This is a genomic window from Pseudalkalibacillus sp. Hm43 (genome assembly GCF_051842935.1).
In the GTDB taxonomy this organism is placed as follows: domain Bacteria; phylum Bacillota; class Bacilli; order Bacillales; family Fictibacillaceae; genus Pseudalkalibacillus.
Genome location: NZ_JBPXRR010000001.1, coordinates 1,946,529 through 2,004,199, shown reverse-complemented (window position 1 = coordinate 2,004,199; position 57,671 = coordinate 1,946,529). Strand labels below are relative to the sequence as shown.

Annotated in this window: 59 protein-coding genes, 1 other RNA gene and 2 other annotated features (2 of these 62 cut by a window edge); of the genes, 54 read left to right on the top strand and 6 right to left on the bottom strand. The window is 43.7% G+C overall.

Annotated elements, in window-relative coordinates; translation table 11 throughout:
* The 12 genes from mreD to ACSVDE_RS10630 form a co-directional block, all read left to right on the top strand.
* Window positions 1–196 carry the end of a rod shape-determining protein MreD gene (gene mreD, locus ACSVDE_RS10685; protein ID WP_439300879.1) on the top strand. It extends 323 nt beyond the left edge of the window, so 196 of the gene's 519 nt are visible here — the last part of the coding sequence; the start codon falls outside the window, past its left edge; the stop codon is at window positions 194–196.
* A 62-nt stretch (window positions 197–258) separates the two neighbouring features.
* A complete protein-coding gene (gene minC, locus ACSVDE_RS10680) occupies window positions 259–942 on the top strand; it encodes a septum site-determining protein MinC (RefSeq protein ID WP_439300878.1) in 684 nt (227 codons plus the stop codon).
* 17 nt (window positions 943–959) lie between these two features.
* The gene (minD, locus tag ACSVDE_RS10675; RefSeq protein ID WP_439300877.1) at window positions 960–1,757 is read left to right on the top strand and encodes a septum site-determining protein MinD; all 798 of its coding nucleotides are present in this window, start codon (window positions 960–962) and stop codon (window positions 1,755–1,757) included.
* Window positions 1,758–2,165: 408 nt separating this feature from the next.
* Complete coding sequence (locus tag ACSVDE_RS10670) at window positions 2,166–2,906, top strand: peptidoglycan DD-metalloendopeptidase family protein (protein WP_439300876.1); 741 nt, start codon at window positions 2,166–2,168, stop codon at window positions 2,904–2,906.
* Window positions 2,906–3,748, top strand: coding sequence for a M50 family metallopeptidase (locus ACSVDE_RS10665; RefSeq protein WP_439300875.1), 843 nt, complete (start codon window positions 2,906–2,908; stop codon window positions 3,746–3,748). Before ACSVDE_RS10670 ends, ACSVDE_RS10665 begins: the two co-directional genes overlap by 1 nt.
* Window positions 3,749–3,790: 42 nt before the next feature.
* Window positions 3,791–5,245 (top strand): Rne/Rng family ribonuclease, encoded by a 1,455-nt coding sequence (locus ACSVDE_RS10660; RefSeq protein WP_439300874.1) that lies wholly within the window; start codon window positions 3,791–3,793, stop codon window positions 5,243–5,245.
* A gap of 47 nt (window positions 5,246–5,292) precedes the next feature.
* Window positions 5,293–5,394: a sequence feature (ribosomal protein L21 leader region), on the top strand.
* A gap of 12 nt (window positions 5,395–5,406) precedes the next feature.
* Entirely contained in the window at window positions 5,407–5,715 is a 309-nt protein-coding gene (gene rplU / locus ACSVDE_RS10655) for a 50S ribosomal protein L21 (RefSeq protein ID WP_439300873.1), read from the top strand.
* A gap of 2 nt (window positions 5,716–5,717) precedes the next feature.
* Window positions 5,718–6,065 carry a ribosomal-processing cysteine protease Prp gene (locus tag ACSVDE_RS10650; protein ID WP_439300872.1) on the top strand — a complete coding sequence of 116 codons (348 nt, stop codon included), beginning with the start codon at window positions 5,718–5,720 and terminating at the stop codon, window positions 6,063–6,065.
* Entirely contained in the window at window positions 6,058–6,348 is a 291-nt protein-coding gene (gene rpmA / locus ACSVDE_RS10645) for a 50S ribosomal protein L27 (protein WP_221566230.1), read from the top strand. Before ACSVDE_RS10650 ends, rpmA begins: the two co-directional genes overlap by 8 nt.
* Window positions 6,349–6,453: 105 nt before the next feature.
* Entirely contained in the window at window positions 6,454–6,993 is a 540-nt protein-coding gene (locus ACSVDE_RS10640) for a Spo0B C-terminal domain-containing protein (protein ID WP_439300871.1), read from the top strand.
* Between the two features lie 20 nt (window positions 6,994–7,013).
* Window positions 7,014–8,297: a GTPase ObgE gene (gene obgE, locus ACSVDE_RS10635; RefSeq protein WP_439300870.1), complete on the top strand. Its 1,284-nt coding sequence runs from the start codon at window positions 7,014–7,016 to the stop codon at window positions 8,295–8,297.
* A 107-nt stretch (window positions 8,298–8,404) separates the two neighbouring features.
* Window positions 8,405–8,854, top strand: a complete 450-nt coding sequence (locus ACSVDE_RS10630) for an ACT domain-containing protein (protein WP_439300869.1) — start codon at window positions 8,405–8,407, stop codon at window positions 8,852–8,854.
* Between the two features lie 71 nt (window positions 8,855–8,925).
* On the opposite strand, the gene ACSVDE_RS10625 is transcribed toward ACSVDE_RS10630, so the two are convergent.
* The gene (locus tag ACSVDE_RS10625; RefSeq protein WP_439300868.1) at window positions 8,926–9,471 is read right to left on the bottom strand and encodes a transcription repressor NadR; all 546 of its coding nucleotides are present in this window, start codon (window positions 9,469–9,471) and stop codon (window positions 8,926–8,928) included.
* 200 nt (window positions 9,472–9,671) lie between these two features.
* On the opposite strand from ACSVDE_RS10625, the gene safA reads away from it, so the two are divergent.
* The 10 genes from safA to yajC all read left to right on the top strand — a co-directional run bounded on the left by safA (window position 9,672) and on the right by yajC (window position 17,798).
* A complete protein-coding gene (gene safA, locus ACSVDE_RS10620; protein ID WP_439300867.1) occupies window positions 9,672–11,147 on the top strand; it encodes a SafA/ExsA family spore coat assembly protein in 1,476 nt (491 codons plus the stop codon).
* Between the two features lie 75 nt (window positions 11,148–11,222).
* Window positions 11,223–11,783, top strand: a complete 561-nt coding sequence (locus ACSVDE_RS10615) for a YhcN/YlaJ family sporulation lipoprotein (protein WP_439300866.1) — start codon at window positions 11,223–11,225, stop codon at window positions 11,781–11,783.
* Window positions 11,784–11,924: 141 nt separating this feature from the next.
* A complete protein-coding gene (locus tag ACSVDE_RS10610) occupies window positions 11,925–12,680 on the top strand; it encodes a YebC/PmpR family DNA-binding transcriptional regulator (RefSeq protein WP_439300865.1) in 756 nt (251 codons plus the stop codon).
* Between the two features lie 85 nt (window positions 12,681–12,765).
* On the top strand, window positions 12,766–13,338 hold the full coding sequence (locus tag ACSVDE_RS10605; RefSeq protein WP_439300864.1) for a BofC C-terminal domain-containing protein: 573 nt from the start codon (window positions 12,766–12,768) through the stop codon (window positions 13,336–13,338).
* A gap of 131 nt (window positions 13,339–13,469) precedes the next feature.
* Window positions 13,470–14,066, top strand: a complete 597-nt coding sequence (gene ruvA / locus ACSVDE_RS10600; protein ID WP_439300863.1) for a Holliday junction branch migration protein RuvA — start codon at window positions 13,470–13,472, stop codon at window positions 14,064–14,066.
* A gap of 16 nt (window positions 14,067–14,082) precedes the next feature.
* Entirely contained in the window at window positions 14,083–15,087 is a 1,005-nt protein-coding gene (gene ruvB / locus ACSVDE_RS10595; protein WP_439300862.1) for a Holliday junction branch migration DNA helicase RuvB, read from the top strand.
* Window positions 15,084–15,275 carry a DUF2905 domain-containing protein gene (locus ACSVDE_RS10590; RefSeq protein WP_439300861.1) on the top strand — a complete coding sequence of 64 codons (192 nt, stop codon included), beginning with the start codon at window positions 15,084–15,086 and terminating at the stop codon, window positions 15,273–15,275. The genes ruvB and ACSVDE_RS10590 overlap by 4 nt, the downstream gene beginning before the upstream one ends.
* A 31-nt stretch (window positions 15,276–15,306) precedes the next feature.
* Entirely contained in the window at window positions 15,307–16,359 is a 1,053-nt protein-coding gene (gene queA / locus ACSVDE_RS10585; protein WP_439300860.1) for a tRNA preQ1(34) S-adenosylmethionine ribosyltransferase-isomerase QueA, read from the top strand.
* Window positions 16,356–17,495, top strand: a complete 1,140-nt coding sequence (tgt, locus tag ACSVDE_RS10580) for a tRNA guanosine(34) transglycosylase Tgt (protein ID WP_439300859.1) — start codon at window positions 16,356–16,358, stop codon at window positions 17,493–17,495. The genes queA and tgt overlap by 4 nt, the downstream gene beginning before the upstream one ends.
* A gap of 33 nt (window positions 17,496–17,528) precedes the next feature.
* The gene (gene yajC / locus ACSVDE_RS10575; protein WP_226546620.1) at window positions 17,529–17,798 is read left to right on the top strand and encodes a preprotein translocase subunit YajC; all 270 of its coding nucleotides are present in this window, start codon (window positions 17,529–17,531) and stop codon (window positions 17,796–17,798) included.
* Window positions 17,799–17,888: 90 nt separating this feature from the next.
* On the opposite strand, the gene ACSVDE_RS10570 is transcribed toward yajC, so the two are convergent.
* Window positions 17,889–18,266 carry a TIGR04086 family membrane protein gene (locus tag ACSVDE_RS10570; protein WP_439300858.1) on the bottom strand — a complete coding sequence of 126 codons (378 nt, stop codon included), beginning with the start codon at window positions 18,264–18,266 and terminating at the stop codon, window positions 17,889–17,891.
* A gap of 124 nt (window positions 18,267–18,390) precedes the next feature.
* On the opposite strand from ACSVDE_RS10570, the gene ACSVDE_RS10565 reads away from it, so the two are divergent.
* The 3 genes from ACSVDE_RS10565 to ACSVDE_RS10555 all read left to right on the top strand — a co-directional run bounded on the left by ACSVDE_RS10565 (window position 18,391) and on the right by ACSVDE_RS10555 (window position 21,274).
* On the top strand, window positions 18,391–19,689 hold the full coding sequence (locus ACSVDE_RS10565) for an ArsB/NhaD family transporter (RefSeq protein ID WP_439300857.1): 1,299 nt from the start codon (window positions 18,391–18,393) through the stop codon (window positions 19,687–19,689).
* A 72-nt stretch (window positions 19,690–19,761) separates the two neighbouring features.
* Window positions 19,762–20,418 (top strand): DUF421 domain-containing protein, encoded by a 657-nt coding sequence (locus ACSVDE_RS10560; protein WP_439300856.1) that lies wholly within the window; start codon window positions 19,762–19,764, stop codon window positions 20,416–20,418.
* 220 nt (window positions 20,419–20,638) lie between these two features.
* On the top strand, window positions 20,639–21,274 hold the full coding sequence (locus tag ACSVDE_RS10555) for a YczE/YyaS/YitT family protein (protein WP_439300855.1): 636 nt from the start codon (window positions 20,639–20,641) through the stop codon (window positions 21,272–21,274).
* A gap of 44 nt (window positions 21,275–21,318) precedes the next feature.
* Here ACSVDE_RS10555 and spoVB read toward each other — a convergent pair whose 3' ends face one another.
* On the bottom strand, window positions 21,319–22,863 hold the full coding sequence (spoVB, locus tag ACSVDE_RS10550) for a stage V sporulation protein B (RefSeq protein WP_439300854.1): 1,545 nt from the start codon (window positions 22,861–22,863) through the stop codon (window positions 21,319–21,321).
* A gap of 130 nt (window positions 22,864–22,993) precedes the next feature.
* On the opposite strand from spoVB, the gene ACSVDE_RS10545 reads away from it, so the two are divergent.
* From ACSVDE_RS10545 to dtd, 9 genes are all read left to right on the top strand, one after another.
* Window positions 22,994–23,479, top strand: a complete 486-nt coding sequence (locus ACSVDE_RS10545; protein WP_439300853.1) for a COG2426 family protein — start codon at window positions 22,994–22,996, stop codon at window positions 23,477–23,479.
* Window positions 23,480–23,591: 112 nt separating this feature from the next.
* Window positions 23,592–23,876 (top strand): post-transcriptional regulator, encoded by a 285-nt coding sequence (locus ACSVDE_RS10540; protein ID WP_439300852.1) that lies wholly within the window; start codon window positions 23,592–23,594, stop codon window positions 23,874–23,876.
* A gap of 95 nt (window positions 23,877–23,971) precedes the next feature.
* A complete protein-coding gene (gene secDF, locus ACSVDE_RS10535; protein WP_439300851.1) occupies window positions 23,972–26,206 on the top strand; it encodes a protein translocase subunit SecDF in 2,235 nt (744 codons plus the stop codon).
* A 126-nt stretch (window positions 26,207–26,332) separates the two neighbouring features.
* Window positions 26,333–27,244 carry a cation diffusion facilitator family transporter gene (locus ACSVDE_RS10530; protein ID WP_439300850.1) on the top strand — a complete coding sequence of 304 codons (912 nt, stop codon included), beginning with the start codon at window positions 26,333–26,335 and terminating at the stop codon, window positions 27,242–27,244.
* Window positions 27,241–27,576, top strand: coding sequence for a LapA family protein (locus ACSVDE_RS10525; protein ID WP_439300849.1), 336 nt, complete (start codon window positions 27,241–27,243; stop codon window positions 27,574–27,576). Before ACSVDE_RS10530 ends, ACSVDE_RS10525 begins: the two co-directional genes overlap by 4 nt.
* Window positions 27,577–27,641: 65 nt before the next feature.
* Window positions 27,642–30,002 carry a single-stranded-DNA-specific exonuclease RecJ gene (recJ, locus tag ACSVDE_RS10520; protein ID WP_439300848.1) on the top strand — a complete coding sequence of 787 codons (2,361 nt, stop codon included), beginning with the start codon at window positions 27,642–27,644 and terminating at the stop codon, window positions 30,000–30,002.
* 5 nt (window positions 30,003–30,007) lie between these two features.
* Window positions 30,008–30,520 carry an adenine phosphoribosyltransferase gene (locus tag ACSVDE_RS10515; protein WP_439300847.1) on the top strand — a complete coding sequence of 171 codons (513 nt, stop codon included), beginning with the start codon at window positions 30,008–30,010 and terminating at the stop codon, window positions 30,518–30,520.
* Window positions 30,521–30,799: 279 nt separating this feature from the next.
* Window positions 30,800–32,977 (top strand): RelA/SpoT family protein, encoded by a 2,178-nt coding sequence (locus ACSVDE_RS10510; RefSeq protein WP_439300846.1) that lies wholly within the window; start codon window positions 30,800–30,802, stop codon window positions 32,975–32,977.
* 16 nt (window positions 32,978–32,993) lie between these two features.
* On the top strand, window positions 32,994–33,446 hold the full coding sequence (gene dtd, locus ACSVDE_RS10505; protein ID WP_439300845.1) for a D-aminoacyl-tRNA deacylase: 453 nt from the start codon (window positions 32,994–32,996) through the stop codon (window positions 33,444–33,446).
* A 322-nt stretch (window positions 33,447–33,768) separates the two neighbouring features.
* Here dtd and ACSVDE_RS10500 read toward each other — a convergent pair whose 3' ends face one another.
* Complete coding sequence (locus ACSVDE_RS10500) at window positions 33,769–35,574, bottom strand: SH3 domain-containing protein (RefSeq protein WP_439300844.1); 1,806 nt, start codon at window positions 35,572–35,574, stop codon at window positions 33,769–33,771.
* A 160-nt stretch (window positions 35,575–35,734) separates the two neighbouring features.
* Between ACSVDE_RS10500 and ACSVDE_RS10495 the strand changes: the two genes are divergently transcribed.
* The 5 genes from ACSVDE_RS10495 (at window position 35,735) to ACSVDE_RS10475 (ending at window position 41,006) form a co-directional block, all read left to right on the top strand.
* Window positions 35,735–35,908 (top strand): RNA polymerase subunit sigma-70, encoded by a 174-nt coding sequence (locus ACSVDE_RS10495; protein WP_439300843.1) that lies wholly within the window; start codon window positions 35,735–35,737, stop codon window positions 35,906–35,908.
* A gap of 68 nt (window positions 35,909–35,976) precedes the next feature.
* Window positions 35,977–36,212 (top strand) — a binding site (T-box leader).
* A gap of 238 nt (window positions 36,213–36,450) precedes the next feature.
* A complete protein-coding gene (gene hisS / locus ACSVDE_RS10490; protein WP_439300842.1) occupies window positions 36,451–37,737 on the top strand; it encodes a histidine--tRNA ligase in 1,287 nt (428 codons plus the stop codon).
* The gene (gene aspS / locus ACSVDE_RS10485) at window positions 37,734–39,518 is read left to right on the top strand and encodes an aspartate--tRNA ligase (protein WP_439300841.1); all 1,785 of its coding nucleotides are present in this window, start codon (window positions 37,734–37,736) and stop codon (window positions 39,516–39,518) included. The genes hisS and aspS overlap by 4 nt, the downstream gene beginning before the upstream one ends.
* A 407-nt stretch (window positions 39,519–39,925) precedes the next feature.
* Window positions 39,926–40,107, top strand: a non-coding RNA gene (gene ssrS / locus ACSVDE_RS10480) — 6S RNA.
* A 131-nt stretch (window positions 40,108–40,238) separates the two neighbouring features.
* Entirely contained in the window at window positions 40,239–41,006 is a 768-nt protein-coding gene (locus ACSVDE_RS10475; RefSeq protein WP_439300840.1) for a tRNA threonylcarbamoyladenosine dehydratase, read from the top strand.
* A gap of 40 nt (window positions 41,007–41,046) precedes the next feature.
* Here ACSVDE_RS10475 and ACSVDE_RS10470 read toward each other — a convergent pair whose 3' ends face one another.
* Complete coding sequence (locus ACSVDE_RS10470; RefSeq protein WP_439300839.1) at window positions 41,047–41,832, bottom strand: RsfA family transcriptional regulator; 786 nt, start codon at window positions 41,830–41,832, stop codon at window positions 41,047–41,049.
* Between the two features lie 102 nt (window positions 41,833–41,934).
* Entirely contained in the window at window positions 41,935–43,266 is a 1,332-nt protein-coding gene (locus tag ACSVDE_RS10465) for an AAA family ATPase (RefSeq protein ID WP_439300838.1), read from the bottom strand.
* Window positions 43,267–43,464: 198 nt separating this feature from the next.
* On the opposite strand from ACSVDE_RS10465, the gene cymR reads away from it, so the two are divergent.
* The 15 genes from cymR to udk all read left to right on the top strand — a co-directional run.
* A complete protein-coding gene (gene cymR / locus ACSVDE_RS10460; RefSeq protein ID WP_439300837.1) occupies window positions 43,465–43,884 on the top strand; it encodes a cysteine metabolism transcriptional regulator CymR in 420 nt (139 codons plus the stop codon).
* 70 nt (window positions 43,885–43,954) lie between these two features.
* Window positions 43,955–45,097: a cysteine desulfurase family protein gene (locus ACSVDE_RS10455; RefSeq protein ID WP_439300836.1), complete on the top strand. Its 1,143-nt coding sequence runs from the start codon at window positions 43,955–43,957 to the stop codon at window positions 45,095–45,097.
* Window positions 45,098–45,112: 15 nt separating this feature from the next.
* On the top strand, window positions 45,113–46,225 hold the full coding sequence (mnmA, locus tag ACSVDE_RS10450) for a tRNA 2-thiouridine(34) synthase MnmA (RefSeq protein WP_439300835.1): 1,113 nt from the start codon (window positions 45,113–45,115) through the stop codon (window positions 46,223–46,225).
* A 171-nt stretch (window positions 46,226–46,396) separates the two neighbouring features.
* Window positions 46,397–47,077 carry a tetratricopeptide repeat protein gene (locus ACSVDE_RS10445; RefSeq protein WP_439300834.1) on the top strand — a complete coding sequence of 227 codons (681 nt, stop codon included), beginning with the start codon at window positions 46,397–46,399 and terminating at the stop codon, window positions 47,075–47,077.
* 16 nt (window positions 47,078–47,093) lie between these two features.
* Window positions 47,094–49,388 (top strand): SF1B family DNA helicase RecD2, encoded by a 2,295-nt coding sequence (recD2, locus tag ACSVDE_RS10440; RefSeq protein ID WP_439300833.1) that lies wholly within the window; start codon window positions 47,094–47,096, stop codon window positions 49,386–49,388.
* Window positions 49,389–49,471: 83 nt separating this feature from the next.
* Window positions 49,472–49,660 carry a hypothetical protein gene (locus ACSVDE_RS10435; RefSeq protein ID WP_439300832.1) on the top strand — a complete coding sequence of 63 codons (189 nt, stop codon included), beginning with the start codon at window positions 49,472–49,474 and terminating at the stop codon, window positions 49,658–49,660.
* Window positions 49,661–49,673: 13 nt separating this feature from the next.
* Complete coding sequence (locus ACSVDE_RS10430) at window positions 49,674–49,808, top strand: YrzQ family protein (protein ID WP_439300831.1); 135 nt, start codon at window positions 49,674–49,676, stop codon at window positions 49,806–49,808.
* A gap of 129 nt (window positions 49,809–49,937) precedes the next feature.
* Complete coding sequence (locus ACSVDE_RS10425; RefSeq protein WP_439300830.1) at window positions 49,938–51,011, top strand: AI-2E family transporter; 1,074 nt, start codon at window positions 49,938–49,940, stop codon at window positions 51,009–51,011.
* Between the two features lie 328 nt (window positions 51,012–51,339).
* On the top strand, window positions 51,340–53,976 hold the full coding sequence (gene alaS / locus ACSVDE_RS10420) for an alanine--tRNA ligase (RefSeq protein ID WP_439300829.1): 2,637 nt from the start codon (window positions 51,340–51,342) through the stop codon (window positions 53,974–53,976).
* A gap of 75 nt (window positions 53,977–54,051) precedes the next feature.
* The gene (locus tag ACSVDE_RS10415) at window positions 54,052–54,324 is read left to right on the top strand and encodes an IreB family regulatory phosphoprotein (protein WP_226546590.1); all 273 of its coding nucleotides are present in this window, start codon (window positions 54,052–54,054) and stop codon (window positions 54,322–54,324) included.
* Between the two features lie 9 nt (window positions 54,325–54,333).
* Window positions 54,334–54,753 carry a Holliday junction resolvase RuvX gene (ruvX, locus tag ACSVDE_RS10410; RefSeq protein ID WP_439300828.1) on the top strand — a complete coding sequence of 140 codons (420 nt, stop codon included), beginning with the start codon at window positions 54,334–54,336 and terminating at the stop codon, window positions 54,751–54,753.
* A gap of 18 nt (window positions 54,754–54,771) precedes the next feature.
* Window positions 54,772–55,062, top strand: coding sequence for a DUF1292 domain-containing protein (locus ACSVDE_RS10405; RefSeq protein WP_226546588.1), 291 nt, complete (start codon window positions 54,772–54,774; stop codon window positions 55,060–55,062).
* 215 nt (window positions 55,063–55,277) lie between these two features.
* Window positions 55,278–56,423, top strand: coding sequence for an endolytic transglycosylase MltG (mltG, locus tag ACSVDE_RS10400; RefSeq protein WP_439300827.1), 1,146 nt, complete (start codon window positions 55,278–55,280; stop codon window positions 56,421–56,423).
* Window positions 56,424–56,501: 78 nt separating this feature from the next.
* Window positions 56,502–57,161 carry an O-methyltransferase gene (locus ACSVDE_RS10395; RefSeq protein ID WP_439300826.1) on the top strand — a complete coding sequence of 220 codons (660 nt, stop codon included), beginning with the start codon at window positions 56,502–56,504 and terminating at the stop codon, window positions 57,159–57,161.
* A gap of 12 nt (window positions 57,162–57,173) precedes the next feature.
* Window positions 57,174–57,671, top strand: partial view of a uridine kinase gene (udk, locus tag ACSVDE_RS10390; RefSeq protein ID WP_226546585.1) — the 5' portion only. The gene runs 144 nt beyond the window's last position; 498 of the gene's 642 nt are visible here — the first part of the coding sequence; its start codon is at window positions 57,174–57,176; its stop codon lies off the right edge, out of view.

Sequence of the window (57,671 nt, the reverse complement as noted above, 5' to 3'; positions counted from 1 at the left end):
CATCGGGCTTTCGGCATTTGAATTTCTCGTATATGGCCTATATAGCTTGATCAATATAGCGAATATGATGCTTGAAACATTCATCTATCAACGCTATCTACCTACATTACTATTAAATAGCGTGTTCGTTGTTTTGGTCTATTACCCGCTTCGAAAATGGTTGATCAACATCGCCATGGACATAGAAGAAAAATAGGGTAGAAAAAAGGAATCCCCATTGACATTGTCGAATTTGTGTATGTTGAGGTGAACAGGGTAATGGCACAGAAACAGAAGCAAGCAAACAACCATTATGTAACGATAAAAGGAACAAAAGAAGGTTTGATCCTGAACTTGGATGACAATTGTTCCTTCGAACAATTACTCTCTGAATTGGAGACGAAATTGATCCACCCATCTGAAAACCAGGGATCAGACGGTCCTAAGATACCTGTTAACGTAAAGGTTGGAAAAAGGTACTTGACCGAGCACCAAGAAGAACTGCTTCGTAAAATCATATATCAAAAGAAAAACCTGCTTGTCGATGTCATCGAGACAGAAGTCATCACGAAAGAAGAAGCAGAATACATGAAGAAAGAAAACGAAGTGACATCCGTCAATCGAATGGTCCGTTCAGGACAGATCTTGAAAGTACAAGGAGATCTATTGTTGATTGGAGATGTCAATCCAGGTGGCTATGTAGCAGCTACTGGGAATATCTTCGTCATGGGAGCTTTGAAAGGGATTGCCCATGCTGGGTGTGAAGGACGTACGAGTGCTGTCGTCGCAGCCTCCGTCATGATTCCATCCCTAGTACGTATCGCCGATCAAATGTTTCAAGATGAAGAAGATGAACAAGAATACTCTGGTGGATGTGCCTTTTTAGATGAAGAAAACCATGAAATCAAATTGGACAGTTTACACATCTTACATCAGATCAGACCCGGTTTAAACCGACTGTAGGGAAAGGGGAATGTTTTGTGGGTGAAGCAATCGTAATTACATCTGGAAAAGGCGGAGTTGGAAAAACCACAACAACAGCTAATATTGGAACATCACTTGCACTCCTTGGAAAGAAGGTATGTCTGATTGATACCGACATCGGCCTTCGAAATCTGGACGTCATCATGGGGCTGGAAAACCGAATCATTTATGACCTGGTGGATGTCGCACATAACCGCTGTAAACTCCACCAAGCCTTGATAAAAGATAAACGATTTGAATGTTTGTACTTGCTACCTGCAGCGCAAACCAAAGATAAAAGTGCTGTCGTACCTGAGCAGATGAAACGGATTGTGACCGAGTTGAAGCAAGACTATGATTATGTCATCATCGATTGTCCTGCTGGTATCGAACAAGGTTTCAAAAATGCGATTGCCGGTGCTGACAAATCCATCGTCGTGACCAATCCTGAAACGTCCTCTGTCAGGGATGCGGACCGAATCATCGGTTTATTGGAGCAGGAAGATATCGAACCTCCGAAGTTGATTGTCAATCGACTGAAAGCACACATGATGGAAAATGGAGATTCGTTGGATGTAGATGAAATTGTCTCCATTTTGGCGATCGAGTTGCTAGGTATCGTGGTGGATGATGAATTGGTCATCAGAGCCTCCAACCGCGGAGAGCCGATTGCATTGAATCCTGATACGAAAGCTTCTCAAGCCTATCGGAACATTGCGAGAAGAATATTAGGCGAATCCGTTCCATTGATGTCACTTGAACAAGACAAAGGTCTATTCAGCAAAGTGAAACAGTTCTTCGGAATGAGATCATAATGTAAAAGTCAGACTCCCTTTACATGTTTATGGACATGTAAAGTGTAGGGTCTGGCTTTTTTTATTGGCGTGAGAGGGGGGACAACGCTAAATTGGGCAATTCATTTAATCAAAGTGAGCGTTTGAATAGGTGAAAACACGAAAACTGTGCAAGTCACCTAACCCAAGAGCCGATCTCGTTAGGTGAAAACGCCAAAACCCTGCATGTCACCTAACCAATAAGCCCCTCTGAAGTAGTGAAATCACCAGATTCACGAATCTCACCAACTCAAAATAAATTAGACAAGTTTTCTTCACATGTTTTCACAACTTAGACAACTGCCGAGAAACTAGGTGGCCACCCGAAAGGCATAATCCCTCCGGACAAGTCATAAACATGTACAAATCAGGTGTAGAGGGTGGAGGTCAATGAAAAATCGGGCGGACGAAATCCGGAGAAAATATCAAAACCAATTCAAGAGCCAAAAGCCATCATCAGGCAATACGTTCTCAGATAATAGAAGTTACCTTGATCGTGGACAAAGCGGGCATCCGTTATTCTCCTCAGAAGGATTCCTCTTCCGCATTATGGCAGCGGTGTGCCTATTTTTAATTGTAGGAATCGTCTTCAAAAATCCCACGGGACCTATGGTGAATGCCCAGGACTACATCAATCAGGCTTTTGAAGAAGAATTCCAATTTGCTTCCATTGCAGGTTGGTATGAAGAGAAGTTCGGTAAGCCGATGGCTCTCTTTCCGACGGAAAAAAAGGAAAAGTCGGATGGCACAGGATCGGGAGCATTAGATGAATATGCATTACCGGCCAATGCGAAAGTACTGCAATCGTTCAAAGATAATGGAAAAGGTGTCCTTCTGGAGACGGGGAGTAATTCAGACGTTTCTTCCATTAAGGAAGGGTTCGTCATCTATGTCGGTGACAAAGACCAATTGGGAAAAACCGTTGTCGTCCAACATTTTGATGGAAGTGAATCCTGGTATGGGAAATTGGATAAAATCAACGACAGCATCAAACTTTACAATTATATCGATGCAGGTGCGCAATTAGGGAAAGTGACCAAAGAAGAGAAGACTGGCTCAGGATTGTTTTACTTCGCCATCAAAGATAATGGTGGTTTCGTAGATCCTCTGAAAGCCTTGTCTTCAGACTGATGTGGAAACTGTTCACATTACTCAAAATCAATCCTCTTCTTTGGATCGTAGCAATCGTCAGTGTCATGACTGGTCATTTTCGCGAGTTCCTCATCTTATTCATCGTCATTTTCATCCATGAATTAGGGCACGCCATGACTGCATTGTTTTTCAAATGGAGATTGGTGAAAGTGGAAATGCTCCCATTTGGGGGAGTTGCTGAAATGGATGAGTATGGGAATAGACCTTACCGTGAGGAGTTATCTGTCATATTGGCTGGACCATTGCAACATGTATGGATGATTGTAGGTAGTTTATTTCTGATGCAATTCGGCATCGGAGATCCGTTCATACTGAATCTTTTTGTTTCAATCAATTGGATGATCTTATTGTTCAACCTTTTGCCGATCTGGCCGCTGGATGGAGGTAAGCTTCTTTTTTTATGTTTGACTGTCCTCTTTCCATATAAAAAGGCGAAGAGCCATATGCTTATATTGTCTTCCGTATTACTTTTGACTTTCTTCAGCGGTTGCATGCTTCTCTTTCCATTCCATATGAACCTATTGATCGTGTCGTCCTTTTTACTTTATGCCCATTATGTGGAGTGGAAACACCAGCCTTATGTTTATGTCCGCTTTTTGTTGGAACGATTGAATGCGATACAGAAACCAACCAAAAAGAAAGTCCTCACAGTTGACCCGACAGAGACTGTTGGCAGCGTGCTTTCCACCCTTTATAAAGGATACGAACACGAAGTGCATATCAAGTCCGATCCACCTTATGTTTGTAAAGAAAAGGAACTCCTCACCGCTTATTTCAAGCAAAGTGCCAAGACATGTGCAATCCAGGATCTTTTTCGATAAAATAGATGGAAAAGTGATTCAGATTCGGAATTGAGGAAGCACATGAACAAAATCATATTTAATTTAACAACTTCAGAGAAAAGAGCTGCCATCCTTCAAGATGGAAAAGTGGTTGAAATCCTCATAGAGCGCCCCGAGGAATATCCGAAAGCAGGGAATGTTTATGTCGGACAGGTTTCCAAAGTTCTTCCCGGCATCCATGCAGCATTCATTGACATCGGATTTGAGCAAAACGGTTTCATTCACTCAACTGACCTTGTAAAAAATCAAGATCAACAGCCGATCAATGAGCTTGTTCATGAAGGTCAATCATTAATTGTACAAGTGAAGCGTGAAGCATCAAAAAACAAGGGACCTCTCCTGACAGAAAACATTACGGTTCCAGGAGAGAATCTTGTTTATTTGCCGTTCAGCGGACACATCGCTTTGTCTAAAAAGCTTTCGGATGAAGATAAAGTCCGGATGAAGCAGCTTGGAGAAGATCTGATCACCTCGCCAGAAGGTCTGATTATGCGGACCTCAAGTGCTTCAACAGATATAGCGAGCATTGGAAAAGAAATCAAGGAGCTTAGAGAGGTGTGGACTTCCATACAGGAAGACGCGTTGAAAGTGAAGAAAAGCGGCTTATTGTTTGAAGGTCATTCGATTGTTGATACCGCTCTGAATCATGTACCTGATCAACGGGTGGGACTTGTTTTTGACAATGCCGATATGTATCGAAGGTATCGAGATCAACTACCCGATCCATATGAGGTTTCCATGTATAGAGGAAGTGAAAACATCTTCTCCCATTACCAAATCGAACCGGTTATTCAAAAAGCCTTATTACCTTCTGTATGGTTGAAAAACGGGGGGCAAATACAAATTGATTCGACCGAAGCACTTACGGTCGTCGATGTGAACACAGGAAAGTTCACAGGAAAACAAGACCGTGAACGGACTGTATTGGAAACGAACCTGTTGGCTGCTGAAGAGGCTGGAAAGCAATTGAGACTTCGAAATATCAGCGGCATGATTGTCATCGACTTCATCCGGATGTCGAAGGAAGAGCATCAGAAGGAAGTGGAAATGAAACTCAGGGAAGTGCTCTCGAAAGACCCCATTCATACAAAGGTGTATGGGTTTACTGCCCTTGGATTGATGGAGCTCACACGTCAAAAAGTGAGAGACAGTTTGTCTGCCCAGCTGACGGAGTCATGTTCAACCTGTGACTCATACCAAAAACAATGGTCAGTAGAGTCACTTTATCACCAACTTGAACGAATGCTATATGAACTACGTAATACTGAGGAGACTGGTGTTTGGATCGAGTTGTCCCACCGACTATATCAATATGTTACAGAAAGTGGATACAACCGGGAGAAACATCTTTTGGATCAGGTCCCTGCACAACTTTATATCACTGAAAAATCCACTGCAAAACTGAAGGAATTCCATGTCAGGCAGATCGGACCAAAGAATGAAATCGAAGCAAGGATACGCCAGGAATCGCGTTGACAATCTCACGCGCATTATGGTATGATTTTTCTGTTGGTTTTTGGAGCACCTAGCTCCAACCGCACAAACCAGGTTTTCAAGCCGCATTATTTGAATTAATATACTATATTGATTCAAGGGCACCTGCGATGGCGAGTCTGAGTATAATAGGAGGTGCAAATATGTACGCAATTATCGAAACAGGTGGAAAGCAATTCCGCGTTGAAGAAGGACAAGAACTTTACATCGAAAAGTTGGACGTTGAAGCTGGTGAAACAGTAACATTCGACCGTGTATTGATGGTAGGTGGAGACGACGTTAAAGTCGGAAGCCCTATGGTCGACGGTGCGACTGTAACAGCGAAAGTCGAAAAGCAAGGTCGCGGTAAGAAAGTCGTTGTTTACAAGTTCAAGCCTAAGAAGAACTACCGTCGTAAGCAAGGACACCGTCAACCTTACACTAAAGTCGTAATCGACAAAATCAACTCTTAATCATGTTAAGGGTTAAGATCCAACAAGAAGAGGAAAAAATCGTCTCGTTCAGCATTACCGGGCATGCAGAATCAGGTCCATACGGACATGATCTCGTATGTGCAGCTGTTACGGCTGTATCTTTCGGATCCGTGAATGCAATCGAGGAGATCTGCCAGGTCGAACCTGAAGTAGAAACCCGAGATAACGGCGGTTACTTACTCTTTAAAACGCCTTCCGCTGTAAGTGAAGAAACATCTGAGAAAATACAGCTTTTACTAGAAGGCATGCTCGTTTCATTGAGAACAATTGAACGTGACTATGGTCAATATATTAAAATTGAGGTTTTAGGAGGTGCATCCCATGCTTAAATTAAACCTGCAGTACTTCGCATCCAAGAAGGGTGTTGGTAGTACAAAGAACGGTCGTGACTCTATCTCCAAGCGTCTTGGAGCTAAAAGAGCTGACGGACAAACTGTAACAGGTGGATCTATCCTTTTCCGTCAACGCGGAACAAAAATCTACCCTGGTAAAAACGTAGGCCGCGGCGGAGATGACACTCTATTCGCTAAGGTAGACGGCGTCGTTCGTTTCGAACGTCTTGGCCGTAACCGTAAGCAAGTAAGTGTTTACCCAGTAGCCAAAGAAGCGTAACACTCAAAACTCTAACCGGACTGGTTAGAGTTTTTTTCTTCTTCGATAGGCGTCTCTTTTATAGAGATTTAGGGGACTGTCAATTATTAGTTTGGGAGTGCTGTTATGATGGGAAAATGGGATACTGTAAGCCTATTACGTCATGCTCGTCATGATTGGCTGAATCATCTTCAATTAATAAAAGGCAACTTGGCACTTGATCGAACCGATCGAGCGAAAGAAATCATCGAACAAATTGTTCAAGAGTCCAAGAACGAAGCAAAAGTATCGAATTTAAGGATGCCGAAAATGGCAGAACTTTTGTTAACCTACAATTGGCAGCAGAATCAATACAGACTGGACTATGAAGTAATCGGACAAGAAAGAGATTTATCCGAATATGATTTTTATTTATATGATTGGACACTTCAATTCCTGGCGCATCTGGAAAAAGTGGTTGACTTGGATTGTGAGTCCCATCTGATGATTACAATTCAGTTGTTGGATGAAAAAGCAAGGATCAGCTATGATTTTGCAGGTGAATTGAATGTGGAGGAAGTTGACGAATTCTTGAAGACAGCAAGACAGGCTGTACATAATTCTATAACAATCATCGAAAGCTACTGTCAGGAAAATGAACTGTTATTTATCCTCGAACTAGGATAAGAAATAGAGGTGAAAGAACCATGTTTGTGGATCAGGTAAATGTATTTGTAAAATCAGGCGATGGCGGGAATGGTATGGTGGCTTTCCGCCGTGAAAAATATGTACCGGATGGCGGACCAGCCGGAGGAGACGGTGGAAGAGGCGGAGATGTTGTTTTTGAAGTGGAAGAAGGCTTAAGAACGCTTATGGACTTCCGCTATAACAGGCATTTCAAAGCTCCTCGTGGAGAAAACGGAATGTCCAAAAACATGCACGGACGAAATGCTCAAAACATGGTCGTCAAGGTACCACCTGGAACGGTCGTGACAGATACGAAGACCGGTCAGGTGATTGCCGATTTGATCGATCATGGACAACAAGCCGTGATTGCAAGAGGTGGCCGTGGGGGAAGAGGTAATACCCGATTCGCTACTCCTGCCAATCCTGCACCTGAACTGTCGGAGAACGGTGAACCAGGTGAAGAACGAGAAATTACATTAGAGCTGAAGTTATTAGCAGATGTCGGATTAGTTGGGTTCCCGAGTGTAGGAAAGTCAACGTTATTGTCTGTCGTTTCAGCAGCGAAACCGAAAATTGCTGAATATCACTTTACGACGCTCAGCCCGAATCTCGGTGTCGTAGAAACGGAAGACAACCGAAGCTTTGTCATGGCTGACCTTCCTGGTTTGATTGAAGGTGCCCATGAAGGGGTCGGACTCGGTCATCAATTCTTAAGACATATCGAACGTACGAGGGTCATCGTCCATGTGGTGGACATGTCCGGTATGGAAGGCCGAGATCCTTATGAAGATTTCTTGAAAATCAACGAAGAGTTGAAGCAGTATAACCTTCGATTGACGGAGCGTCCGCAGCTCATTGTTGCGAATAAGATGGATATCCCGGGTGCAGAGGAAAACTTGGAAGAATTCAAAGAAAAAGTCGGAGATTATCCGATCTTCCCGATCTCTGCAATTACGAAGAATGGTGTAAGGGATCTGCTGTTTGAAATTGCGAATCAATTAGAAAACGCTCCCGAATTTCCACTTAATGAACCGGAAGAAGAGGAAGAAGAAAGAGTCCTCTATAAACACCATGCTGAGGAACAACCATTTGAGTTGTCTAGAGAAGACGATGGAACCTTTGTCATTACAGGTGGTAAAATAGAACGTCTCTTCAAAATGACAGACTTCTCACGTGACGAATCTGTCCGCAGGTTCTCCCAACAAATGAGAAGGATGGGAATCGACCAGGCGTTGCGTGATCGCGGTGCTGAAGATGGTGACATCGTTCGCATCTTAGAATATGAATTCGAATTCATCGAGTAGACTGTCACATGTGACAGTCTATTTCTTTCTAAGGAAAAGGATTAAAATTGCCTTCTATGGTTCATTCTTATATACTGAAAAATAATTCCAATTCAGGAGGCTGAAAAATGGAACGGTACGGCGAACGATTTTATCTAGTTAAAGAAGAATTGCTTTCTGAAGCGATGACCAAAACGTTGGAAGCAAAGGAATTATTGGAATCTGGTAAAGTGAGTACGGTCAACCAAGCGGTACAAGCTGTAGATTTGAGTCGGAGTGCCTTTTATAAATATCGGGATGGTATTTTCCCTTTTGAAACGATGGTCAAAGAGAAAATCGTCTCAATCTCCATCCACCTCGAAGATCGTTCGGGTTCTTTGTCATCCCTCTTAGCTATATTAGCTGAACTAGGATGTAACATTTTGACGATCCATCAGACGATTCCATTGCAAGGTAGAGCCAATGTAACCATTTCGATTGAAACGGCCTCTGCGAAGGAAGACATTAACGGCATCCTCAAAGCTTTAAAACGATTGGAGCATGTCAAACAAGTGAGCGTGATTGGCTCTGGCGCGTGAGGATGGACATTTCGTGTACAGAATTTTGTAATATAAAAAAAGCAGCCATAAGGGCTGTTTTTTCTTATCCTCTAATTTTGGGAAAGTAAGTAACCTTTCTCTTCCAATGCTGAGCAAGCTTGATCCAACTGTCTGGTGGAATCTGCTTCTAACGTGTGCAGATGAATCCCATCGGTCAACTCAAGTAAGTAAGAGGCTTTGGTTTCTTTTACTTTTTCCAAAAACATTTCAACATCGTGCCGGTTTTTGATCATAATCGAACCGGTCAAATCCCCATAAACAGGATGTTCAATCGTGACATCTTTCACCGTTACGCCATAATCGACGATGGTGATCAATTCATCTTCTGTCTGCTCTGCTGAATGTACGCTGGCGATCACTCTTGTTACCTTTTGTTTCTGAGGAGAAGGATGGAAATAAATATACCCTTGTGCAGTAGCCATGATGGGTTCGTTGCGAGCTTTCAACAAGGAAATATCTTGAACAATGACTTGGCGACTGACATTCGTATCTTTCGCTAATTGACTGCCTGTTAAAGGAGATGTACTTTCCTTCAACCAATTCAGAATCATTTCCCTTCGTTCTTCTCCTAATACTTTCGTTCCTTTCCCACTCATTGATTTTCCTCCTAAGACTACTGTTATTCCTTTTAAGGATACCATAATTTTTTTATCTTGAACGACCCACTTGTCTTATAGAATATGCAGAATCACACGTTCATATATTGGTTATGGTGAGCAGTGCGGTTTCTCATCTTGTAGCAAGATGCCCAAATTCTCATATACTGTGTATTGAATTAGGCAGGGAGGAGATCGTTTTGAAAATACACATCGTGAAAAAAGGGGATACACTTTGGAAAATTGCACAAATGTACGGCGTTGACCTGGATACCGTTATCCAGGCAAATCCCCAAATCAAGACACCCGACACCATCTACCCTGGTGCTAAGGTGAAAGTACCTACTGGTAATGCACCGATTAAATCCAATCCACATCATAGCAATAGCAATAACAATAATACCGTAATGCCATACATGAATATGAAGGAAAAACCGATCAAAAAAGAAATGCCGATCAAGAAAGAGATGCCGATCAAAAAAGAGATGCCAATAAAAAAAGAAATGCCAAAACCGAAGGAAATGCCTAAGCCAAAAGAAATGCCGATCAAAAAAGAAATGCCAGTGAAAAAAGAAAAACCGATTGTAAAAGAAAAACCAGTTAAGAAGCCACCAAAAGCCCCGATGACAGAAGAAGAATTTCATATTACTTTAGGGCTTTCGAAAGAGGAAACGACCACAACATATGAAATGCCAAAACCGAAGCCGATTCCTAAACCAATTCCTTGTCCACCCATCGACTATTGTATGCCGGATCCTTGTTGTGAACCGTATTATCCTATGATGGACCCATGCTGCGATCCGATGATGTACGGATATGGTGGGTATGACCATCCTATGATGTATGGTCATTCCATGCATGGTGGATATATGGACCATTACGGTATGCCTCATGAATATATGCACCATCAACATGGTGGATATGGCATGGAACATATGTATACAAACGGGTACGAAATGGATTCCTATGAAGGTATGTATGAAGACATGATGTGGGAAAATGGGATGGACTATGGACAGATGATGGAGTCTCAACAAATGGAATATGAGCAATATGGTGGGAACGGTCAAATGCCTTGGATGCAACAAGGTGGTATGGATCAGATGATGCCTGGAATGGGTCAAAATGGTGGCATGGAACAGATGATGCAGATGGACCAGGGTCAATATGATTTTGGTGCTCAAAATGCCGCGAATCCTTGGAAAGACCAAGATCAAATGTATGGACAAATGATGCCAGGAATGGGTCAAGGACAACAGAACGGCGGCATGGGTCAAATGATGCCAGGAATGGGTCAAGGTCAACAGAACGGCGGCATGGGACAAATGATGCCTGGAATGGGTCAGGGTCAACAGAACGGTGGCATGGGACAAATGATGCCAGGAATGGGTCAAGGTCAACCATTCGGAGGTATGGGACAAATGATGCCAGGGATGGGTCAAGGTCAACCCTCAGGAGGCATGGGTCAACTGATGCCAGGGATGGGTGGTCAAGGTCAACCATTCGGTGGTATGGGCCAAATGATGCCTGGAATGGGTGGTCAAGGTCAACCGTTCGGAGGCATGGGTCAAATGTTACCAGGCATGGGCGCAGCGGGCGGTCGAGATCCATATTGGGACATTGATATTGAAATGCAGCCTAGAAAAAGCAAAAAGAAAGAATCCAACAAAGAATAGGTAACGATTTCCATCTATTAGAAGATTATTTTAAACCTCCGATTGCCATCATAAAGGTGAAAGGAGGTTTTTCTAATGAAAAAATTTATGGCGTTCACATCAGCATTATTACTGACTAGTGCTCTGACAGCTTGTAATGCTGACGATAATGAAGCATTGGATACACGTTATGATAATGATACACGTCCAATCGGTTATTACACCAATGATGGTCGAAACGATGGACCTATGACTCGTATTGCCGATCGAGATCGAAATGACTTGGATCGCGCAGAGATCAATTATGCGGATGATTATGAAGGTGGGGACCTTGCTAGAAAAATCGCTCGTAAAGTTGAGAACATGCGTGATGTCGACGATGCACGTGTTGTCGTAACAGGAGATTCTGTCCTGATCGGAATCGACACGAATGATCGTAACGATCGCGACGTAGAACCGAAAGTCCGAAATGCGGTTCAAAAAATGACAGATAAAAACGTCCGTATCACAACGGATGAAGATATGTTTACACGTATCCGCGACGTAGATAACGATTTGCGAGATGGAAATGGTTTCGCTGAGGTACAATCGGATGTCAACGCAATTATGGATGATATCGGAGACGCACTTCAACGTCCATTTCAAAACAACCGCTAAACATTCCTTTAGGTGATTCCGGCTCTCTCCGGAATCATCTTTTTTATTGCCATACATAGAGTTGTACTGGCTTTAAGCCAGTCCGCATCTTATGCTATATTAGGATAAAAACCTGTGATCCATGAAGGGGAGAGAGTTACAATGGCAGGACATTCTAAATGGAAGAACATACAACGCAGAAAAAATGCGCAGGATGCAAAACGCGGGAAAATCTTCATGAAACTCGCTAAGGATATATATGTAGCTGCAAAAGAAGGTGGAGGAGATCCAGAAACCAATCCTTCGTTACGTTTGGTGGTCGACAAAGCGAAAGCTGCAAATATGCCAAATGAGAACATTGACCGTGCAATCAAGAAAGCGACAGGCAATTTAGAAGGAGTCAGCTACGAAGAAATCGTTTATGAAGGATATGGAGCTGGTGGGACAGCTGTGATGGTTGAAGTGCTGACAGATAATAAAAACCGGACAGCAGCTGATGTCAGACATGCCTTCTCCAAGCACGATGGAAATCTGGGAGAGTCTGGTTGTGTCTCATTCATGTTTGACCGGAAAGGGTTGATCGTCATCAATCAGGAAGACGTAACTCTACCTGAGGATGAATTCATGCTTGAAGTCATTGATAGCGGTGCAGAAGAATATGAACTGAATGATGGTATGTTTGAGATCTACACGGAACCCGAAGAATATGCGACTGTAAAATCCGAACTAGAGTCGAAAGGCTATAAAATCTCTTCATCGGAAATTACGATGATTCCTCAAACGCTATCAAAGATCGAGAATGAGGAAGCCAAAAAAGTAGTCAAATTGATTGATGTACTTGAGGATTTGGATGACGTTCAGGAAGTCTATCATAACTTGGATATTGACGAAGAGGAGTACGAAACCCTCCTATCCTAATTGAATATGGATATTTTTCCTTAATACGGTAAAACTATTATTGATTGAACTTATGCCTTTAATAACTTCGTGAGGTGATCGTAAGGTGAAATCCTTCCGTATCAAAACATCGTGGGTTTTTCCTTTAGTAGTAACCGTATTAGGGACCGTTTACGTCTTCTTGTTTCATACATTTGAAGATGAAGTGAAGGCGAATTTGCCCTCGAAAACGAAAACGCAGCCATATGCTGAAGTAGAAGCTCAAACTGTCAGTGGACCTATAACGGTCGAGGTTTATCTTCAACGAACATACATCGATGGGAAGCAAAGTGAAGAAGTCATCTATGAAACGATCTGGTCGATGGAGGACTTCTGGGCGAATTATGCAGACTGGCAACTCGTCGATCAAGAAGTGAATAAAGTCATCTTCGAACAACAAGTGGATGACATCTCTCCACAAGCCAAGGTGAATGGATTTTTCGGTTTGACAGAGGAGGGGATCCTGACAATCTTCAACGGGCGACCGCACGAGGAAGAAGTGATCCAGTCATTCTTCCAAATCGACATAGAAAAACTGGAAAGCGGTCTGATGGAAGATCTGAAACAAGGGATCAAAATCCAGTCGAAACAAGAATATACTGAGGTATTGGAACGATTCCGACCATATGCCACGAATTAATGTACAAGCAACCTTCACGGGTTGCTTTTTTCATGGGAGAAGCATGGGAGATTCTTTCGACTTTTTTAAAAAGGATATGCTACAATGAGGAAATAGGAAGAAATGTTCGCATTTTAAGGGGAGAATAAAGGTTGATTGATTATATTACTGGCATAGTGAAATACATACATACCGACCACGTTGTTGTTGAATGTGGGCATATCGGATACAAAATCAACTGTCCAAACCCATTCGTGTACCAAAGGGAAATTGGGAAGACGACGACAATTTATACGTATCAACATGTACGAGAAGATATATTGGCCTTATATGGCTTCGAAAATTTAGATGAGCGCGATCTTTTCATGAAGCTGATACAAGTTTCCGGAATAGGGCCGAAAGGTGCATTGGCGATTCTCGCTTCCGGAAAACCGACACAAGTTGTTCAGGCAATCGAGAATGAAGATGAAAAATTCCTCACACGATTCCCTGGTGTTGGTAAAAAAACAGCGAGACAAATGATACTGGATTTGAAAGGGAAGCTGCCTAACTGGACAGAAACGTTGTTTGATGAAGAGCCTGTCCAATCTTACACGCCACAAGAAGGCTTGGATGATGCTTTGGAAGCCTTGGAGGCTCTCGGTTATGGTCAAAAGGAAATCAAAAAGATCGTTCCGCAGCTTGAAGAACAAGGTGAACTCTCAACCGATCAATACATAAAAAAAGCTTTGCAATTATTACTGAATTGATCGAGGTGGATGAAATATGGAAGATCGTATCATTTCAAATGAATTGAATCAGGGCGATGAAACGTTGGAGTTCAGTCTGCGTCCACAATATCTCCAACAATATATCGGCCAACACAAGGTGAAAGAAAACCTGCAAGTATTCATTGAAGCGGCTAAAATGCGTAGTGAACCTTTGGATCATGTATTATTGTATGGTCCGCCTGGACTTGGGAAAACGACATTGTCCTGCATCATTGCAAACGAAATGGGTGTGAATATCCGGACGACGAGTGGACCTGCGATTGAACGTCCTGGTGATCTGGCAGCGATCTTAACGGCGTTGGAGCCGGGAGACGTCCTGTTCATTGATGAAATCCACCGTCTTCATCGATCTGTAGAGGAAGTCTTATATCCTGCCATGGAAGATTTCTGTCTGGATATCGTCATTGGAAAAGGGGAAACCGCTCGTTCTGTACGTTTGGATCTGCCTCCTTTTACATTAGTCGGCGCGACGACAAGAGCGGGTCTTTTGTCTGCACCACTTAGGGATCGTTTTGGCGTACATAGTCGTTTGGATTATTATGAACTGGATGACTTGACCGAAATTGTCATCCGTACCGGAGATTTCTTTGATATAATGGTTCAGCCGGATGCAGCAGAGGAATTGAGCCGTCGGGCAAGAGGGACACCTCGGATCGTGAACCGTTTGTTGAAGCGGGTCCGGGACTTTGCTCAGGTCCAAGGTGATGGCATCATTACGAAAAACATTGCAGACGAAGCGCTGGAAAGGCTACAGGTCGACCGTTTAGGATTAGACAATATTGACTATAAATTGTTAAGAGGGATCATAGAAAATTATCAAGGTGGTCCTGTCGGTTTGAATACGATTGCAGCAACGATTGGTGAGGAACCTCAAACGATTGAGGATGTTTATGAACCTTACCTGCTACAAATCGGATTCATCCAACGGACACCACGTGGTCGTATGGCTACAAGGTTAGCATATCAGCATTTGAATTTGGAGGAACCGAAACGGTCATGAATAAGATTTTCATCATCATCGGCATCGTATTTATCTTATTTGGATTGATCGGCAGTTTCATCGGAAAGCTGCCGGGAGACATCATGTTCAAAAAAGGGAATACTACCTTCTACTTTCCTATTGTCACCTCGATCGTAGTCAGCATCGTCTTGTCGCTCCTCTTTTACCTATTCGGACGATTTAAATAAATAATAAATCTTAAAACAAGGTGAATGCATTATGAGAGTGGAAGAATTCAACTTCAATCTGCCAGAACATCTAATTGCACAAACACCGTTGAAGGATCGCACAAAATCACGGATGATGGTCGTCGATCCTGAAATGGGACGTGTAGAAAATCGCGCTTTCAGTGAAGTCAGTGAATTTTTACAACCAGGAGATTGTCTCGTGCTGAATGACACACGGGTCATGCCTGCGCGATTGTACGGTATGAAAGCCGATACGGGTGCGAAGATTGAAGTATTACTGTTAAAAGAAGAAGAAAAGGATACATGGAAGACGCTCGTCAAGCCGGCGAAGCGTATTAAAGAAGGAACTGTCATCTCATTCGGTGATGGACGTTTGAAAGCCACATGTATGCAAGAAGGAGACCAAGGTGAACGGGTTCTGAAATTTGACTATGAAGGTGGAACGTTCTTCGAAATGCTCGATGAGCTTGGGGAAATGCCTTTGCCACCTTATATCCGTGAACAATTGAACGACCGTGAAAGATATCAGACGGTTTTTTCGAAGCATACGGGATCTGTGGCAGCTCCGACAGCGGGTCTACATTTTACAGAGGAATTGATTGCTGACCTGCAGGAGCGTGGAATCCACGTGGCGTACATTACGCTTCACGTCGGCCTTGGTACGTTCCGACCCGTCACTGCTGAAAACGTTGAGGAACATGAAATGCACGGAGAGTACTATCAGGTCTCGAAAGGCACAGCAAACCTGCTGAACCAGGTACGCTCAGAAGGGGGCCGCATCATTGCGGTGGGAACCACCTCTTGTCGTACACTAGAAACGATCATGCAGAACGGCGCAGAATCGTTCCAGGAACAGTCAGGCTGGACTGACATTTTCATTTATCCAGGATTTGAGTTCAAGGGAATCGATGGCATGATAACGAATTTTCATCTGCCTCAATCCACATTGATCATGTTGGTGAGTGCTTTAGCCGGAAAAGAATTAATCATGAAGGCTTATGAGGAAGCGGTCCAACAAGAATACCGATTCTTCAGCTTCGGCGATTCGATGCTCATCCTTGAAGGGAGTACCAAACATCTATGAGTGCAATACGTTATGAACACATTAAGACATGTAAACAATCAGGAGCTCGCTTAGGGAAGGTACACACACCTCATGGAACTTTCGAGACACCGGTATTCATGCCTGTAGGTACATTGGCGACGGTAAAGACGATGAGTCCTGAAGAACTGAAGGAAATGGAAGCAGGTATCATCCTCAGTAATACGTACCACTTATGGCTTCGACCTGGTCATGATATCGTAAAAGAAGCGGGCGGGCTTCATAAGTTCATGAACTGGGATGGTGCAATCCTTACCGACTCGGGTGGATTTCAGGTATTCAGTTTGAGTGACCTACGGGAAATCACCGAAGAAGGTGTCCATTTCCGGAATCACTTGAGTGGGGAAAAGCTGTTTCTGACACCTGAAGGCGCGATGGAGATCCAGAATGCGCTCGGATCCGATATCATGATGGCATTCGATGAATGTCCTCCGTATCCGGCTGAGTATTCCTATATGAGACAATCCGTTGAACGGACAAGCCGTTGGGCGGAGCGATGTTTGGAGGCCCATCAACGCCCGGAGGATCAAGGCTTGTTCGGAATCGTCCAGGGTGGAGAATACGAAGAGCTAAGAAAGCAAAGTGCGAAAGATCTCGTATCACTCGATTTCCCAGGCTATGCGGTCGGTGGACTTTCCGTAGGGGAACCGAAGGATGTCATGAATCGGGTGCTGGAATTCACGACACCATGGCTACCGGAAGATAAGCCAAGATACTTGATGGGAGTCGGTTCACCGGATTCACTCATCGACGGTGCGATCCGTGGTATTGATATGTTTGATTGTGTGCTGCCTACACGAATTGCCCGGAATGGAACGTGTATGACGAGTGAAGGGCGATTGGTTGTCCGCAATGCGAAATTCAGCCGGGACTTCCGACCATTGGATGAGAATTGCGATTGTTATACTTGCCGCAATTACTCTCGTGCTTATATCCGACATCTCGTCAAAAGCAGTGAAACATTCGGCTTCCGCTTGACGACTTACCATAACCTTCATTTTCTGTTAAAATTGATGGAGCGGGTAAGACAGGCGATTCGAGAAGATCGATTGCTTGATTTCCGGGAAGAGTTTTTTGAACAATATGGTTTCAATAAACCTAACGCAAAAAACTTTTAACATACATGATTTGTTGAAAGGGGTGAACGAAACATGGAAGGATTAACTGGATTATTACCGATTATTCTAATGTTTGTAATCTTCTACTTTATCTTGATCAGACCTCAACAGAAGCGTCAAAAGAAGACAGCTCAAATGCAGGCGAGTCTTGAAAAAGGAAATCGCGTCATCACCATCGGTGGATTCCACGCGACGATCGAAGCGATCGATGAGGATAACAACACTGTTGTTCTTCGCGCAGGAGATGGATCTAAGCTTACATATGATCGCTCTGCAATTCGTGAAATAGCTGAGAACAACTAATAAAAAACCTAAAAGAAAGAGGCTGAACCGTTTCGAACGGACAGCCTCTTTTTTTTCGTGTGATAGACGGTTGAAATGCATGGACACAAATCAGTGCTTATGGGATGACAGGTTGACCCCCATCACACCTCCTAGTGCAGAAGCCAGCAAATATCCGAGATGGTACAAATATTGCTCAGGGTCGAATTGCACCTGGTATCCAAGGTATTGGACGAGAAACACTACAACAGAGAACAATAACCCAGTCCCCGCTCCGAGAATCCAGCCTTTTTCCTTTCCTTTCTTTCCGGAAACCATTCCTCCAATGAACAATGCTAAAATCGATAAACCGAGTATGACCCAGGTCAACGAATGCTCAGTCAGGCTCGTGAACCTGAGAAGTAGTGATAACAAGAAGCTGCTGCACATGATGATCGCCAAAACGACCACTAGTCCGAAGCCCATCGCGGTAATCATTCTTCTAGACATATTTCCCACCCCTTTTAGGCATGTATACTCATTTGTACAACTTATTCCGCACGACTATGAAATAGAAGTCGAACATGTTTACTTGTGCTATTACATACGATGTAGTATTACGGACAAGTAGAGGATGGGAAATGTGAACGTAACCTTAGCGTTTATCATTTTTTTAATCAGTTACATCGGAATCATGACGGAGAAGATCAATCGTGCACTCGTTGCATGTTGTGGCGGAGTCGTCATGCTCGTTTTGGGCATTCTGAATATAGACCAGGCCTTATTCGAGCATGTCGATTGGAATACGATTGCATTGCTCTTTTCCATGATGATTCTCGTATCGATCACCAGTCAGAACGGTGTTTTCGAATACATAGCCATCAAGCTCGCTCAGCAAGTGAAAGGGAAGTCGATTCCGTTACTGGTGGTGATGTCCACCATCACAGCAGTCGGTTCAGCTTTTCTTGATAATGTGACGACGGTCTTGTTGCTCGTTCCGATTATCATTACACTGACGAACCTACTGAACGTAACCAGCGTTCCTTTTTTGATCTGCGCAATCCTTTTTTCTAATATCGGTGGCACTTCGACATTGATTGGCGATCCACCGAATATCATGATTGGCCAAGCGGTTGATCACCTGGATTTCAATGATTTTCTGTTTCATCTTGGGCCTGTTGTCGCTGTAATTTTTATCGTCGTCATCGGAGGCATGGCTCTCTTTTACCGAAATGCACTCCACATTTCAGAAGACAAACGGGAAGAATTGATGAGGTTGGATCCGAACTCGTTCTTGAAAAAAGGACCGATGCTCTATAAATCAGTGAGCGTGCTATTGATGACGATTATGGGTTTTCTCTTACATCCGATCCTGCACTTGGATTTGACGACGGTGGCGATGTGTGGCGCTATGTTATTGCTGCTTCTCACAACAAAGGAGCAGGATATTGAAGAGGTGTTCAAATCCGTTGAATGGGTGACGCTGTTCTTCTTCATCGGCTTATTCATCCTTGTCGGTGGTTTGATTGAAGTCGGTATCATTGATGAGATGGCGCGTGCGATCTTATCTTACACAGAGGGAGATGTACCGAAAACGACGATCTTCATCTTGTGGGGTTCAGGTCTCTTATCCGGATTTGTCGACAATATTCCATTTGTAGCAGCAATGATTCCGGTGATCATGGAGTTTAAAGAGTATGGAATCCAGAATCTCGATCCACTTTGGTGGGCGCTCGCGTTAGGTTCCTGTTTAGGGGGAAATGCCACGTTGATTGGCGCGTCTGCCAACGTGATTGTGGCTGGTCTCGCAGCAAAATCGAACAATCATTTCAGCTTTGTACAATTCTTTTTGATCGGTTTTCCCGTGGTCATCATATCGTTGATCATTGCGACGATTTACTTGATTTTACGCTATTTGCTCGCGTATCTCTAAAATATTTCCATTGTATTTTTTTCATATCTTCTCCTAACTCGGTGAGACTATATGTAGAAGGGAGAAGACTACATGGAATACGGTCTCATCATGTTTCGGACATTTTTCATATACTTGATCATCATTTTAGTGTTCCGCTTAATGGGAAAACGTGAGATCGGTCAGATATCTGTCGTCGATTTCGTCGTATCCATCATGATTGCGGAGCTGGCCGTCATTTCCATTGAAAGTCCGGAGAAGCCGATGATCCATTCCTTACTTGGCATCGGGATCCTGCTGATCGCCCAGATCGTTTTTGCTTACGTGTCACTGAAGAGTGAACGGCTAAGAGAAATCATCGATGGGAAACCTTCCGTCATCATTGATCGCGGAAAGATTGACGAGATGGAGATGAAGAAACAAAAATATAATTTCTCGGATCTTCTCATACAGCTACGGGAAAAAGGTGTGAGTAAAGTGTCGGACGTGGAGTTTGCCATTCTGGAACCATCGGGAAAATTGTCGGTGATTCGGAAAGAGGATGATGATGAAGTCGGAGAAAGTACATTATATCCTTTACCTTTGATACTCGATGGAAAGATCCAAGAAGAACACCTGAACCGCTTTGGTAAAACAGAGCTATGGTTACGCCAGGAGCTGAAAAAACTCGGATATAAAGACCTGAAAAAAATATCGTTCTGTTCATTGGAGGCTGACGGAATCTTCTTCGTCGATTCGAAGGATGAGTAGCGGGAATCAACCCTAAAGTGTAGCGGTTGATTTTTTTGCGTTAGGGGTGATTTCGAGCGGATTTTTGACCTTTACATATATACAGCAAAACCCCACTTGAAAATTGGAACAAAATGTTAGAGGGAAAATAATTGACGGTGAAATCAATCGCTAATAAAATCGGGTGAAGAAAATTTGAAATCCAAGTTTTCTATATAAATGAAGAAGGGAGGAGATCGTAATGTTCTATCGTGTTACGGTTTACCTTCTAGGTATGTTTGTCAACTTCTTCGGGGTTGCGATGGTCATCCATGCGACACTCGGAGCAGGGTTCTGGACTTCCTTTTTCCTCGGCCTATCCGATTTGTTCGGAATGACTGTCGGATTCTGGTATGGAGTCTTCCAGTTCCTGATCATTTTCATCAACGCAAAATTAATGAAACAACATCCTGAATTCATGGCATTGATACCCGTCGTGCTGGAAAGTTTCATCTTGGATTTTTGGCTTGAGATCGTGTTTGCATCATTCGATCTGTCGGCAGCTCCAGTTGTGATCAAAGCCCTCACGCTTGGAGCGGGTATGGCTGCAATTGGACTTGGTGTAGCCATCTATATCTTGCCACAATTCCCGAGAGCGCCAGTCGATCAACTGTTTCTTGCCATCAGCGCACGTTTTAATTTGAGTTTGCGTATGGGGCAAACAATTGTAGCAGTAATCGTTGCGACAATTGCAGTTCTTATTGGTGGACCTGTCGGTATAGGAACAGGAATACTTGTCCTATTTCTCGGACCCGTCATCCAATTCTGGTACACAAGAGCTTATCGCTTGTACTACGTTGTGAAGCCAGAGGCTGCCCCACAAGAAGAATGGTTATAATAGATAAAGCTGATCCGATACGAAATATGGATCAGCTTTTTTCATTATCGGATGAACTTTTTCAAGAAGGGTACGTACTGAACATCTTCTTTTTTCACAAGGTTAAAGACGATGATCAAAGTGAGATATAGGATGACAGCAAATCCGATGGAGAGTAATGTATCACTCAAAAGACTCTTATCAAGCACTTTTGTGAACCATGTGACAGCTCCTCCGGTCAGGACAATCGCGAGGATTCCTTTCACATAATCCTTCACAACAATCGTATAGCTGATTGCTTTAACAACAGTTGAAAAATGCAGCAGTGTAACCAGCATGATGTTGATGACGATGGCCAGCGCGACTCCCATGATTCCTAAATCTGGCCGTGTTGCAAGAAGGAAGATGAGTGCAATCTTCAGAATTGCTCCGATAATGCTGTTGATCATGGCGGCTTTGGCAAGATCCAATGCTTGCAATACGGCTTGTAAAGGCCCCTGGAAGTAGAGGAAGAAGAAGAATGGTGCCATCAACTTTACATAGATGGATACTTGAGGTGTGTCGTACATTAGATCCATCAACGGCGCTGCCAAAACATAGGTGATAACGACAGAAATCCCACCAGAAAGCATTGCAATCCGTAGAGCTTGGTTCAATCGACGCTCCACGACCTGGAATTTCTTTTGGGCAGCTGCTTCACTGATGGCTGGAACGAGAGAAACGGACAAAGAATAAGTGATGAACATCGGTAAAGTTAAGAATGGGATGACGTAACCTGCAAGAGCACCGTATTGCTGAGTGGCGATGACCGTTGAAATGCCCGCTATCGCTAGGCTGTTTGCAACGACGATCGGCTCAAAGAAATACGAAATTGAACCAACGAGCTGACTTGCTGTCGTAGGTAGCGATATTTTCATCAGTTGGTTGAAGGTTTCTTTCCCTTTGGTCACATAGTCGAAAAATCCTTTCCGGATACGAATCCTCTTTTGCATTTTAAACATGGAGAACATGTAGAAAAGCGATGCAAGCTCCCCGATGACGACGGAGATCATCGCACCTGCAGCTGCAAATTCGATTCCATAAGGAAGGAAAGCACCTGTCAGAACGGCGACGAGTGTAATCCGTACCACCTGTTCAATGACTTGTGAATAGGCGGAGGGGCGCATGTTCTGATGACCCTGGAAGTACCCTCGGATGACGGAGGAGAGTGCGACAATCGGAACGACTGGAGCAATCGCGATTAATGGATAATAAGTTCTCTCATCCTTTAGAATCTGTGATAAAATAGGTGCAAGTGCAATCATGGCCGTCGTAAAGATGAGGCTTAATATCCCAGTGATGGCTAAAGACACGACAAGGATTTGCTTGATTTTCTTCGGGTTTCGTTGTGCATCTGCTTCAGCAACCATTTTAGAAATCGCGACAGGTAAACCTAGGCGCGTCAATGTGATCGTAAGCAGTAAAGTCGGGACAGCCATCATATACAGCCCGACACCTTCTGGCCCCATGATACGGGCGATTACGATCCGATTGATGAAGCCTAATATTTTTGTGATCAAACCTGCTAAAATGAGAATCATCGTACCTTGTATGAATGTTTGTTTTGACATGAATTGTACCTGCCTTCTTCACATACATAAACGATAAGGGATGCGGTCCATAACAGGGTGCCGCACTTACAAACATGTATATGCGTCGAAGGAGGCCAAGCATGACAAGTATATATTTGGGGTGTAGAAGTTGAAGGAAGAGATTAAACGATATGTGGTTGAACATCTGAGTTTCTTACCGGATGAATTGATTGTGGTCATTGTTTCGGCAATGCCGATTCTGGAATTGCGAGGAGGCATACCGCTTGCCTACACATTCGGATATGATTTCTGGACCGCGTTTGCCTTATCGGTATTAGGCAATTTACTGCCGATCATTCCATTATTGATTCTATTCAGACCGTTGAGCAACATCATGATGCGTTTCGCCTGGTACAAGCGGTTTTACAGTTGGCTTTATGAACGGACACTTCGAAACAGCAAAAACGTCGAGCGGTTCGGAGCTCTTGGCTTGATCTTATTCACTGCGGTTCCGCTTCCGACCACAGGAGCTTACAGTGCATGTGTAGCGGCAGCACTATTTAACATCCGCTTTCATTATGCATTCCTGGCGATTGCTTTTGGAGTCGTCATCGCTGGATTAGGCGTTGGATTCGCAATTTACTCAATCTTTTAGTTAAACAGTTAAGGATTTTTCTCTTTAAAAATGAAAGTAGCCCATTCCAAAGTGTTTCAATAGGGGTTGAGCTACTTTCACCAATATATCGTGCTAAAAGGAGGATCTGAAGATGGCTGAATTAATGAAATTAGAGGATTGGCTCCCAGAAGTAAAACCCGCTTTAAAGAGCAAAAAGGAAGAATTGCATTTCATGGGGTATGAAAGTGTGAAGGAAAGTGAAATATGGAAATGCATTGTTTCACGGGCCAAAAAACAGAAAGATGAAGAATGGCGCATTCATCAAGTCGTGAACACCATCATGACTCTATCCACTAACGATTTCATGAACTGGCTCACCATCCAAGCTGTGACAGACGACAGTTGGTACTCATTTGACGATTTCGAGCAAAATTGACACTCCATTCAAGGGATGGATATAATAGGATGTACTGTCATTACATAACACGAAGATGCGCATCCAGATTGTCGGCATAGGGGAGGAAAATACATATGGTAAAAAGAGGACGGATCGTTGCCTTTTTCCTGCTTGTTATCATGATAGCTGGAACATTAGGCGTAACGACGAAAGACATCGTCCAAAATATCAAATTAGGACTGGACCTTCAAGGTGGATTTGAGGTTCTTTACGATGTCGAACCTACTGACGAAGGACAAAAAATTGATAAGGATCTACTGAATAGCACGGTTAGTGCTTTAAGAAAGCGTGTAGACGTACTCGGTGTATCCGAGCCGAACATTCAAATTGAAGGCGAACGGATTAGAGTTCAGCTCGCTGGCGTTGATGACCAGAACAAAGCGAGAGAATTATTATCAACTCAGGCAGAACTGACCTTCCGTGACGTTGAAGATCAAGTAAGAATGAAAGGTTCAGACTTGAAAGAAGGCGGAGCGAAGGTTGAGTTCATACAAGAAACCAATCAACCAATCGTTGCTTTACAGTTGAAAGATGGAGACAAGTTTGGACAAATAACAAGCGAAATCTCCCAAATGCCTTATCCTGAAAACAGGTTGGTCATTTGGTTAGATTATCGTGAAGGAGATTCTTTTGAAGAGGAGTCGAAAAAAGAAGATCCGAAATACATTTCAGCACCTTTTGTGGATAAACCGATTAATTCCGATCAAGCAACAATCGATGGTATGGAAACCATCCAAGAAGCTCAGAACCTTGTTGATCTATTAAACGCAGGTTCACTTCCGGTGAAGTTGAAGGAAATCTACTCCACTTCCGTCGGTGCTAAATTTGGACAAGACTCACTGGATAAGACCGTTGTCGCTGGTGCAGTCGGTATTGCATTCATCTTCTTGTTCATGCTTTTCTTCTATCGTGTACCTGGAGTCATTGCAGTCATCACGCTTTCTGCATACATCTATCTCATCTTACTCATATTTGATTGGATGGATGGGGTACTGACCTTACCAGGAATCGCAGCCTTGATTCTAGGGGTTGGTATGGCTGTTGACGCCAACATCATCACCTACGAACGGATCAAGGAAGAGCTAAGATCAGGGAAGTCAGTCATGTCTGCTTTTAAAGCAGGAAACAAACGATCTCTATCTACCATCTTAGATGCTAATATTACGACGATTCTTGCTGCATCTGTATTGTTCTTCTTCGGAACAAGCTCTGTAAAAGGATTTGCACTCGTATTGATCATCAGTATCCTTGCGAGCTTCCTGACAGCAGTCTATGGTTCACGTCTGTTACTAGGATTATGGGTAAACAGCCGTATCCTGAACAAGAAGCCGGGTTACTTCGGAGTCAAAGAAGATCAAATCAAAGATCTAGATGATACAGATCGACTGGATATTTCAAATAGTAAATTCAAGAACTTCGATTTCGTTCAACACCGTAAAAAGTTCTTTACCCTATCATCTGTATTGATTGGACTTGGAATCGCATCCTTACTCATCTTCAACTTGAACTTGGGTATTGATTTTGAAAGTGGAAGTCGTGTTGAAATTACAGCAGATCAATCACTTACAGATGACAAAATCAAAGAGCAGTTGCAAGCTCTTGATTTGGAAGCGGAAGAAGTCATCATTTCAGGTGACAATGAAAACATCGCTGTTGCCCGTTATGTCGGTGTCCTCAGTCAAGGTGAAATCGGTGAATTGAAGTCGTTCTTCCAGAAAGAATACGGACAAGAGCCGAATGTAAGTACTGTCGATCCGACGGTAGGACGTGAACTTGCGAAAAACGCCATGTATGCGATCGCCATCGCGTCAATCGGGATCATCATTTATGTAACGATCCGATTCGAGTGGTTGAAAGCATTAGCATCCATTGTTGCGTTGCTCCATGATGCGTTCTTCATCATCGCGATCTTCAGTCTATTACAGATCGAGGTCGATCTACCGTTCATTGCAGCAGTCCTCACGATTGTCGGTTACTCGATCAACGATACGATCGTCACCTTTGACCGGATACGTGAGAACTCGAAGTACATGAAAATCAAGACGTTTGCAGACTTATCGAAAGTCGTCAACGTCAGCTTGGTTCAAACGCTAGCTCGTTCAATCAATACAGTATTGACTGTTGTGTTTGCTGCGGCAGCCTTGATGATCTTCGGAAGTGAAGCGATCCGTAACTTCTCGTTCGCCCTTCTCGTAGGACTTGTTGCCGGTACGTATTCGTCCTTGTTCATCGCCTCCCAAATCTGGTTGGTATGGAAAGGCAAGCAGTTGAAGAAAAAACGTGTAAAGCCTGCTGAAACAGCAGAATAATGAAAAACGGTTGGCTTCGGTCAACCGCTTTTCTTTTTCATAAGAAGAATGAAGTGTAAAATGACAGGTATATGTTGAATATAATCGTAGAATGATTATGTAGAATGTAAGTATGGAGTGGTTATTGTGGATCAAAATGATCGGTTTAAACAAGGGGAATTTGCAGCTTGGGTCGGTATATTAGGAAATCTTGTGCTCGCCATCGTAAAAGGGGTCGTAGGTTTCCTTTCAAATAGTCGTGCGTTGATCGCAGACGCTGTTCATTCCGCTTCTGATGTGGCTGGTTCGTTTGCGGTACTCCTTGGACTTCGGGCAGCAAAACTTCCGCCAGACCGGGATCATCCGTATGGTCATGGAAAAGCAGAATCGATTGCAGCCATCATCGTAGCTGTTTTATTGTTTGTCGTTGGACTTGAAATCGGATATTCATCTATTGAAGCGTTCTTCCATCCGATTGAAGCACCGAAAGTTTGGGCAATATATGCGGTCATCTTCTCCATCATCTCAAAGGAACTGATGTTTCAATATAAGATCCGATTGGGAAAAAGAATTAATAGTGATGCCGTCATCAATAATGCATATGAACATCGGTCAGATGTCTATTCCTCTATTGCAGCCTTGATTGGAATCGGAGCTGCTGTAATCGGTGGAAAACTTAACATCAGCTGGCTTGAATATGCCGATCCGATTGCGGGCCTTGCCGTTTCACTCCTTGTACTCCGCATTTCCTGGAAACTCGGTGCAGAGTCCATCCACAATACGCTTGATCATGTGTTGCATGAAGAAGATACGGTTGAAATGAAGAAAATCGTAGAAAGTGTAGAAGGCGTATTGAATCTGGATGAGTTTTTCGCAAGAGAACATGGTTATTATGTCATCATCGATATCAAGGTTGCTGTCGATCCGGAAATTACCGTTCAGCAAGGGCATGACATTGGAAAAGAAGTGAAAAACCGTTTGATTGAACAGACGCTGGTAAGAGATGTTTTCGTCCATATCAATCCATACCAGGAAGAAAAGGGTGGTGAAGACTTATGAGAAGAGAATGGAGCTTGATCATCGTTTTGTTGTTCGCCATCATCGTCGCCGTTTTTGCCGTCATCAATGTAGATGCTGTTGAAGTGGATTATCTGTTCGGAACAGCACAATGGCCACTTGTACTTGTCATTTTAGGCTCGGCACTCTTAGGCGCATTGACAGTAGGCTTCGCGGGTTCCGTACGCTTTTTATCCATGAAAAAGGAATTACGGTTGTTACGAAGAGAAAATCAACAACTGAATGCAGATTCAAAAAACCGTACAGAAAAAGAAAAAACAGTGAAACAAGAACCCACTGATCAAAACAAATCAGTTGAAAACACGCCATCATAAATTGAAATTGTATTTGCCACCTCTTCGACCGCTCTTGTATAATGAGTGAGTCAAGAGGTGGTTTTATGTTGAATGCGAAAACGAGGTGGAGCGTGACCGAAACCGACCAGGAGAAAGTCGATCAGTTGGTCCAACACCTTGAAATATCCCCGCTCGTAGCGGGTTTGCTTGTAAATCGAGGAAAACATAACTTAGATGAAGCAACGGAGTTTTTACATACAGAACATGCTGAATTTCATGATCCTTATCTGATGGACGGCATGAAAGAAGCTGTAGAAAGAATCCAAAAAGCGATTGAACAAAATGAGAAAATATTGATATTCGGAGACTATGATGCCGATGGTGTAAGCAGTACCTCGGTCATGGTCTATACATTGCGCGAAATGAATGCAGATTTCGATTATTATATTCCGAACCGGTTCACAGAAGGATACGGTCCGAATGAAGCTGCATTTCGTTGGGCGAAAGAACAAGGCTATTCGCTCATCATCACGGTAGATACAGGTATATCGGCCATACATGAAGCTTCAGTCGCGAAGAAAATAGGAATCGACCTGATCATCACCGATCACCATGAGCCGCAACCCGAATTGCCGGAGGCATACGCGACCATCAATCCGAAGAAACCAGGTTGTCCTTATCCGTTCAAAGGGTTGGCAGGAGTTGGTGTGGCCATTAAATTGTCCCATGCACTCCTTGGGAAACCGCCGGTGCATTTGTTGGATATTGCCTGTATCGGTACGATTGCCGACTTAGTACCACTCGTGGATGAAAACCGAATGATCGCCAAACGAGGCATTGCCAGGCTACAACGTACGGAAAAGCCAGGGCTTCAAGCTCTATTGAAGCTTTGTAACATTAAGGATCAAGTGTTGAATTCAGAACACATCGGATTCGGAATCGGTCCACGTGTGAATGCAGCCGGTCGTCTGGATTCTGCAGATCCAGCTGTGGATCTTTTCACGACTGATGACCCTGAACAAGCGGAAATGATTGCAGCAGAGATCGACGCGATGAACAAGGAGCGTCAGAATCTGGTCAATCAAATGACGAAAGAAGCGGTCAAAATTGTGGAGGAGGAATATCCACCAGAGGATCATTCCGCCCTCATCATCGCAAAAGAAGGCTGGAATCCAGGGGTCATAGGAATTGTCGCTTCCAGAATCGTTGAGAAGTATTATAGACCGACGATCATTTTAAGTATTGATCGAGAGAAGGGTGTTGCCAAAGGATCTGCGAGAAGTATCGTCGGTTTTGATATGTTCGCAAATCTATCAGAGTGTCGTGACATTCTTCCTCATTTCGGCGGTCATCCGATGGCAGCAGGGATGACGTTGGACCTTCAATACTTGGACGATTTGCGGTACAGACTGAACAAATTAGCTGAAGAAAAATTGACAGTGGATGATTTCACACCGATTACCCCCGTTGACCTAGAATGTTCTGTGGATGACGTCTCACTCGAAGTGATTGAGGAACTTCAAGCATTAGAGCCCTTCGGAGTCGAGAACCCGAAACCGAAGTTTCTCATTGAACAATGTAAATTGAATGAGTTTCGTAGAATCGGCAGTGACTCGAAACATTTGAAACTCTCATTGAAAGGGGAGACCAACACTTTAGATGTCATCGGCTTCCATTTCGGAGATGTCTTTGAAGAGATTACACCAAATGCATCTTTATCTGTTGTCGGGGAGTTATCCATCAACGAATGGAACGGTTTCCGGAAGCCCCAATTGATGCTGCAAGATATTGCAGTGAAGGAGAAGCAATTGTTCGATTATCGGGGGATCAAAAATTTGAAAGATCGGTTGGACTTACTCGATCGGGAGAAGGTACAGCTGCTCGCCTTCCAGACTGACACTGTCCAACAATTGGAGCTAGGAGATTGGCAGGAACGAATCTACCATGTGTCAGAAGATGAATCTCTTGATCACTTACAGATTGATGGACAATATTTGATTATATTGGATCTGCCGAAAAGTAAGGATCAATTGAAAAAATTGATGTTCTTCGGTTCGAATGCAGAACGGGTGTACACCGTTTTTCATCATGAAGAAGATCATTATTTCAACCCGATTCCGACTCGTGAAGCGTTCAAATGGTTCTATGCCTTCCTGAAGAAAAAAGGAACGTTCGACTATAAGAAACAGGCGAAAGAGCTCGCATCCTACAAAGGCTGGACGAAAGAGTCTGTCTATTTTATGACAGAGGTGTTTTTTGAGCTTGAATTTGTTACAATAGACAATGGTGTTATTACAGTGTCGGATCAACCGATGAAACGACCGCTTACAGATTCAAAAACGTATAGGAGAAAACAAGAACAGATGAGTCTAGAAAACGACCTATGTTACTCCTCCTATCGTGAGTTAAAACGCTGGTTTTTTGAGGAAGAAAATGATGGTGTTCGATTTGAGGAGGCTTACTAGTAGAGATGGATTACAAAAAATATATTGAAGTAGTTGAGGATTTCCCTCAAGAAGGGATTCGATTCAAAGATATCACGACCCTTATGCAACAAGGGGATGTTTATAAAAAAGCGATGGATGACATCGTGACATACGCGCAAGAAAAGCAAATTGATGTCGTCGTCGGACCTGAAGCAAGAGGATTCATCGTCGGTTGTCCTGTGGCATACGCGATGAATATCGGCTTCGTACCGATCCGTAAAGACGGAAAACTTCCTCGTGAAGTGGAGAAAGTGGACTACGGAAAAGAATACGGAAAAGATGTACTTACGATTCATAAAGATGCGATCAAACCAGGTCAACGCGTCTTGATTACTGACGATCTGCTTGCAACTGGTGGAACAATTGATGCAACTGTCCAGCTGGTTGAAAAGCTCGGTGGTGTCGTAGCTGGAATCGCATTCATGATTGAATTGACTTACTTGAATGGCCGTGACAAATTAGACGGCTATGATATCTTCACATTGATGCAATATTAATATTGAGATTTTCAAACGGGCTCGGTTTTCGGGCTCGTTTTGTACATTTCAAATTTCTTTTTCGTCTGATGAAATCGTGAAGGAACCTGAATATGGTAATGAGAATATCTTAAGAGTCCAAACGTTGTATACATTTGATTTTAAGAAATTCTCAACACTATAATTTCCAGAGATTACAAGTTAGAGGCGAATCGACAATTTTCGATTTTCACTTTACATGGAGTCAAATTTTAACGATAATAGAATTTATATACCAATCAACATATGATAGGTGATTGTATGGCCATTCAAGATGTACTTAATAAAGCGGCAACCTACTTGCCGAAAGATGATATAGATTATTTGCAAAGGGCGTATGAATTTGCGAGAGATGCTCATGAAGGGCAATTCCGTAAATCAGGCGACCCTTATATTGATCATCCTGTTGAAGTGGCAGATATCCTTGTGAACTTGGAAATGGATTCAACCACGATTGCGGCAGGGTTTCTTCATGATGTCGTTGAAGATACAGATGTTTCTCTAGATGACTTGAAAGAAGCATTTGATGAAGAAGTCGCCATGCTCGTGGATGGCGTCACGAAATTGAAGAAGATCAAATTCAAATCCAAAGAAGAACAACAGGCAGAGAACCATCGGAAAATGTTCGTCGCAATGGCTCAGGATATCCGATGTATCCTGATTAAGCTGGCCGATCGCCTACACAATATGCGTACGTTGAAGCATATGCCGAAGGAAAAGCAGATCCAAAAAGCGAACGAAACGTTGGAAATCTTTGCACCGCTTGCACACCGTCTCGGTATTTCGACGATCAAGTGGGAACTTGAGGATGTATCGTTGCGATATTTGAATCCTCAGCAATACTACCGGATTGTCAATTTGATGAAACAGAAGCGGAATGAACGTGAACAATATGTCCAGGAAGTAATTGAGGACATACGTGGACGACTTGAAGAAGTCAATATCGATGCTGATATTTGGGGGCGTCCTAAGCATATTTACAGCATCTATCGCAAGATGACGAAACAGAACAAGCAATTCAACGAAATTTACGATTTGCTCGCTGTTCGTGTGATTGTTGATAATATCCGAGATTGTTATGCGATTCTTGGAATCATCCACACATGCTGGAAACCGATGCCTGGTCGTTTTAAAGATTATATTGCAATGCCGAAAGCGAATATGTATCAATCCCTTCATACGACGGTGATTGGACCGAAAGGCGACCCGCTTGAGGTACAAATCCGTACCGAGGATATGCACCGTGTAGCTGAATACGGGATCGCGGCGCATTGGGCCTACAAGGAAGGGATGAACAACTCAGGTAAGAACACGTTTGAAGAGAAATTGACGTGGTTCCGGGAAATTCTCGAGTGGCAAAATGACGCAAGTGATGCAGAGGAATTCATGGAATCCTTGAAAGTCGATCTATTCTCTGACATGGTTTTCGTGTTCACACCTAAGGGAGATGTTATCGAGCTTCCATCAGGGTCCGTGCCGATTGACTTTGCCTATCGGATTCATACGGAGATCGGGAATCAATGTATCGGTGCGAAGATCAACGGCAAAATGGTGCCGCTCGATTACAAGTTGAAGACCGGTGACATAGTGGAGGTTCTGACTTCCAAACATTCGTATGGACCGAGTCAGGACTGGTTGAAGCTTAGCCAGAGTTCACATGCGAAGAATAAGATTCGTCAATGGTTCAAGAAAGAAAAACGCGAAGAGAATGTCGCGAAGGGTAAAGAACTGATTGAAAAAGAAGTCAAAAACGACGGTTACGAGTTGAAAGACGTCGTCACGCAAGAGAACCTGGATCGTGTTGCAGAAAAATACAGTTTTTCCAATATTGAAGACATGTATGCTGCTGTCGGTTATGGTGGTATTACAGCTTCTCAAATTGCAACTCGTCTAGCAGATAAGATTCGAAAGCAGAAGAGCGAGGCGGAAACGGAAAGCCTTCTGAATACGATCAACGAAACAAAGAGTTATCCGCAAAGAAAACGAACAGAAGTCGGTGTTCAAGTAAAAGGCATTGATAATTTATTGATCCGTCTTTCAAAATGCTGTAATCCTGTTCCAGGGGATGATATCGTCGGTTATATTACGAAGGGCCGTGGCGTATCCATCCACCGGAAGGATTGTCCGAACATTGATGTAGAAAACGATGAAACCCGCTTACTCCCAGTCGAATGGGAAGGGGCACATGAACAGACGAAGAATTACAGTGTCGACATTGAAATCAACGGATTTGATCGCAGGGGATTGTTGAACGAAGTCCTTCATGCTGTTGCTGAAACGAAGACGAATATCAGTGCAGTGTCCGGGCGTTCCGATAAGAACAAGATGGCGACGATCAATATGACGATTTCAATCCAGAACGTCAATCACCTGCAAAAAGTGGTCGAGCGAATCAAACGGATACCAGATATCTACGCTGTCCGAAGAGTGATGCAGTAATTGGAGGGAAAACCTGATGCGAGTAGTCGTGCAAAGGGTCTCAAGTGGTAAAGTGCTTGTGAAAGACCAAACAGTTGGTGAAATCGAGAAAGGACTTGTGCTCCTTGTCGGTGTCACGCATGAAGATACCCTGGAGGACGTACAATTCCTAGCTGATAAAATACCCAACCTGCGCATTTTTGAAGATGAAAACGGTAAGATGAACCATTCATTGTTGGACATCGATGGAGGGATTTTATCCGTTTCTCAGTTCACCTTATATGGGGATTGCCGAAAGGGACGAAGACCGAACTTCATGAATGCAGCGAAACCAGATGTGGCTGAAGATCTGTATGAGAAGTTCAACGGATTACTGAATGAAAAAGGCATTCATGTGGAAACCGGACAGTTCGGTGCCATGATGGATGTCCAGATTCACAACGACGGTCCTGTCACCCTCATTCTTGATACAGATGAAATGAAAAGATAAGCAAAAACAGTCCTCGCAGAGGGCTGTTTTTTTGTTTCTGTCCTCAAAAACGGGAAAAGTGGCAAATGAGGGATAGAAACGAGCGCTTTCTATCCTCCAAAATAGGAAAATCGTGAAATGAAGGATAGAATCGGGCTCTTTCTATCCTCCAAAATGGGAAAAAGCGAAAATGAAGGATAGAAACACGCTCTTTCTATCCTCCAAAATAGGAAAAACCGAAAATGAAGGACAGAATCAGGTTCTTTCTATCCTCGAATTTGAAAAACAACTCAAATGAAGGACAGAAAGAAAGGAACTTCCGTTTGGAAGTTCCTTCATTTTATCAGTTATTTGAGAAATACTTCGCCAAACCTCGGTAGATGGCGTGTCCGGCTTTTTCCATGTAGGCAGACGTGCGGATATAATGTTCTTCTTGGGAGTTTGAGAGAAATCCTAACTCGAGAAGAACGGAAGGTTGACGGTTCGTCCGCAGCACTTGGAAATTACCAAATGCAATTCCTCGGTTGGAGAGTCCGGTTTGTCTGACAAGCTCCTCCTGCATGGAACTCGCAAGCGGACCGTCTTTCCCTTTTGAATAGTAGAAGCTGTTGATGCCTCTCGCACTTGGAAAAATGGATGAGTTGAAATGCACGCTGATGAAAGCATCTGCATTATGTGCATGCGATAAATAGACGCGATAAGGAAGACTAATGTATTGATTGTCTGAACGTGTCATGACGACCTTCGCTCCAGCCGACTCCAGTTTGGCAGAGACCGTTTTCGCGACGTTCAAATTCAATACTTTCTCAAGGGTGCCATACGTTGTTCCTACTGCGCCCCCATCGTGTCCACCATGACCAGGGTCAACGACGATCGTTTTCCCTTTCAGATGATCTCCGACAGTCGGGTGAGTCACTTCTGGTGTGGATGCTCCCACTACTGTCACGATCCATCCGGCTACATACGCTTCTTTATTTCTTGAGAGCTTGATTTTGTACCAGTTGCCTTCCTTGGACAAGATTGGGAACTGGTCACCTTTGTTCCCGCGATCCACGACTGCATAGCTTGTCGAAGGGCCGCTACGTAAATTCGTTCCATCATAGAGAAGAGAGATGGATGGTTCATTGGATAAATCGTTTCCAGGAGTCGATGTATTGGTCTCCTTGATTTCTTCTAAGAACCAGGAAGCGACCCATCCTTTGGAACGGTCCCATTCCACGTATGCCCAATTGCTATCATTCTTCAGAATGTTGACGGTACTTCCTTGTTTCAGTTGCCCGATGATTTTACCTTGAAGAGAACCTTGATCTCTTACATTCAAAATGGAAGCTGTCACTTTCGCACGCTTGGTCGATGTAGAAGGTGCGGATGGAGTAGTAGGTGTCTCAGATGTTTGTTCTTCGGATTTTGTTACATAGCGACCTGCGACCCATCCTTTCCCTTGAGCGTACTTGACTTCATACCAACCGTTCTGGATGTTGAGGATTTCGACTTGATCCCCTTTACGAAGTGAACCAACAATAGAATGATTCGTCCCAGGCCCGGAGCGGACATTCAAGCTCGTTGCATTGACGGTTGATTTCCCTCCACTGCCCGAAGTGGTTTCTTCTTTTTTCGAGGCTGGTGCACTTGCAGACTGGATCAACCAGGATGCGACCCATGCTGTTGAGTTGTTGAAATTGATTTTCGTCCAGGAGCCTTTTGTTTCAACCAACTGAAATTTTTGATGAGGATAGATTTGGCCAAGAACCGCAAATGACGTGTCAGGTCCAGAGCGTACATTCAATGCATCGACTTTTGAAGAAATCCATGTGCCGTTGCCAGAAGTAGCATTACCATCTCCAGACGATCCTCCTGTATGGGTAGAGGTGGTGATTTTTTTCGCGTACCATCCTGCGATCCATCCTTTTTTGCTACCAATCTGGATTTGGAGCCAATCGCCTTTTTCAGACAAGATCGGATATTCCTTGTTCTTATGTACTTGATCGATGACCGCATGACCTAGACCTGGTCCAGAGCGGACATTCAACGTACTTACCGTGATTTTTGCTTTCTTATGGTCTGCTGCAGTGACGATGTTGTCTCCGACGGTTGAAAAGGAACCGAGCAATAAGAGCATCATGAGCACACCGTACCAAAACCTTTTCATCCATACACCTCCATAACTTCCCTTTTATTCCTTATATCGGCTTGAGGAGTAATACTTTATATGGGGTTCTCCAAAATTCAATAAAAACCTCTACCGATGTAAAAAAATCTGAATTTATGGCAATGATACGTAACAAGAGAATCGATAGGTGGTTTGGCAAATGAGAAAAAGTAGAAAGCAAGATGCCCTGAACCAGAGAGGAACAGCTTTGTTTGGTATGGATTTTCATCAGTTCATAGAGAAAGAGCAGAGCATGACCAATTATGAATTGGCAGAAGAGTTCGGGGTCAATTTAGAGGCGGTAAAAAAATTGAAGCAGCAAATTCAACGCTGATTTTTGAAATCGTGCTTGACATGGCGTTTAAAAGCTCATATGATAGTAATCAATTCAAATGAAACGAACGAAAACCGTTGATGGAGAAAAGTACTTCAGTAACTGCTGTCGAGAGAGGAAATGCCATAGGCTGAAAGCATTTCTACAGAGAGGCTGGACGAAAGACACTCTGGAGGTTTTATCCCGAACCGTGAGCAGTAGGGATCAAACGTCTTGCAGGCGTTAACTGCAGCTAGAGTGGAGGTTCAGATGACACTGGACTTCAACTAGGGTGGCACCACGGGAATAAACTCTCGTCCCTTCTTTATTTCTTTTACAAAAGGAATAGGAAGGGATGGGAGTTTTTTTATTGGATTTTTGTTACTTATCTTTGTTGATCTAAAATGAAATTCACGACACTCCTGCGGGAATGGCGAGCCAGGCAAGACCCCACAGTGAGCAAAGCGAACGAGGAGGCTTGCGGTTCGCCCGCGGAAAGGGAGTGAATTTCAAAATCATCAAAAACAGTATTTATCTTTCAAGAATAAGAGGAGTGAACTGGAATGAGCTTTCAAATTCCTAGAGGAACCCAGGATATTTTACCGGGGGAAGTTGAGAAATGGCAGTTGATCGAAGAAAAAGCGAAAGAGCTTTGTCGTAAATATAATTACCACGAAATTCGAACACCGATTTTCGAGTATACAGAACTTTTCCAACGGGGTGTCGGTGATTCGACTGATATCGTCCAAAAAGAAATGTACACATTCAAGGATCGCGGCGACCGTAGCTTGACGCTTCGTCCAGAGGGAACGGCGTCAGTCGTCCGATCTTTCGTCCAGAACAAAATGTTCGGAGATCCACAGCAGCCGACGAAGCTTTATTATATCGGCCCGATGTTCCGTTATGAACGTCCACAAAAGGGTCGTACGAGACAATTTGTCCAGTTCGGAATCGAGGCGCTTGGAAGTAATGATCCAGCGATTGATGCTGAAGTGATGGCACTTGCGATGGAGCTTTATCAAGAGCTTGGATTGAAACATTTGAAGCTGATCATCAACTCACTTGGTGATACGGAGAGTCGGATCGCACACCGAGAAGCGCTTGTTTCACACTTCAAGCCGGTCATCAACGAACTTTGTGAGGATTGTCAGAGTCGGATCGATACGAATCCACTCAGAATCCTTGATTGTAAGAAAGATCGCAATCACCCGAAAATGGAATCAGCACCGTCCATTTTAGACTACTTGAACGATTCTTCGAGAGCGTACTTTGAACAGGTGAAAGCTTATCTAGAGGAACTGGATGTCCCTTACGTAGTAGATCCTACACTCGTCAGAGGATTGGATTACTACAATCACACGGCATTCGAAATCATGAGTGAAGCACCTGGTTTTGGAGCCATCACAACACTGAGTGGTGGGGGCCGATACAACGGTCTTGTCGAAGAAATCGGTGGACCTGAAACACCTGGAATCGGTTTTGCGATGAGTCTGGAGCGTTTCCTTGTAGCACTCGAAGCGGAACAAATCGACCTTCCAGTTGATAAAGGCGTCGATTGCTATATCGTTTCTCTTGGTGACGGGCCGAAGAAACGAAGCATGTCCATTCTGAATGCGCTGCGTCAAGCGGGTCTCACAGCAGACCGTGATTACCAGGATAAGAAAATGAAAGCTCAATTTAAAGCGGCAGATCGTTTGAATGCCAAATACGTACTCGTGCTGGGAGAAGATGAGCTTGAAAAAGACGTGATCAACATCAAGGATATGAGTACGGGAGAACAAGTTGAAGTCTCCATTAGTGAAGCAGAAGACTATATACTGAAACAGCTTGAAGGAGGAGCACAATCATGATTGGAAGAACACATCATTGCGGCAGAATTACAAAAGAAGACATCGGTTCTACTGTTCAACTGAAAGGTTGGGTTCAAAAGCGAAGAGACCTAGGAGGACTTATTTTCATCGACTTAAGAGACCGTTCCGGAATCGTACAGGTCGTTGTGAATCCTGAAGTCTCCAAGGAAGCAGCTGAAATTGCAGACAAAGTGCGTAACGAATATGTGATGGACATCAAAGGAACAGTTGTCGCGCGGGATGCTGGGACCGTTAATGAAAAGATGACTACGGGTCACATTGAAATCAAAGCTGAGCAAGTTGAAATCATCAACGCAGCGAAAACACCTCCTTTTACCATTTCAGATAAAGAGGAGATCAGCGAGGATATTCGACTGAAGTATCGATATATGGACCTTCGCCGTCCGATCATGCAGGAAACGCTCAAAATGAGAAGCAAGGTAACGAAGCAAATCCGTGATTTCCTAGAGGGTTATGAATTCCTCGAAATGGAGACGCCAATGTTGACGAAGAGCACACCGGAAGGAGCGCGTGACTACCTCGTTCCTAGTCGGGTGCATCCAGGCCACTTTTATGCCTTGCCGCAATCTCCACAAATCTTCAAGCAGTTACTGATGGTTTCTGGATTCGAGCGGTATTATCAAATCGTTCGTTGCTTCCGTGACGAAGACCTTCGTGCAGACCGTCAACCGGAATTCACACAAGTCGATATCGAGACATCCTTCATGGAGCAAGAAGAGTTGTTTGAAATGACGGAAAAGATGATGACACAAGTTTTACAAGAAACGAAAGGTGTTACGATACAGACGCCGATTCCACGTATGACATATGCAGAAGCGATGGACCGTTACGGATCTGATAAGCCGGATACGCGCTTTGGAATGGAACTCGTCAACGTTTCGGATCTCGTCAAGGACTCAGACTTCAAAGTATTCGCATCTACTGTGGAGTCAGGTGGACTCGTGAAGGGGATCAATGTTAGCGGGAAAGCAGATCAATACTCCCGTAAAGACATCGATCAACTGACTGAGTTTGTAAAAGTTTACGGCGCAAAAGGTCTTGCCTGGATGAAAGTAGAAGCAGAAGGCCTAAAAGGACCCATTTCAAAGTTCTTTGATGAAGATAAGCAGAAACAGTTGATGGAAGCGTTCGGAGCAGAAGTAGGCGATTTGCTCTTGTTTGTGGCAGACAAACCGAAGGTGGTCGCAGAAAGTCTTGGAGCATTGCGTTTGAAGCTTGGTAAAGAACTCGAGCTGATCGACAAAGAAAAGTTCAATTTCCTTTGGGTCGTCGACTTCCCATTGCTTGAGTTTGATGAAGATGCGAATCGTTACGTAGCAGCTCACCATCCATTCACAATGCCGAAGAGAGAAGACTTGGATATGCTGGAGACGGACCCAGTCAATGTGCGTGCTCAAGCGTATGACCTCGTCTTGAACGGTTATGAAATCGGTGGAGGATCTCAGCGTATCTATCAAAAAGAAATCCAAGAACGCATGTTCAAGGCGCTCGGATTTACACTAGAACAAGCGCATGAAGACTTTGGTTTCTTGATGGATGCATTCGAATATGGAACGCCTCCACACGGTGGTATTGCACTTGGATTAGACCGTCTCGTTATGTTGATTGCGGGTCGTTCGAACCTTCGTGATACGATTGCATTCCCGAAAACAGCGAGCGCAAGCTGTCTGTTGACGAATGCCCCAAGTGAAGTCAGCCCACAACAATTGGATGACCTACACTTGAATGTGAAAAAGGATAAAGTAACAAACGAATCTTAAGAGTCGAGACCGCCCTTCCTTGTGGAGGGCGGTTTTTTATAAGGTGTAAATAGGCCTTATTCTTAAGGGAGAAGAAAAGTGTTCTAGCGTCCTCGATAATGAGAAAAAACGGATAATTGGGGACGTTAGGAGCGTTAAAAAAATCAAAGAATCATGCACTCATGACCATGTCTTGCATCTTTGTTCAGGCATGTTTTTCTTACTTTAGTCACAATTCGAATAAACCGCATAAAATCAGGTTTAAAATTGTGAACGGTTGTGGCAGCTAAGGTTCCGTCCACCCTACAGTGTCAAGGTCTATTTCAATTCATTACATAACTTGGTATAGAAGTCTGATTTTTGAGAATACACTGACAAATAGATTGAAAACTCAAAATCCTTATGCTATTCTATAACTACAATAACAAAGAGTCCTGAGGTGTACGTTTCTGCCGAACGTTTGAGCCAACACATTCAATATGGGAGTCTGAGTTTATGACCGGCGTGCAAGCCTTCAGTGAAAGGACGCATAATGGTGATAACAAGGCACCCACGTTTTACAGGCAGGTTCAACACTGAGGAACAAGAGGACGGCACATATGGGACTCTTTCCAAGAATTACACAAAAACAACTAGGGAAACCTGGTTGTTTTTCTTATGTTCAAGTTGCATTCATTCTTCCGTTTCATATATGCTATTATGGATATTGGTTTGCAACAAGAGCACGGAAGGAGTATATAGATGTTACATCAATTCTCAAGAAATGAATTAGCGATAGGAAAAGACGGGCTCGAGGTTTTGAAAGGAGCGACTGTTGCCGTTCTAGGGATCGGCGGTGTTGGTTCTTTCGCTGCTGAAGCGTTGGCACGTTCAGGTGTCGGAACCTTGATCCTGGTGGATAAAGATGATGTCGATATCACGAACGTCAACCGTCAAATCCATGCATTGGTATCCACAGTCGGACAACCTAAGGTCGATCTGATGAAAGAACGCATCGCAGATATCAATCCAGACTGTAAAGTGGAAGCATTGAAAATGTTCTATACGGAAGAGACGTACGAACAATTTTTCAGTTATCCTCTAGACTTCGTTGTCGATGCTTCTGATACGATCGAGTACAAGATCCACTTGATGAAAGAGTGTCTCAGAAGAGAGATTCCGATGATCTCCAGCATGGGGGTAGCGAACAAAATGGATCCTACCCGGTTGAGAATCGAAGATATCTCAAAAACCAGTTATGACCCAATTGCAAAAGTCATCCGTACGAGACTTCGCAAAGAGGGCATCCACAAAGGGATCAACGTCGTCTTTTCTGATGAAAAGCCGATCCAAATCCGAGAAGAAATCCGTAAAGAAATCGTCCCGGATGAAAATGCGAAGATCCGTAAGGCGAAAATGCCGCCATCTTCCAACGCATTCGTTCCATCAGTATCCGGCTTGATTATGGCTGGACATGTCATCAATAAGATCATTGAAAAGAACGATATCACCATCAATCGTATCCGATAACGTAAAAAACCCACCGTCCTCTAGGCGGTGGGTTTGTGCATTACTTCGCTACTTTCTCTAAGTTGCCGTTTTTGTCCATTTTGAATTTAGAAGACGAAAGCTCTTCCTGATCTTGTAGGAGGACCATTCTTCTTGCACGATCCATGATTTGAAGGAGGGCTTGATAGTCTTCTTTCAATGAAGCATAATTGTTTTTCAATTCTTGTAGTTCATTTTGGTACTCTTCATTTTGTTGACGAAGAGTACGGCATTCATTCTCTAAGCGTTCATTCTGTTGTTTGACAGAGGATGAGGCCGTGTCTTGATGTTTCAAGTTCTGTAAAAAGGCTATGACAGAATCCAATTCCACTGGACTTTGAGCCTTTACTGAAGGAGCTGGTGCTTTATATGGAACTTCTTCCTGTGCAAATTCAGTATTTGCCGGATTGGTTTCAGCAGTCACTGGTTCAGGTGTTGACTCCACTGTTGTTTGCTCCGATTTACTCTTCCGCTCAGAAAGAGGATGATAGTTTTCAAAATCCATAGGATCTTCAAAACGAGTTTGATAAGTAGTTTCTTTCTGTGGTTTAGCTACAGGTGTATTGGATGCAGCTGCACGCTTTCGCTCTTTCCGTTGTCTTCGCGCAATTTTCAATGCTTGCTCATACTTTTTACGAACGATGGCGTTCCAACGGAAACCGACCGCTGCTGATGTACGATCAAGCTTGTCGCCGACTTCGTCAAAAGCTTGTAATTGTGTGCTACCTTCACGTACGTGTCGTAGCACGGTTTCTGCTAATAATAGATCATCTTCTTCAGACCACGCATCTTGGCGTTGATTTGTCATAAAGGTTCTCTCCTTTTTCATCCCATTCGATTAGGCTTTTTAGCTTTATCATGGACAAGAAAGAGAGAAACTATACAAGTTTACTATATTTAAAATACTAGGTTATTCGCCTTTTTGTTTCCGTTCGGTGAAGTAGTCGAGTCTTCTGGAGACTGTTTTTTCATAGCCTCGTTCACTCGGATTGTAAAAAGTCTTATGTGTCAGATGGTCAGGCAAATATTGCTGTGGAACATAGCCATCTTTGAAATTATGGGGATATTTGTACCCGATGCCAGAACCGAGTTCTTCTGCTCCGCTGTAGTGGGCATCCCTCAAGTGAGTTGGGACCTGACCGGCTTTTTCATTTTTGACTGCCTTCAACGCTTGATCGATTCCGGTGATGACCGCATTGCTTTTCGGAGCAGTGGCAAGATAAAGTGCAGCTTCAGCAAGCGGGATTCGAGCTTCAGGCATACCAATGAAATCTACGGCTTGAGCTGCCGCTTGTGCGACCAATAAAGCATTTGGATCTGCCAACCCGACGTCCTCTGCTGCGTGGACGTATAATCGCCGTGCAATGAACTTCGGGTCTTCACCTGCGTAAATCATTTTAGCCAGCCAGTAGAGTGTCGCATCTGGGTCAGAACCACGGATACTTTTGATGAATGCTGATATCGTGTCGTAATGATTGTCTCCCTGTTTATCGTATTGCAACACACGCTGTTGAATGGATTCTTCTGCAATTTCTACCGTGATGTGAATGATGCCATCCTCATCAGGATTCGTTGTTAAGACCGCTAGTTCCAATGCGTTCAGCGAAGTTCTTGCATCACCGTTGGCAACATCAACGAGGTGGTCCAGTGCTTGATCATCCGCTTGTACATTATGTTTGCCGAATCCGCGCTCCTCATCCCTGATGGCGGTTTCTAGCACTTTTTTAATATGACCGTCCGTAAGCGGTTCGAATCGGAACAATCTTGATCGTGATAACAAAGCGCGATTGATTTCGAACATCGGGCTCTCTGTCGTAGCACCAATCAGGATGATCGTACCGTCCTCTACATAAGGAAGAAGCGCATCCTGCTGACTTTTATTGAAACGATGAATTTCATCGATAAAAAGAAGCGTTTTCTGATTGTCCATCTTCAAACGTTCTTTTGCTTGTGTCGTGATATTTCGAATATCGGCGACACCAGATGTAACAGCATTGATCTGTTCAAAGTGCGCCGAAGTTGTGTTAGCAATGATTTTAGATAGTGTCGTTTTTCCCGTCCCAGGTGGACCGAAGAAAATCATAGCTGAAAGCTGATCCGCTTCAATCGCTCGTCTCAGCAATTTCCCTTTGCCGACAATATGTTCCTGACCGATAAACTCATCCAACCTTCTAGGTCTCATCCGGTCAGCAAGTGGTTTGCCCCTCGGTGATTCATCCATCGACATATCAAATAAATCCATAGCTTCACGTCCTTTCATGGACCGTTCTAAACGTCTTCTAGATAAGCATAAATAATTCATCTGAACGATACTATAGGAACGGAATGAATGCAAGAATAACCCATTTCATGCTATAATGTCATAGTTAAAATGAACGTGTCATTTCTACGGGGTGAACCCCTATGATGGATAGATGCTTAGTGAATCGAGGAGGATACTATGAAGATTTCAACAAAAGGACGGTACGGATTGACCATCATGATTGCTCTCGCAAAAAAATACGGTGAAGGCCCCATTTCTTTGAAGTCGATTGCAAAGGAACACAACCTTTCCGAACATTACCTTGAGCAATTAGTCGGACCGCTCCGGAATGCTGGACTTGTCAAAAGTATTCGTGGCGCATATGGAGGGTATACTTTGACCCGCGATGCGGAAAAGATAACGGCAGGAGACATCATCCGCGTTCTCGAAGGACCGATTACACCCGTCGAAATCCTCGATGATGAAGAGCCGGCTAAGCGAGACCTTTGGATCAAGATCCGAGACGCAGTGAAAGAAGTGCTAGATAGTACAACACTGGACGAACTGGCTTCTTATAGTAATGATGATGACCAAGAAGCGTATATGTTCTACATTTAATGAAGGTTTAAAAATGAAACGGATGGTTTAATAAAGAACGGGAACTTTACTATATTGATAAGGTGATAACATGAATGCCATTTATTTGGACCATGCGGCAACTTCCCCTACGAGGGAGGAAGTTGTAGAAGCAATGGTCCCCTATTTTACAACCCAATACGGAAATCCTTCGAGTATCCACCAATTCGGGCGGAATACTCGCCAAGCTTTGGACGAAGCGAGAAGAGTGATGGCAGCGAGCATCAATGCGAGCTTCAACGAAATTGTTTTTACAAGTGGTGGAACGGAAGCGGACAACATGGCTATTATCGGAGCAGCACTTGCTCAGCAGAATAAGGGCAAGCATATCATCACATCCAAAGTGGAACACCATGCGGTCTTGCACGCTGTTGAGTACCTCGAAGACAATGGTTTCGAAGTCACATATCTTCCTGTCGATGAAACAGGTCGGGTTCGTCCACAACAAGTGGAAGAGGCGATCAAGGATGATACAATCCTCGTAACCATCATGTACGGAAACAATGAAGTCGGAACCCTTCAACCGATTCAAGAAATCGGTGCGATCACGAGTGAAAAAGACGTCCTTTTCCATACGGATGCTGTACAGGCCTATGGCAGTGTCATGATTGACGTGAAGCACTTCGGAATTGATCTGATGTCGATTTCCTCTCATAAAATCAATGGTCCAAAAGGGAACGGTTTCCTATATGTACGCGATGGTGTTCGACTTGAGCCGAGAGCGTTCGGGGGCGAACAAGAGCGAAAACGGAGAGCGGGTACCGAAAACGTTCCAGGCATCATGGGAATGAAGAAAGCAGTGGAACTGATCCAGGAAGAGAAGATGGACCGCCATGAAAACTTGAAAGCCTTCAAGCAGCGTATGCTGGAAATTTTTCAAGAAGAGGGTATTGAGTATATACTGAATGGATCCATTGAATATTCTCTGCCGCATGTACTGAATGTCAGTTTCCCTGGCACGAATGTGGAATCCATGCTCGTCAACCTGGACCTGTCCAGGATTGCAGCTTCAAGCGGGTCGGCTTGTACAGCTGGATCCATTGAGCCTTCCCATGTGTTGGCGGCGATGTTTGAAGATCATGAACGAATGACATCAGCCATCCGATTCAGTTTCGGTTATGGGAATACAATGGAAGAAATCGAGCGTGCGGCGAATGAGACAGTCAAGATCGTCAAACGCTTAACATCTATGTGAATGGAGGTGTGAACAATGGAAAAAAGACCAGAAGATACACGTGTGGTCGTCGGTATGTCCGGTGGGGTCGATTCCTCGGTGGCAGCGTTACTTTTGAAAGAACAAGGTTATGATGTGATCGGAATCTTCATGAAAAACTGGGACGATACCGATGAAAACGGCGTATGTACCGCTACGGAAGATTATGAAGACGTCATCCGAGTCTGCAACCAGCTCGGCATCCCTTATTATGCGGTGAACTTCGAAAAGCAATATTGGGATAAAGTGTTCACATACTTCCTTGAAGAATATAAAGCAGGGCGCACACCGAATCCAGACGTTATGTGCAACAAGGAAATCAAATTCAAAGCATTCCTTGAGCATGCGATGAGTCTTGGAGCGGACTATGTCGCTACTGGGCATTATGCACGAGTCGACCATCGAGATGGAGAAACGGTCATGCTTCGCGGAGTGGATGAGAACAAAGATCAAACGTATTTCTTGAATCAATTGAGCCAGGAGCAAATTTCGAAAGTCATGTTCCCGATCGGTGAATACAACAAGCCGGAAATCCGGGAAATGGCGGAACGTGCTGGACTTGCAACCGCTAAGAAAAAAGACAGTACTGGAATCTGCTTTATCGGTGAACGGAACTTCAAGGAATTCTTAAGTCAATATCTCCCTGCACAACCAGGCGAAATGCAAACTCTTTCTGGTGAAAAGAAAGGCACACATGACGGGCTGATGTACTACACAATCGGACAGCGTCATGGTCTAGGCATTGGTGGAGATGGTGATCCTTGGTTCGTCGTCGGTAAAGACCTGGATCGCAATGTTCTCTTCGTGGAACAAGGCTTCCATAATGAACTTTTATATTCCGATAAGCTGACTGCGACGAAAGTCAGTTGGATGACCGGTAAGGAAATGCCAGACGAAATCAAGTGCACTGCGAAATTCCGTTACCGTCAGCCGGATCGTAACGTAACTGTTCGTAAACGTGATGACGGATTGTATGACGTCGTATTCGATGAACCACAACGAGCGATCACTCCTGGACAAGCAGTCGTCTTTTATGATGGAGATGTCTGCCTCGGTGGAGGAACCATCGATAAAGTGTATAAGAAAGAAGAAGCGATTTCGTATTTGTAGTCGATGAAATGCATGACAACAGTGGACCTTTTCAAATTGAACGTTTGACGAGGTCCATTTTCTTTTAATGAGGAGATTGTTGATTTCTTCGAATATCAACAATAGAGCTTATAAGAGGAACTCTAACGTTCTACAATTAAGGTTAACTAAAATGGAGGAGGCGGAGAGATCATGGCAGAAGATCACAATCAACTAGGCATACAACTGATGAAAGAAGGGAAATACGAGGATGCGGCGAAGGCTTTTCATAAAGCGCTCGAGGAAAAGCCGGATGATCCGATTGCTTATGTAAACTTTGGGAATCTCCTGGAACTCGTTGGGGAGTATGAAAAAGCGATGGGCTTTTTCGATAAGGCGATTGAATTGGATGAAAATCTGGCAGCGGCCTACTACGGGGCAGGTGTCGTCTTTTACAAATTGGAACAATTCGATGATGCAGTGGACCTGTTCATTGATGCGATCAAAAAAGGACTAGCAGATGGGGACAGCCATTTCATGCTTGGGATGAGCTTTGTGCAATTAGGAGATGACAAACGTGCACTCCCGCATTTCCAGAAGGCGACCGAAGAGAACAGTCAGGATGTTGACGCATGGTTCCAATACGGCATGGCACTTGGAAAGCTGCAAATGTTCGAACAGGCAGTTGATGCACTCGAGCGTACGATCAAACTGGATGAGTCTCATTCAGATGCCTATTACAACCTAGGAGTTGCTTATCTGTATCGTGAACAAGTCGATCAGGCAGAGGAAATGTTCAAAAAAGCGGTCGAGCACCAAGAAGACCATATCCTGGCACACAACGGTCTGAAAATGGTAAAGGAATTACGAGAGTCCACTGAAAACAATGATTGATTAGCGGGGCGAGTATATGGAGTTACAAGGTCAGTTTAATTTGGGAACGGAGGAGAAGCGATTCGTAAAAGGATCGATCCTCCATGTAATCTACAAAAACTCAGAAACCTACTACACCGTATTGAAAATAGAAACCAAAGATACGAATTTGGCAGAAATGGAGAAAGAATTGATCGTCGTCGGCACGTTTCCTGTTTTACTAGAGGATGAGACGTATATCTTTTGGGGCGATGTGAAAGATCACCCGAAATACGGAAAGCAATTCGTAGTGGAGTTCTACCGGAAAGATTTGCCTCGCACGGAAGACGGGATGGTTTTGTATCTTTCAAGTGATCTGTTTAGTGGCATCGGGAAAAAGACTGCTGAAAAAGTCATCAAATCGCTTGGTGAAGATGCATTTACAAGGATCATTGAAGACCCGAAAGTGTTGAATGACGTCCCTGACCTCAATGAGGAGAAGGCGAAGACCATTTACGAGACGCTGATGGAGCATCAAGGGCTTGAACAACTGCTGAGTACCCTTCACAGATACGGAATCGGACCATCCATCGCGATGAAAATTTATCAGACGTACCAAGGAGAGGCCATTTCCATCATCCAGTCCAACCCGTATCAATTAATCTATGATATTGATGGCGTCGGATTCAAACGAGCGGATGAAATCGGGCAGGCACTTGGAATAGAGGAAGCTTCCTCAGAACGGATTCAAGCCGGTCTCCTTTATTGTCTGAAAGAACTATCAAACCAACATGGACATACATATATTCCGGTAGAAGACCTCATACAAGAGTCGAAAAGTCTACTGTTCACAAAACCGGTCCTTGAGGAAGAGGTTGATTTTTACACGGAAATCGTTCAATTACATGGTGATGGAAAGGTGTATATCGAGGATGAAAATGCATACCTTCCTTCACTCTATTTTTCAGAATTCGGATTCATCAAAACGATTGAACGGGTCTTGAAGCAGGGTGATTATGATCGCATTGAGCAATCGGACTTCTACACCGCGCTTGGTTCTTTAGAAGAACAGTATGGGATGGAGTATGCCGAAGCTCAAAAGGACGCGATTCTAAGAGCGATCACATCTTCAATGATGATCTTGACAGGTGGACCGGGTACCGGAAAAACAACGGTCATCAAAGGAATCATTGAAGTGTATGCTGAGATCCATGGGGTGTCCCTCGATCCTAAAGACTATGAGGACGGGGAATTCCCGTTCCTACTTGTTGCGCCTACAGGTCGGGCAGCCAAGCGGATGAGCGAGTCGACAGGTATCCCCGCGGTTACGATCCACCGTTTACTCGGTTGGAAAGGTGGAAGCGGGTTTGAATACGATGAAGATAATCCAATCAAGGGCAGATTATTGATCATTGATGAAATGTCGATGGTTGATCTTCGATTGGCTTACCGGTTGTTCGACGCTTTGCCAGAGGATATCCAGATTGTCATGGTCGGTGATGAGGACCAGCTCCCTTCCGTAGGTCCCGGACAAGTGTTGAAAGATTTGATTGCCTCAAATGTCATTCCGACGGTAAAACTCGATCAAATCTATCGACAGGCTCAAGGCTCAACCATCGTTCAACTCGCGCATGAGATGAAAGAAGGCAGGCTACCTTCTGATCTTCAATCGCCACAGCCCGACAGACGATTTTTCCCTTGTTCACAAGAGCAGGCGTCTCAGGCAGTTTTGCAAGTTTGTAAAAGTGCCCTCGCGAAAGGTTTTACAGCTCGAGATGTACAGGTGCTCGCACCGATGTACCGTGGTAAGGCTGGGATCGATGAGTTGAACCGTGAGCTTCAGCTCATGTTCAATCCACCATCTGATCAAAAGCGTGAGATTGATTATTTTGATACGAAATACCGGGTCGGCGATAAGGTGCTTCAACTCGTCAATGTGCCTGAAGAGCAAATCTTCAACGGAGATATCGGTGAAATCGTATCAATCATCTATGCGAAAGAAACGAAAGACAAAGAAGAACAGATCGTCATATCATTTGATGGAATCGAAGTTACCTTCAAAAAGACGGACTTGAATCAGATCACCCATGCATACTGCTGCTCTATTCATAAATCGCAAGGGAGCGAATTTCCCATCGTCGTCTTACCGATTGTGAGAGGCTATTATCGTATGCTAAGGCGGAATCTCATCTATACTGCGGTAACGAGGAGTAAGGAATATTTAATCATTTGTGGAGAGATGGATGCGTTTGAAAGAGCGGTCCAACAAAATGACGCCGGTTCAAGAAATTCGTTGCTGGATGAGAAGTTGAAGAAACGGATCAACAGCACCCAGACAAGTGAAAACGTATAGATAGCAGTGAAACGGGACATCCTATTCCTACCATTTCAAAAAATCAGCCAACAAGGTTGATGTTTCAAGAGGAGGAACAAGAAATGAGATGTCCCAACTGCCAATGCAAAGACTTAGGCAAAATAGGGGTAGAGCAATTCTATTGTTGGGGTTGTTTTATTGAACTGACGATCGTGGATGGCAAACTTGCTCTGAATCAAGTAGAGGAAGATGGGAGTTTGACTTCACTCGATGATTTGTTTGAGGATGACGATTTAAGCATATCTATGTAAGAGGGGGCTGTGAATGAACCGTACGATTATGACAATCGCTACAACATGTGCCGGAGCCTATCTTGTCAAAACGCTTTATGATAACGGAACCTTTTCGTCACGGAAGATGAAAAAACTTCGTAAACGAATTGCAAAAGCAATCTACTAATGGACTGACACTCTGAGGAGGTCAGTTCATTTTAATTCATACAGAAGATTCACCGGTTCTTGAATAGGGTCACTATTTAAGTGCAACTTAAGAATGACTGAAAATATGGAATGAGATCCGGTGGAGATTATGAAAAAACTGTTTACAATTGAAGCACTTGTTCGACTCGGAATGGTTCTCCTCCTGCTATTGTCCATCTTCGTATTTATGAAAATAGGACCTTTCTGGCATCCGATCCTTGATGTGATCCAGACGATTTTCGTTCCTTTTTTTGTTGCCATTTTCATCACATATTTGTTGCATCCGATTGTGGAGTGGTTGCACCGTAAGGGCTTGCCACGTTCCATCGCCATTCTCATCATCTATCTTACTTTCTTCGGAGGCACCGGGTTTCTTATTTTTAAGAGCATCCCTTATTTGATTGAGCAATTGAAAGGGCTGAGCGAACAACTACCTGTCCTCTCGGATACGTACAAAATATGGGTTCGGGAATTTTACGAACGGACAGACAATCTCCCTGAAGTCGTCCATAAAGAATTTGAGGAAACACTTCATGCAACTGAACGGTACCTTGATGGCATGATTGAAGGTGTCATAGAAACCATCAAAGTGTTCTGGAGTAACATTTTCGCATGGATCGTCATTCCGTTTCTTGTGTTCTACATGTTGAAGGACATCGACGTCATTTATAAGATGATCGGTAACATCACTCCGAAAAAATGGCGTGAACCGGGTAAGCGACTTGCAAGAGACGTCGATCAGTCACTCGGTAACTACATCCGCGGACAATTGACGGTAGCAGTTGCGCTCTCCCTTATCGCCATCCTTGCTTTTTGGCTAGCAGGGGTACCTTATCCCGTCATTCTTGGACTCATTATCGGGGTGACAGACTTCATTCCTTATTTCGGACCGATTATCGGAGCGATTCCTGTTGCGTTGATTGCGGCTACCATCTCGGTTAACAAATTGTTGATCGTCCTGGGTATCCTGATCGTGCTGCAATTCATTGAAGGCAATATTCTCGGTCCGCTGATTGTCGGTAAAACGTTGCATATTCACCCGATCATGATCATATTTGCACTTCTTGTTGGTGGTGAAATCGGTGGAGTTGTTGGATTATTGTTAGCCGTTCCGATATTTGCGGTAGGGAAGGTCATCTTTTTGCATACCCGGAAACATTTCAGGAATGTTGACAATGAATAATGGGTAAGTCTATAATTATCCACAGTTAGGAAATTAACCATAAACATGTAAAGTGATGATGGAACGAGTAAGTCAAAGCCCATCTTGTAGAGAGGAACCCCCTCCGGCTGTAAGGGGTTCTAGATGAAGATTGACCGAACGCTGATCCGGAATGCAGGCAAAACCTGCCGGCGCACACCGTTAATGTGTCGAGGTGATGGATACATAATACGTATTCGTAACCAGGGTGGTACCGCGTGATAACTCTCGTCCCTGTTTTTATACAGGACGGGAGTTTTTTGATTTTTACAGCTATGTGATTAAGTTAGACTCTAAGGAGGGTACAAAAATGAAAACATTAACATCCGCTCAAGTAAGACAAATGTTTCTCGATTTCTTCAAAGAAAAAGGACATAAGGTAGAACCGAGTGCATCACTCGTTCCACATGAAGATCCGTCTTTGCTATGGATCAATAGTGGAGTTGCAACATTGAAAAAGTACTTCGACGGTCGTGTCGTTCCTGAAAACCCTCGTATCGTCAACGCTCAAAAATCCATCCGTACGAATGATATTGAAAATGTCGGTAAGACAGCTCGTCACCATACGTTCTTCGAAATGCTCGGGAACTTCTCAATCGGTGATTACTTCAAGAAGGAATCGATCCACTGGGCATGGGAATTCCTCACAAGTGAGGATTGGCTTGGAATCGACCCTGAAAAATTAGCGGTCACCATCCACCCTGAAGACGATGAAGCTCACGACATCTGGCACAACGAAATCGGGCTTCCGAAAGAAAAGATCATCCGACTAGAAGAAAACTTCTGGGATATCGGTGAAGGTCCGAGTGGACCGAACACGGAGATTTTCTTTGACCGAGGTGAGCAATACGGAAACGACCCGAATGATCCTGAGCTTTTCCCTGGTGGAGAAAATGAACGTCACCTGGAAATCTGGAATCTCGTCTTCTCACAATTCAATCATAATCCAGACGGTAGCTACACACCGCTTCCGAAAAAGAACATTGATACAGGTATGGGGCTAGAGCGTGTGATTTGTGCGCTTCAAGATGCACCGACGAACTATGAAACAGACCTGTTCATGCCGATGATAGAGGCGACCGAAAAAATTTCAGGTGTTGAATATGGCAAGAGTAAAGAAATCGACACAGCTTTCAAAGTCATTGCTGACCATATCCGTACAGTGACATTCGCAGTCGCAGACGGAGCATTACCGTCAAACGAAGGGCGTGGATATGTACTTCGTCGTCTGGTCCGTCGAGCAATCCGATTCTCAAAACAGCTGGATATCAGCAAGCCATTCATGTATGAACTCGTTCCAGTCGTAGCAGACGTCATGAAAGAATTCTATCCGAATGTCCTTGAAAACACGGACTTCATCCAAAAGGTCGTCAAGAACGAGGAAGAACGTTTCCACGAGACGATCAACGAAGGTCTTGCGATTTTATCAGAAATGATCAAGAAAGCGAAAGAAAATGGTCAAACGGAGCTTTCTGGGTCCGATGCATTCAAACTGTATGACACTTATGGATTCCCGTTCGAGTTGACGGAAGAATACCTTGAAGAAGAGAATATGACGGTCAACCGTGAACAATTCCAGGTTGAGATGGAAGCGCAACGAGACAGAGCTCGTGCTGCTCGCCAGGATACAGGCTCTATGCAAGTGCAGACAAGTGTGTTGAGCGATATCAACGAAAAGAGCGAATTCATCGGCTACGATCGATTATCTGGCTCTTCGAAAGTGAGCGTCATCGTGAAGGGGACAGAAACGGTTCAGGAAGTGAATGCGGGCGAAGAAGTACTCGTAATCCTTGATGAAACACCGTTTTATGCAGAAAGTGGAGGTCAAATTGCGGATAAAGGTACTTTAAGCAACGACCAAGTCTTCGCAGTCGTTAAAGATGTACAAAAGGCACCGAATGGTCAGAACCTCCATACGGTCCTTGTAGAAAAAGGTACGCTTCGCGTTGGTGAGCAACTTGAGACTGTCGTCAATGAGACAAGCCGTTCAGGAATCATCAAGAACCATACGGCAACCCATTTGCTTCATCAGGCTTTGAAGGATGTTTTAGGAAAGCACGTCAATCAGGCTGGATCACTCGTGACACAAGATCGTCTTCGATTTGACTTTTCTCACTTCAATCAGGTGACTTCTGAAGAGATCGAGGAAATCGAATCCATTGTGAACGAGAAAATCTGGAGCTCCATTTCGGTTGATAAAATGGTTAAACCGATTGAAGAAGCAAAAGCAATGGGAGCGATGGCTTTATTCGGTGAGAAGTACGGAAGCGAAGTCCGCGTCGTTCAAGTCGGCGATTACAGCCTCGAGCTTTGCGGTGGATGTCACGTTCGCAACACAGCAGAAATCGGACTGTTCAAGATCGTTTCTGAATCCGGAATCGGTGCAGGAACCCGAAGAATTGAAGCCGTGACGAGTGAAGGTGCGTATCGCCACCTTTCCGGCCAAGTCCAAGTGTTGAAGAACACAGCTGATATTCTGAAGTCGAACTTGAACGATGTGCCGACAAGAGTAGAAGGCTTACAAACGCAGATTCGTGACTTGCAACGTGAAAATGAATCACTGAAAAGCAAGCTCGCAAACATTGAAGCAGGTTCCTTATTGGACGATGTCGTCGAAGTGAACGGCGTGAAGGTCCTAGCGCAGAAAGTCTCTGCAAGTGACATGAACAACCTACGCTCCATTGTTGACGATTTGAAAAATAAAGTTGGAAATGGAATAGTTGTGTTAGGTTCCGTTCAAAATGAAAAAGTGAATATCGTTGCAGGAGTTACCGATGATTTAACGAAAGAAGGGTATCATGCAGGGAAAATCGTGAAGGAAGTCGCTACCCGTTGTGGCGGAGGCGGCGGAGGCCGTCCTGACATGGCTCAAGCAGGTGGTAAAGAACCTGCAAAACTTGACGAAGCATTAAATTATGTTTACGAATTCGTCAAATCCATTTCCTAAACCTGTATGCGTAAGGTACAATGAAATTAGAGTTATGGGGGCTTCCAAATTCATACGCTAAAGAGAGGTGTCAAGATGAGCTCATTTGACAAAACGGTAAAGTTCAACTTTCAAGATGATTCAATGGATACCAATGTCAAGCATGTGTTGTTGTCGGTTTATGATTCCTTACAAGAAAAAGGATACAATCCGATTAATCAGATCGTCGGTTACCTCCTTTCTGGTGACCCGGCTTATATTCCTCGTCACAACGATGCAAGAAGCAAAATTCGGAAACTTGAACGTGATGAATTGATTGAGGAGCTAGTGAAATCCTACTTAGTCCAGCACCAGGAAAGTGAGAGATAAATCAAGAACATGCGAAAATTAGGTTTGGACCTCGGTACGAAAACGATCGGAATTGCATTGAGCGATGCCCTCGGTTGGACCGCACAGGGCATCGAAACGTACCGTCGTAAGGGAGATATTGACCAGGACTTGGCTTATATCCGTGAATTGGTCGAAAAGAACGATGTAGACAAAATCGTCGTCGGTCTCCCGAAAAATATGAATGGCACGATTGGTCCCAGTGGAGAAATGTGTCAAGAATTTGCACAGCTCATCGAGGATACATTAAACGTATCTACGGTTCTGTGGGATGAACGTTTGACGACGGCTGCTGCAGAACGGATGCTTATCGAAGCAGATGTCAGTCGAAAGAAACGTAAAGGCGTCATTGATAAAATGGCAGCGGTACTTATTTTACAAAGCTACTTAGACAGCCCAGCTGCAAACTAAAAAAGAAGGTGTATTCAAATGGCAGAAGAAGAAAAAGAGCGGATCATCATCCCGGATGAGAATGGAGAGGAACATTTATTTGAAGTCCTTTTCACATTCGATGTGGATGAAACGGAAAAATCATATATGGTATTGGTTCCAGTAGAAAGTTCTGAAGAAGACGAAGAAGATGTAGAAGTCTTCGCTTTCCGTTATGAAGACAAAGGCGAGAAAGACGACGATATTGAGCTGTTCCCAATCGAAACGGACGCTGAATGGGATATGGTCGAAGAAATGCTGAACACATTCCAGGATTCAGAAGAGCTCTAAAACATTCACAAAGAAGGACTGACGATTTCCTCGTCAGTCTTTTTCTATGCCGTTGTTTAGTCAATGACTTTAGAATAAAATTGCTGGAAGATACCTTGTAATTACTAGAATCTACCACTTTTGATTCGACAGCGAATAAAAAAATTGGCGGATTTTAGCTGAATTTTTCTGAAGTTATAGTATAATAGGAAAGATGAGAGAGAGGGGGATGATTGGTGCTTCAGCCAAATCTTGATCAAGAAACGATAATGCGCCGTAATCAGGAAGCAAAAGTCGTAAGACGTGTCGTCATCATCGTACTTACGCTGTTGATCCTATCGATTGCAGGTGTTGGTATAGGTGGATATCTATACATTAAAGGAGCACTGGAGCCTGTAAATGCGTCCAGCAACAAACCGGTGAATGTCGAAATACCAATCGGGACGTCTACAAGTGAAATAGCCAATAAATTAGAAGAAAAAGGCGTTATCAAAAGTGCACTCGTATTCAAGTATTATGTAAAATATAAAAATGACAACGACTTCCAAGCTGGAAACTATGAACTCACGAAATCAATGGATATGAAAGGAATCATCAATTCATTGAAGGATGGGAAAGTATATAAAGAAGCGGAAATGACGGTCCGTGTGGCAGAAGGTCTTCGTATGCCGGAAGTCGCAGCCAAAATCGCGGAACAATCGGATTACACAGAGGAAGAAATCCTTGAGAAAATGCAAGATAAAGAGTATATCCAATCATTGATTGATAAGTATCCGCTACTTGACGAAAAGATACTCGATGACAAGGTTCTGTGGCCTTTAGAAGGCTATTTATTCCCTGCAACATACGAGTTCTACAAGAAAGATCCATCTTTGGAGTCGATTATTGAATCCATGATCCAGAAGATGTCTTCTGTGGTTGAACAATACCAGGCAAGCATCGAAGATACTGGATATACGACTCATGAAATCTTGACGCTCGCTTCCATTATTGAAGAAGAAGCTCGGAAGAAAGAAGACCGATTCAAAGTATCAGGCGTATTCTATAATCGTCTGAAAAAACCAATGCCATTACAATCGGATGTAACGGTCACTTACGCACAGCAGCAATCGAAAATCATCGTAACCTATAAAGATACTGAAACAGCGTCTCCATACAATACGTATACCGAACCAGGATTACCGATCGGACCGATTGCTTCACCAGGTGAATCGGCTATCAATGCAGCCGCGAATCCAGAAGCTAATCCGTACTATTACTTCTTTGCCCGTCCGAACGGAGAAGTATTGTATGCGAAAACGTTAGATGAGCATAATAAGATCAAAGAGAAGTACATCCAGGAATGGCGAGATTTAGCAAATAAAGACAAAGATGAATCCTGATGATCAGAGGGAATGAAGGAAGTTCGCATTCCCTCTTTTCTTATGTTAAAATAGACCGGGTTAAAAGGAGGCTTCCGTATGATTTCGGATGAAATGAAGCAGTACTTGGAAGAATTAATACCAGAACGTCCGCAGGAAATTGTGGAAATGGAGCAACAGGCGGAAGTAGAAAATGTTCCGATCATGGATTTGATTGGTATGGAAGCCTTGTTACAAATCATACGATTGCACAAGCCGAAGAGGATATTGGAAATCGGAACTGCAATCGGTTATTCTGGCATCCGGATGATACAAGCTTCACCTGAAAGCCGCCTTGTCACGGTTGAACGGGATCCTGAACGATATGGACAAGCGATTCAAAACATCTCAAAGGTTGGTATGGGTCATGCCATTGAAGTACTTGAAGGAGATGCTCTGGAGTTGATCAATGAGATTCAACATTCAGGTCCGTATGATCTGATTTTCATCGATGCTGCGAAAGGGCAATATCAACGATTCTTTCAAGAATTTGAAAACATGCTCGTACCAGAAGGCATCATCGTCAGTGATAATGTTTTATTCAGAGGATTCGTCGCGAAGGAAAACGAGGAAATCGAGTCCCGAAGGTTCCGAAAGCTTACAGAGAAAATCAGGAATTACAACGAATTTTTATATGAACAAAAGCATTTCGTAACGACGATATTGCCAGTTGGTGATGGAATGGCCATTAGTATCCTGAAGCAAAAAGAAAAGGAATAAAGGGGAAAGAACATGGGTAGAAAACCAGTAGTTATTGGTGTAGCCGGAGGCTCTGGCTCTGGAAAGACGACAGTTGCAAAGGAAATTTTCAGGCAGTTCGCTGATCAATCCATCCTGATCCTTGAACAGGATGCCTATTATAAGGATCAGACTGAAAAATCAATGGAAGAGAGACTGCAAACGAATTATGACCACCCGTTGGCGTTCGATAACGATTTGTTGATCGATCATATCGACAAACTTCGCAACTCAAAAGGCATTGAAAAACCAGTCTATGACTATACAGCACATACAAGAAGTGATAAAATAATTCCAATTGAGCCAAAAGATGTTATTATATTAGAAGGAATTCTTATCCTTGAGGACGAACGTTTACGTGACCTGATGGATATCAAGCTTTTTGTTGATACTGATGCAGATGTGCGGATCATCCGTCGATTATTGCGTGATATCAACGAGAGGGGACGTACCATCGATTCCGTGATTGAACAATATACATCTGTTGTTCGT

Coding starts and splice junctions, on each gene's coding strand:
- ACSVDE_RS10665 (WP_439300875.1), top strand. CDS start 2,906: ATGTGGAAACTGTTCACATTACTCAAAATCAATCCTCTTCTTTGGATC.
- ACSVDE_RS10670 (WP_439300876.1), top strand. CDS start 2,166: ATGAAAAATCGGGCGGACGAAATCCGGAGAAAATATCAAAACCAATTC.
- ACSVDE_RS10630 (WP_439300869.1), top strand. CDS start 8,405: ATGGAACGGTACGGCGAACGATTTTATCTAGTTAAAGAAGAATTGCTT.
- ACSVDE_RS10650 (WP_439300872.1), top strand. CDS start 5,718: ATGTTAAGGGTTAAGATCCAACAAGAAGAGGAAAAAATCGTCTCGTTC.
- ACSVDE_RS10540 (WP_439300852.1), top strand. CDS start 23,592: ATGGCTGAATTAATGAAATTAGAGGATTGGCTCCCAGAAGTAAAACCC.
- ACSVDE_RS10660 (WP_439300874.1), top strand. CDS start 3,791: ATGAACAAAATCATATTTAATTTAACAACTTCAGAGAAAAGAGCTGCC.
- ACSVDE_RS10425 (WP_439300830.1), top strand. CDS start 49,938: ATGAAAAAACTGTTTACAATTGAAGCACTTGTTCGACTCGGAATGGTT.
- queA (WP_439300860.1), top strand. CDS start 15,307: ATGAGAGTGGAAGAATTCAACTTCAATCTGCCAGAACATCTAATTGCA.
- mnmA (WP_439300835.1), top strand. CDS start 45,113: ATGGAAAAAAGACCAGAAGATACACGTGTGGTCGTCGGTATGTCCGGT.
- ACSVDE_RS10470 (WP_439300839.1), bottom strand. CDS start 41,832: ATGACAAATCAACGCCAAGATGCGTGGTCTGAAGAAGATGATCTATTA.
- ruvB (WP_439300862.1), top strand. CDS start 14,083: ATGGAAGATCGTATCATTTCAAATGAATTGAATCAGGGCGATGAAACG.
- ACSVDE_RS10570 (WP_439300858.1), bottom strand. CDS start 18,266: ATGTCTAGAAGAATGATTACCGCGATGGGCTTCGGACTAGTGGTCGTT.
- tgt (WP_439300859.1), top strand. CDS start 16,356: ATGAGTGCAATACGTTATGAACACATTAAGACATGTAAACAATCAGGA.
- recD2 (WP_439300833.1), top strand. CDS start 47,094: ATGGAGTTACAAGGTCAGTTTAATTTGGGAACGGAGGAGAAGCGATTC.
- yajC (WP_226546620.1), top strand. CDS start 17,529: ATGGAAGGATTAACTGGATTATTACCGATTATTCTAATGTTTGTAATC.
- obgE (WP_439300870.1), top strand. CDS start 7,014: ATGTTTGTGGATCAGGTAAATGTATTTGTAAAATCAGGCGATGGCGGG.
- minC (WP_439300878.1), top strand. CDS start 259: ATGGCACAGAAACAGAAGCAAGCAAACAACCATTATGTAACGATAAAA.
- ACSVDE_RS10430 (WP_439300831.1), top strand. CDS start 49,674: ATGAACCGTACGATTATGACAATCGCTACAACATGTGCCGGAGCCTAT.
- ACSVDE_RS10565 (WP_439300857.1), top strand. CDS start 18,391: ATGGGAAATGTGAACGTAACCTTAGCGTTTATCATTTTTTTAATCAGT.
- ACSVDE_RS10510 (WP_439300846.1), top strand. CDS start 30,800: ATGGCCATTCAAGATGTACTTAATAAAGCGGCAACCTACTTGCCGAAA.
- ACSVDE_RS10590 (WP_439300861.1), top strand. CDS start 15,084: ATGAATAAGATTTTCATCATCATCGGCATCGTATTTATCTTATTTGGA.
- ACSVDE_RS10405 (WP_226546588.1), top strand. CDS start 54,772: ATGGCAGAAGAAGAAAAAGAGCGGATCATCATCCCGGATGAGAATGGA.
- ACSVDE_RS10610 (WP_439300865.1), top strand. CDS start 11,925: ATGGCAGGACATTCTAAATGGAAGAACATACAACGCAGAAAAAATGCG.
- rplU (WP_439300873.1), top strand. CDS start 5,407: ATGTACGCAATTATCGAAACAGGTGGAAAGCAATTCCGCGTTGAAGAA.
- ACSVDE_RS10435 (WP_439300832.1), top strand. CDS start 49,472: ATGAGATGTCCCAACTGCCAATGCAAAGACTTAGGCAAAATAGGGGTA.
- ruvX (WP_439300828.1), top strand. CDS start 54,334: ATGCGAAAATTAGGTTTGGACCTCGGTACGAAAACGATCGGAATTGCA.
- ACSVDE_RS10640 (WP_439300871.1), top strand. CDS start 6,454: ATGATGGGAAAATGGGATACTGTAAGCCTATTACGTCATGCTCGTCAT.
- ACSVDE_RS10525 (WP_439300849.1), top strand. CDS start 27,241: ATGAGAAGAGAATGGAGCTTGATCATCGTTTTGTTGTTCGCCATCATC.
- ACSVDE_RS10560 (WP_439300856.1), top strand. CDS start 19,762: ATGGAATACGGTCTCATCATGTTTCGGACATTTTTCATATACTTGATC.
- alaS (WP_439300829.1), top strand. CDS start 51,340: ATGAAAACATTAACATCCGCTCAAGTAAGACAAATGTTTCTCGATTTC.
- ACSVDE_RS10475 (WP_439300840.1), top strand. CDS start 40,239: ATGTTACATCAATTCTCAAGAAATGAATTAGCGATAGGAAAAGACGGG.
- ACSVDE_RS10465 (WP_439300838.1), bottom strand. CDS start 43,266: ATGGATTTATTTGATATGTCGATGGATGAATCACCGAGGGGCAAACCA.
- cymR (WP_439300837.1), top strand. CDS start 43,465: ATGAAGATTTCAACAAAAGGACGGTACGGATTGACCATCATGATTGCT.
- ACSVDE_RS10515 (WP_439300847.1), top strand. CDS start 30,008: ATGGATTACAAAAAATATATTGAAGTAGTTGAGGATTTCCCTCAAGAA.
- aspS (WP_439300841.1), top strand. CDS start 37,734: ATGATTGGAAGAACACATCATTGCGGCAGAATTACAAAAGAAGACATC.
- ACSVDE_RS10615 (WP_439300866.1), top strand. CDS start 11,223: ATGAAAAAATTTATGGCGTTCACATCAGCATTATTACTGACTAGTGCT.
- ACSVDE_RS10625 (WP_439300868.1), bottom strand. CDS start 9,471: ATGAGTGGGAAAGGAACGAAAGTATTAGGAGAAGAACGAAGGGAAATG.
- ACSVDE_RS10395 (WP_439300826.1), top strand. CDS start 56,502: ATGATTTCGGATGAAATGAAGCAGTACTTGGAAGAATTAATACCAGAA.
- hisS (WP_439300842.1), top strand. CDS start 36,451: ATGAGCTTTCAAATTCCTAGAGGAACCCAGGATATTTTACCGGGGGAA.
- ACSVDE_RS10495 (WP_439300843.1), top strand. CDS start 35,735: ATGAGAAAAAGTAGAAAGCAAGATGCCCTGAACCAGAGAGGAACAGCT.
- recJ (WP_439300848.1), top strand. CDS start 27,642: ATGTTGAATGCGAAAACGAGGTGGAGCGTGACCGAAACCGACCAGGAG.
- ACSVDE_RS10500 (WP_439300844.1), bottom strand. CDS start 35,574: ATGAAAAGGTTTTGGTACGGTGTGCTCATGATGCTCTTATTGCTCGGT.
- ACSVDE_RS10455 (WP_439300836.1), top strand. CDS start 43,955: ATGAATGCCATTTATTTGGACCATGCGGCAACTTCCCCTACGAGGGAG.
- rpmA (WP_221566230.1), top strand. CDS start 6,058: ATGCTTAAATTAAACCTGCAGTACTTCGCATCCAAGAAGGGTGTTGGT.
- dtd (WP_439300845.1), top strand. CDS start 32,994: ATGCGAGTAGTCGTGCAAAGGGTCTCAAGTGGTAAAGTGCTTGTGAAA.
- spoVB (WP_439300854.1), bottom strand. CDS start 22,863: ATGTCAAAACAAACATTCATACAAGGTACGATGATTCTCATTTTAGCA.
- secDF (WP_439300851.1), top strand. CDS start 23,972: ATGGTAAAAAGAGGACGGATCGTTGCCTTTTTCCTGCTTGTTATCATG.
- ACSVDE_RS10415 (WP_226546590.1), top strand. CDS start 54,052: ATGAGCTCATTTGACAAAACGGTAAAGTTCAACTTTCAAGATGATTCA.
- ACSVDE_RS10555 (WP_439300855.1), top strand. CDS start 20,639: ATGTTCTATCGTGTTACGGTTTACCTTCTAGGTATGTTTGTCAACTTC.
- ACSVDE_RS10445 (WP_439300834.1), top strand. CDS start 46,397: ATGGCAGAAGATCACAATCAACTAGGCATACAACTGATGAAAGAAGGG.